General features: G+C 68.2%; 45 protein-coding genes and 2 pseudogenes (1 of these 47 running past the window's edge). 20 read left to right on the top strand and 27 right to left on the bottom strand.

Annotation, left to right across the window (positions count from 1 at the left end; all coding sequences use genetic code 11):
* The 6 genes and pseudogenes from GCN81_RS19210 to ychF form a co-directional block, all read right to left on the bottom strand.
* A protein-coding gene (locus GCN81_RS19210; protein ID WP_156725840.1) for a M48 family metallopeptidase crosses the window boundary here: on the bottom strand, positions 1-620 show its 5' portion. The gene continues 103 nt to the left of window position 1, outside the view; 620 of the gene's 723 nt are visible here — the first part of the coding sequence; the start codon lies at positions 618-620; its stop codon lies beyond the left edge, outside the window.
* Complete coding sequence (locus GCN81_RS19205) at positions 607-3,699, bottom strand: type I restriction endonuclease subunit R (RefSeq protein WP_156725839.1); 3,093 nt, start codon at positions 3,697-3,699, stop codon at positions 607-609. Before GCN81_RS19205 ends, GCN81_RS19210 begins: the two co-directional genes overlap by 14 nt.
* Complete coding sequence (locus GCN81_RS31945; RefSeq protein WP_231626846.1) at positions 3,696-4,571, bottom strand: restriction endonuclease subunit S; 876 nt, start codon at positions 4,569-4,571, stop codon at positions 3,696-3,698. Before GCN81_RS31945 ends, GCN81_RS19205 begins: the two co-directional genes overlap by 4 nt.
* Positions 4,572-4,697: 126 nt before the next feature.
* Positions 4,698-4,928: pseudogene (locus GCN81_RS33015) on the bottom strand (hypothetical protein); the annotation flags it as partial.
* Entirely contained in the window at positions 4,925-7,360 is a 2,436-nt protein-coding gene (locus GCN81_RS19195) for a type I restriction-modification system subunit M (protein ID WP_156725838.1), read from the bottom strand. The pseudogene GCN81_RS33015 and the gene GCN81_RS19195, both read right to left, overlap by 4 nt.
* A gap of 714 nt (positions 7,361-8,074) precedes the next feature.
* Positions 8,075-9,163, bottom strand: a complete 1,089-nt coding sequence (gene ychF, locus GCN81_RS19190) for a redox-regulated ATPase YchF (RefSeq protein ID WP_156725837.1) — start codon at positions 9,161-9,163, stop codon at positions 8,075-8,077.
* A gap of 392 nt (positions 9,164-9,555) precedes the next feature.
* Between ychF and GCN81_RS19185 the strand changes: the two genes are divergently transcribed.
* The gene (locus tag GCN81_RS19185) at positions 9,556-10,077 is read left to right on the top strand and encodes a DUF6542 domain-containing protein (RefSeq protein WP_325065116.1); all 522 of its coding nucleotides are present in this window, start codon (positions 9,556-9,558) and stop codon (positions 10,075-10,077) included.
* Positions 10,078-10,106: 29 nt separating this feature from the next.
* Here the strand turns inward: GCN81_RS19185 and ppgK are convergent, their stop codons facing one another.
* The gene (gene ppgK / locus GCN81_RS19180) at positions 10,107-10,853 is read right to left on the bottom strand and encodes a polyphosphate--glucose phosphotransferase (protein ID WP_156725836.1); all 747 of its coding nucleotides are present in this window, start codon (positions 10,851-10,853) and stop codon (positions 10,107-10,109) included.
* A gap of 89 nt (positions 10,854-10,942) precedes the next feature.
* The gene (locus tag GCN81_RS19175) at positions 10,943-11,959 is read right to left on the bottom strand and encodes a 4-hydroxy-3-methylbut-2-enyl diphosphate reductase (protein WP_156725835.1); all 1,017 of its coding nucleotides are present in this window, start codon (positions 11,957-11,959) and stop codon (positions 10,943-10,945) included.
* 130 nt (positions 11,960-12,089) lie between these two features.
* On the opposite strand from GCN81_RS19175, the gene GCN81_RS19170 reads away from it, so the two are divergent.
* The 4 genes from GCN81_RS19170 (at position 12,090) to GCN81_RS19155 (ending at position 15,961) form a co-directional block, all read left to right on the top strand.
* A complete protein-coding gene (locus GCN81_RS19170; RefSeq protein WP_156725834.1) occupies positions 12,090-13,526 on the top strand; it encodes an APC family permease in 1,437 nt (478 codons plus the stop codon).
* 30 nt (positions 13,527-13,556) lie between these two features.
* Positions 13,557-14,765: an exodeoxyribonuclease VII large subunit gene (gene xseA, locus GCN81_RS19165; protein WP_156725833.1), complete on the top strand. Its 1,209-nt coding sequence runs from the start codon at positions 13,557-13,559 to the stop codon at positions 14,763-14,765.
* 128 nt (positions 14,766-14,893) lie between these two features.
* Positions 14,894-15,205, top strand: a complete 312-nt coding sequence (locus GCN81_RS19160) for an exodeoxyribonuclease VII small subunit (RefSeq protein ID WP_156725832.1) — start codon at positions 14,894-14,896, stop codon at positions 15,203-15,205.
* 165 nt (positions 15,206-15,370) lie between these two features.
* A complete protein-coding gene (locus tag GCN81_RS19155) occupies positions 15,371-15,961 on the top strand; it encodes a malonic semialdehyde reductase (protein ID WP_156725831.1) in 591 nt (196 codons plus the stop codon).
* A 133-nt stretch (positions 15,962-16,094) separates the two neighbouring features.
* Here the strand turns inward: GCN81_RS19155 and GCN81_RS19150 are convergent, their stop codons facing one another.
* Positions 16,095-16,616, bottom strand: a complete 522-nt coding sequence (locus GCN81_RS19150) for a DUF4245 domain-containing protein (RefSeq protein ID WP_156726278.1) — start codon at positions 16,614-16,616, stop codon at positions 16,095-16,097.
* 159 nt (positions 16,617-16,775) lie between these two features.
* On the opposite strand from GCN81_RS19150, the gene glpX reads away from it, so the two are divergent.
* The gene (glpX, locus tag GCN81_RS19145) at positions 16,776-17,807 is read left to right on the top strand and encodes a class II fructose-bisphosphatase (protein WP_156725830.1); all 1,032 of its coding nucleotides are present in this window, start codon (positions 16,776-16,778) and stop codon (positions 17,805-17,807) included.
* 155 nt (positions 17,808-17,962) lie between these two features.
* On the opposite strand, the gene GCN81_RS19140 is transcribed toward glpX, so the two are convergent.
* The gene (locus GCN81_RS19140) at positions 17,963-18,421 is read right to left on the bottom strand and encodes a WhiB family transcriptional regulator (RefSeq protein ID WP_197287703.1); all 459 of its coding nucleotides are present in this window, start codon (positions 18,419-18,421) and stop codon (positions 17,963-17,965) included.
* A gap of 225 nt (positions 18,422-18,646) precedes the next feature.
* Complete coding sequence (locus tag GCN81_RS19135) at positions 18,647-19,327, bottom strand: DUF1707 SHOCT-like domain-containing protein (protein ID WP_156725828.1); 681 nt, start codon at positions 19,325-19,327, stop codon at positions 18,647-18,649.
* Positions 19,328-19,464: 137 nt separating this feature from the next.
* On the opposite strand from GCN81_RS19135, the gene GCN81_RS19130 reads away from it, so the two are divergent.
* A complete protein-coding gene (locus GCN81_RS19130; RefSeq protein ID WP_156725827.1) occupies positions 19,465-21,150 on the top strand; it encodes a fumarate hydratase in 1,686 nt (561 codons plus the stop codon).
* Positions 21,151-21,246: 96 nt separating this feature from the next.
* Here the strand turns inward: GCN81_RS19130 and GCN81_RS19125 are convergent, their stop codons facing one another.
* Together GCN81_RS19125 and GCN81_RS19120 are read right to left on the bottom strand one after the other, a co-directional pair.
* Complete coding sequence (locus GCN81_RS19125) at positions 21,247-21,762, bottom strand: allene oxide cyclase barrel-like domain-containing protein (protein ID WP_156725826.1); 516 nt, start codon at positions 21,760-21,762, stop codon at positions 21,247-21,249.
* A gap of 170 nt (positions 21,763-21,932) precedes the next feature.
* Entirely contained in the window at positions 21,933-23,486 is a 1,554-nt protein-coding gene (locus tag GCN81_RS19120) for a ricin-type beta-trefoil lectin domain protein (RefSeq protein WP_156725825.1), read from the bottom strand.
* A gap of 102 nt (positions 23,487-23,588) precedes the next feature.
* On the opposite strand from GCN81_RS19120, the gene GCN81_RS19115 reads away from it, so the two are divergent.
* The 4 genes from GCN81_RS19115 to GCN81_RS19100 all read left to right on the top strand — a co-directional run bounded on the left by GCN81_RS19115 (position 23,589) and on the right by GCN81_RS19100 (position 30,200).
* On the top strand, positions 23,589-24,989 hold the full coding sequence (locus GCN81_RS19115; protein WP_407697990.1) for a class II fumarate hydratase: 1,401 nt from the start codon (positions 23,589-23,591) through the stop codon (positions 24,987-24,989).
* Between the two features lie 91 nt (positions 24,990-25,080).
* A complete protein-coding gene (gene fomD / locus GCN81_RS19110; RefSeq protein WP_156725824.1) occupies positions 25,081-25,743 on the top strand; it encodes a cytidylyl-2-hydroxypropylphosphonate hydrolase in 663 nt (220 codons plus the stop codon).
* Positions 25,744-26,058: 315 nt separating this feature from the next.
* The gene (locus GCN81_RS19105) at positions 26,059-28,560 is read left to right on the top strand and encodes a SpoIIE family protein phosphatase (protein WP_197287702.1); all 2,502 of its coding nucleotides are present in this window, start codon (positions 26,059-26,061) and stop codon (positions 28,558-28,560) included.
* Between the two features lie 176 nt (positions 28,561-28,736).
* Complete coding sequence (locus GCN81_RS19100; protein ID WP_156725823.1) at positions 28,737-30,200, top strand: catalase; 1,464 nt, start codon at positions 28,737-28,739, stop codon at positions 30,198-30,200.
* Between the two features lie 112 nt (positions 30,201-30,312).
* Here the strand turns inward: GCN81_RS19100 and GCN81_RS19095 are convergent, their stop codons facing one another.
* Positions 30,313-32,577: a transglycosylase domain-containing protein gene (locus GCN81_RS19095; RefSeq protein ID WP_156725822.1), complete on the bottom strand. Its 2,265-nt coding sequence runs from the start codon at positions 32,575-32,577 to the stop codon at positions 30,313-30,315.
* Between the two features lie 271 nt (positions 32,578-32,848).
* On the opposite strand from GCN81_RS19095, the gene GCN81_RS19090 reads away from it, so the two are divergent.
* The 3 genes from GCN81_RS19090 to GCN81_RS19080 are packed head-to-tail and all read left to right on the top strand — an operon-like array spanning position 32,849 to position 36,437.
* On the top strand, positions 32,849-33,373 hold the full coding sequence (locus GCN81_RS19090) for a PadR family transcriptional regulator (protein WP_156725821.1): 525 nt from the start codon (positions 32,849-32,851) through the stop codon (positions 33,371-33,373).
* Positions 33,370-34,056: an ABC transporter ATP-binding protein gene (locus tag GCN81_RS19085; protein WP_156725820.1), complete on the top strand. Its 687-nt coding sequence runs from the start codon at positions 33,370-33,372 to the stop codon at positions 34,054-34,056. Before GCN81_RS19090 ends, GCN81_RS19085 begins: the two co-directional genes overlap by 4 nt.
* Entirely contained in the window at positions 34,053-36,437 is a 2,385-nt protein-coding gene (locus GCN81_RS19080) for an ABC transporter permease (RefSeq protein WP_156725819.1), read from the top strand. Before GCN81_RS19085 ends, GCN81_RS19080 begins: the two co-directional genes overlap by 4 nt.
* A gap of 50 nt (positions 36,438-36,487) precedes the next feature.
* Here the strand turns inward: GCN81_RS19080 and GCN81_RS19075 are convergent, their stop codons facing one another.
* Positions 36,488-37,420 carry a LysR substrate-binding domain-containing protein gene (locus tag GCN81_RS19075; RefSeq protein WP_231626844.1) on the bottom strand — a complete coding sequence of 311 codons (933 nt, stop codon included), beginning with the start codon at positions 37,418-37,420 and terminating at the stop codon, positions 36,488-36,490.
* Between the two features lie 202 nt (positions 37,421-37,622).
* Between GCN81_RS19075 and GCN81_RS19070 the strand changes: the two genes are divergently transcribed.
* Together GCN81_RS19070 and GCN81_RS19065 are read left to right on the top strand one after the other, a co-directional pair.
* Positions 37,623-38,177 carry a peroxiredoxin gene (locus GCN81_RS19070; protein WP_156725817.1) on the top strand — a complete coding sequence of 185 codons (555 nt, stop codon included), beginning with the start codon at positions 37,623-37,625 and terminating at the stop codon, positions 38,175-38,177.
* A gap of 15 nt (positions 38,178-38,192) precedes the next feature.
* Positions 38,193-38,726, top strand: coding sequence for an alkyl hydroperoxide reductase (locus tag GCN81_RS19065; RefSeq protein ID WP_156725816.1), 534 nt, complete (start codon positions 38,193-38,195; stop codon positions 38,724-38,726).
* Between the two features lie 112 nt (positions 38,727-38,838).
* Here GCN81_RS19065 and GCN81_RS19060 read toward each other — a convergent pair whose 3' ends face one another.
* From GCN81_RS19060 to GCN81_RS19045, 4 genes are all read right to left on the bottom strand, one after another.
* The gene (locus GCN81_RS19060; protein ID WP_156725815.1) at positions 38,839-40,260 is read right to left on the bottom strand and encodes an AI-2E family transporter; all 1,422 of its coding nucleotides are present in this window, start codon (positions 40,258-40,260) and stop codon (positions 38,839-38,841) included.
* Positions 40,261-40,382: 122 nt separating this feature from the next.
* On the bottom strand, positions 40,383-41,153 hold the full coding sequence (locus GCN81_RS19055; RefSeq protein WP_456115050.1) for an aggregation-promoting factor C-terminal-like domain-containing protein: 771 nt from the start codon (positions 41,151-41,153) through the stop codon (positions 40,383-40,385).
* A gap of 398 nt (positions 41,154-41,551) precedes the next feature.
* Entirely contained in the window at positions 41,552-42,874 is a 1,323-nt protein-coding gene (locus GCN81_RS19050; protein WP_156725813.1) for a PhoH family protein, read from the bottom strand.
* Positions 42,875-43,191: 317 nt separating this feature from the next.
* Complete coding sequence (locus tag GCN81_RS19045) at positions 43,192-43,953, bottom strand: isoprenyl transferase (protein ID WP_156726275.1); 762 nt, start codon at positions 43,951-43,953, stop codon at positions 43,192-43,194.
* Between the two features lie 118 nt (positions 43,954-44,071).
* On the opposite strand from GCN81_RS19045, the gene mgrA reads away from it, so the two are divergent.
* Positions 44,072-45,109, top strand: coding sequence for an L-glyceraldehyde 3-phosphate reductase (gene mgrA, locus GCN81_RS19040; protein WP_156725812.1), 1,038 nt, complete (start codon positions 44,072-44,074; stop codon positions 45,107-45,109).
* A 121-nt stretch (positions 45,110-45,230) separates the two neighbouring features.
* Here the strand turns inward: mgrA and GCN81_RS19035 are convergent, their stop codons facing one another.
* The 3 genes from GCN81_RS19035 to GCN81_RS19025 form a co-directional block, all read right to left on the bottom strand.
* On the bottom strand, positions 45,231-46,031 hold the full coding sequence (locus tag GCN81_RS19035) for a prepilin peptidase (RefSeq protein WP_407697989.1): 801 nt from the start codon (positions 46,029-46,031) through the stop codon (positions 45,231-45,233).
* 304 nt (positions 46,032-46,335) lie between these two features.
* Entirely contained in the window at positions 46,336-46,644 is a 309-nt protein-coding gene (locus GCN81_RS19030; RefSeq protein WP_156726273.1) for a winged helix-turn-helix transcriptional regulator, read from the bottom strand.
* A 175-nt stretch (positions 46,645-46,819) separates the two neighbouring features.
* Positions 46,820-48,802: a heavy metal translocating P-type ATPase gene (locus tag GCN81_RS19025; protein ID WP_156725811.1), complete on the bottom strand. Its 1,983-nt coding sequence runs from the start codon at positions 48,800-48,802 to the stop codon at positions 46,820-46,822.
* A gap of 124 nt (positions 48,803-48,926) precedes the next feature.
* Here GCN81_RS19025 and GCN81_RS19020 point away from each other — a divergent pair, with 124 nt between their 5' ends.
* A complete protein-coding gene (locus GCN81_RS19020) occupies positions 48,927-49,280 on the top strand; it encodes an ArsR/SmtB family transcription factor (protein WP_156725810.1) in 354 nt (117 codons plus the stop codon).
* Between the two features lie 63 nt (positions 49,281-49,343).
* On the opposite strand, the gene GCN81_RS19015 is transcribed toward GCN81_RS19020, so the two are convergent.
* The 4 genes and pseudogenes from GCN81_RS19015 to GCN81_RS19000 all read right to left on the bottom strand — a co-directional run bounded on the left by GCN81_RS19015 (position 49,344) and on the right by GCN81_RS19000 (position 53,138).
* Positions 49,344-50,102 (bottom strand): class I SAM-dependent methyltransferase, encoded by a 759-nt coding sequence (locus tag GCN81_RS19015; RefSeq protein ID WP_156725809.1) that lies wholly within the window; start codon positions 50,100-50,102, stop codon positions 49,344-49,346.
* A gap of 124 nt (positions 50,103-50,226) precedes the next feature.
* Positions 50,227-50,821, bottom strand: a pseudogene (locus GCN81_RS19010) (SDR family oxidoreductase).
* Between the two features lie 114 nt (positions 50,822-50,935).
* Positions 50,936-51,508, bottom strand: a complete 573-nt coding sequence (locus GCN81_RS19005; protein ID WP_156725808.1) for a hypothetical protein — start codon at positions 51,506-51,508, stop codon at positions 50,936-50,938.
* Between the two features lie 31 nt (positions 51,509-51,539).
* Entirely contained in the window at positions 51,540-53,138 is a 1,599-nt protein-coding gene (locus GCN81_RS19000) for a hypothetical protein (RefSeq protein WP_156725807.1), read from the bottom strand.
* 294 nt (positions 53,139-53,432) lie between these two features.
* On the opposite strand from GCN81_RS19000, the gene GCN81_RS18995 reads away from it, so the two are divergent.
* Entirely contained in the window at positions 53,433-54,371 is a 939-nt protein-coding gene (locus GCN81_RS18995; RefSeq protein ID WP_156725806.1) for a PDDEXK family nuclease, read from the top strand.
* Positions 54,372-54,565: 194 nt separating this feature from the next.
* Here GCN81_RS18995 and GCN81_RS18990 read toward each other — a convergent pair whose 3' ends face one another.
* Entirely contained in the window at positions 54,566-55,261 is a 696-nt protein-coding gene (locus tag GCN81_RS18990; RefSeq protein ID WP_156725805.1) for an ester cyclase, read from the bottom strand.
* A gap of 410 nt (positions 55,262-55,671) precedes the next feature.
* Here GCN81_RS18990 and GCN81_RS18985 point away from each other — a divergent pair, with 410 nt between their 5' ends.
* Positions 55,672-57,240, top strand: a complete 1,569-nt coding sequence (locus GCN81_RS18985) for a pectate lyase family protein (protein ID WP_156726272.1) — start codon at positions 55,672-55,674, stop codon at positions 57,238-57,240.
* Positions 57,241-57,671: the final 431 nt, after the last annotated feature.

Below are 57,671 nucleotides of genomic sequence, written 5' to 3'. Positions count from 1 at the left end.
TGGTTACGTTCCAAGTAGTGCGTCATCTCGTGGACAACGATGTACTCGAGGCAGCCTGGAGGCTTCTTCGCAAGCTCGACGTTGAACCAGATGCGCCCGGTCTCACGATTACACGAGCCCCACTTGGTCTTCATCCGCTTGATATTCCACCGTGGCACCGAAACTTCGAGGACGGCTTCCCATTTGGCAATCAAACCCGGGAGCACATGTCGAAGCTGCTCCCGATACCAGCGGTCCAGCAAGTGCCGCCGCCGTTCAGCTGTTGTGCCGACCGGGACGTACAGCAGCAGCCGTTCACCGTCCAATTCGAAGTGAGCCCTCCCGGGACGCTCCACGACCTTCATCCTGCGACGAACGCCCCACACATAGTGGGACTCGCCCGTGACCATCTCTCGTGTGGACTGCCGGTCGGCAGATTGAAACTGCTCTCGTTGCTCCTTGATCCACGACAGGCGTTGGATTACAGCGAGTCGCACCTGCTCATCGTCGAGTTGGAGCGGCGCTGCTACACGGACGCGCCCCAGTGGCGGATAGACACCGATGTGCAGATTCTTGATGTTTTTGTAGATGATTTCAACATCGATGCCACGGACAGTGAGAGAGGCACTAGCGGTACTCATGGCGCGCCTTCAGCAATTCCAGCAGCTCATCAAGCCGGTCGAAGTCGGCGGTCAGCGCCTGAGCGAGCGCACGCCTGACCTTCTTTTCCTTCATCGTGTTGCCAACCCACGAGTCGGGCTTGGTATGGAGGATGGTCGTGTCCACAAGCACGGCCAGGTCCGGTGACGGACCGAAGAAATCAATCAGAGCACGGCGGCCACCATTGTCAGCCCAATCCGGGTACTGGGTATCAGACTCGCCCTTGCCAAGTTTAGACGCATGCTCCAGGAGCTTCGCGAGATATTCCTTATAGTCTAGAGCACTCTGCCGTCGTTCCTCGAGTATGGCGTCGAGCAGCTCCGACATCTTGTCGTAGTATTTGGGGTTCATCGGGCGCTCATCGATGATCACAGCCCGCATATTATTGGTGATCGTTTCCGCTACCGCTTCCGGATCCCTCTTGATACCCGCGGGAAGCTTGTCGAGCGCACCAGCCCCCATTTCGACGATCAACTGGACCAGTCCGGCTTCCTGGAAGTCAGAGACCACCTCCGAGGGGCTGGCGTTGATGTACGTGTCTAGCAGGTGCCGCATGCCGGCCTCGTACTGCTTGAAGTCAACATGCTCGCCAGCACCGAGCTTTACCTCTTCACGCACGTTGGCGTAGTGGGCGATCTCTTCCTTGATCGCTGCGGCTTCGGCGTCGCTGTACCCAGCGGCGTGCATTTCGTTGGCGAGGTTGCCGTACGCGCGAGTCACAGCCGCCACGGACTTGTAAAGCTCAACCCGCTTGGGTTCGTTGGCCTTGAGCTGCTCGGCGTTGCCCTGCTCCCGGGCACAGAAATATTGCTGGTACTGGAGCGTGTCCTTTGGTGGTTCGACTGGCTCGCAGAGCGCCCGAACCTTCTCCAGAGCCTCATCGAGGTCGTCACGGGCCTTGTCGATCCGGTCTGACAGCAGCCCTTCGATGTCCTTCGACTCGTAGCCTTCGAGAGCGCCGACGGTGTAGTCCGTAATTGCGGCCTCAAGGGAGTTGAACAGGTCGCGGTAGTCGACGATGTAGCCGTAGTCCTTGTCCTCGCCATCGAGGCGGTTGACCCGGCAGATCGCCTGAAACAGACCGTGGTCCTGCATCTTCTTGTCGATGTACAGGTACGTCGCACTCGGAGCGTCGAAGCCAGTCAAGAGCTTGTCGACAACGATGAGCAGCCGCATCTGGGCTGGGTCATTGATGAAACGCTCCTTGACGTCCCTTTCGAACTGCTCGACCTTGCTCATCGCCTGATCCGCAGGCTCGTTGAAGTGATCTGCGAGCATCTGCCGGTAGATCTCGTACTGACGCAGTCGCTCGGTCGCACCGTCACCTGAGTCTTCCTTCGCGATGTCACTCGCCTGCGGTGCGTACGACGTGATGATGGCGCACTTGCCCTTGAACCCGGCCTGAATGAACAGCTCGTAGAACTTACACGCCTGGTAGATGCTCTGGCTGACGAGCATCGCATTGCCTCGACCATCCATCAGCCGCGGCTTGGTCTCCATGTCGAACAGGACGTCGTTGACTATCTGCCGGGCCCGCGGCTCCGAGCTGGCGACCTTCTGAACGGTGCCCCAGCGCTTCTTGAGCTCTGCGCGTGAGAGGTCGGTCATGCCACGGGTCTTGGCTTCAAACCACTGGTCGACCTTCGCCGGCGAGGTCAAGTCCTGGTCAATGTTGCGCGCCTCGTACCGCAGGTCGAGCACGACGCCGTCGGCAACGCCCTCGTTGAACTTGTAGGTATGAATGAAGGTGCCGAACCGTCGGACAGTGGTGTCCTTGTCCTCTTTGAGGAGAGGTGTGCCGGTGAAGCCGATGAACATGGCCCCCGGCATGAGCGCCTTCATGGCGTCGTGCATCTTGCCCGACTGCGTACGGTGAGCTTCGTCTACGAAGACGAAGAGGTTGCCTTTGGCCTGGAAGTCCTTGGGGACGGTCGCAGTGAGCTCACGAATGAACCCGCTCTCAGCTTCATCACGGGCGGCTTCGTCTTCCGAGCCACGGAACTTGTGAACCAGCGAGCACATCAGCCACTCTTCGCTCGCGTTCAACGCGGCAAGGAGATCAGCGCTGCTCCTGGTTCGGTAGATAGGCTCTTTGGCTCCCTGGAAGACCTTCTGAATCTGATCATCCAGTTCGATCCGATCAGTGATCACCAAGACACGTGGATTTGTACCAACTTGAGACTCCCGGATCCACTTAGCCAGCCACACCATCGTCAACGACTTGCCGGAGCCCTGGGTATGCCAAATGATGCCGCCCTCGCGCTTGGCAATCCGCTCCTGAGCCGCCTTGACGCCGAAGTACTGGTTGTGCCGGCACGTCTTCTTTTGCCCGGCGTCGAAGACCATGAAGTCGTGAACCAGCTCGAGCAAACGCTCCTTCGAGCAGAGCTGCGTCAGGGATCGGTCGAGGGGATCTGCGATATCAGACGGTTCACGCCACGCGAGCCAGTACTTCTCCGGCGTATCAATTGCGCTGTAACGCAGCCCCTCTACGTCGTTGCCGGCCATGACGAACTGCACCGTCGTGAAAAATGATCGGATGAACTCGGGACGCTGGTTCCCGATACTTTGCCGGATGCCTTCAGAGACGGCGACCTTCGAGCGCTTGAGCTCGATCGCCCCGAAGGCGATTCCGTTGACATACAGCACGATATCCGGGCGCTTTGTTTGCTGGCCCAGTACAGTCACTTCTTCAGCCAGGGCGAAGTGGTTGGCCTCAGGATTACTCCAGTCGATTAGCCAAACCGTCTGCCACTGTTCGCCGACACCGGGTTTGACCTTCACCCCGTATCGCAGCAGGCCGTAGACGTCCCGGTTCGCCTCGTACAGATCGCGACCGCCACCGAGCGAGGCGTCGCTCTTTAGTTTTTCGATCGCCTTGTTGATTAGATTGTCGCCGTAGTTACGGGCACGTAGGTTCTGCGTGAGTATCTCGACATCGACGTTGGAGTTTTCCGCACGGTACCCCCACTTTCCGAGGTACTCGTAGCCCAACGAGTCTCGGAACAACTCGACGACGCGGTCTTGAGTCTTGCGCTCCGGCTGACCGACGTTGCTCATGTTGCGCTCTCCTCGAAGGGAAGGCAGGTTAGCAACTCCTGCATAATGCCACGCTTGACATCACAGATCTTCCGAAGCCGGGCACGCAAAGCCGCAATTTCTGAATCCGCGTCGCCAAGCACTTGCGCCAGCGCTCTCTGTTCACCAACCTCGGGCATTGGCACCACGAGGTTGCGGATCTTGGCGAGTGTCAAGCGCGTGATTGCATTGCCCGCCATCGCATTGTTGATCTGCTGTCGCCCTTGACACGAGAGCAAATACTGCAAGATGTACGCCTCAGAAGCCTTCCGTGGATCGCAGCGAATAAACGCGACACTCGACAGGAGGCTAATCTCTTCTCGAAATGGGTTCAAAGCGGCATTGCCAGTGTTAGCCCCGTCCTTCGTGATCAAGAGGTCGCCGAATCTCGTGTCGCATCGACCGTAAATCTTCCTGTGCTCGGGCTCGGAGATTGTCTCCACTGCCTCCAACCTCATGACTCCAAATCCAATATTCTTTGAAGTGATGTATTTGAAGGCCGAACCTCCAAGTTGGGGAGAGAAGTGGGTGCCGTCTTGAATCTTGATACTCACATCTGCGAGGCGGCGCCCTACGAGCACACCGGCAAATCCCGGAAGTCGAGTCTTCCCGCCCAGGAGCTGCTGAATCATTCCTTGCTTGATCGCAAGCCTTTTACTAATCATTCGCTCCAGCGCGGCGATTGAATCGTCTGTTTCAGCGAGCAACCGCCCGACGAAATGCTGCCGCTCTAGAGATGGAAGGGATACCGGAACTCCACTTAGAATTTTCTGATTCAGAGACGCCATGGTCGTGCCGGTCGCATGTTGCACGAGCCAGTCTCGGACTTGGGCCGACTGCAGCAGATAGGTCATATAGAGGGGGTCAACAGCGGTCCCCAGTCGAACCCTAATTCCGTCCGACCCTAGGAAGTAGCCCTCTTCGGAGTCAAGTACTCTTGCAGATCGATCAACGGCACCCTTTCGCCCGAAAACGATATCATTTGCACGGAGCACATAATCGGGCAGTCGCCGAAGAACACTCGGACCCACCTTCGGCGTATCAGGGGTCACGCGCAGACGGCCATTGCCGATCTCGCCAACGGAAATTACTGGAACACCTGCATCAGAGTACTCGGACGCTTTCAGTGCAGTACCAAATGGTCCAGTCTTGATAGAGCCGCGCCCTCGCCTCAACAACTCGCCAAGGGTTGTAACCTGTGAAACTGTCACGCGTATACCCCCATTGCCTTCAAGTGAGCAATGACCCTGGACTCTAGCTGCTTTAGTTCATTATCGAGATCATTGACAGTCTCGGCGTAGCGCTCGCCGAGCTGTTGGATCCGTGAGACGAGTTTGAGTGTGAGTGACTCAGCCTCAGACGCCACGCGGCTAGCGACGGTCGCATGCCACTTGTCGTCAAGTACCAGCTGCTTGATCTCAGGCTCGGTGAGGTCGCCGTACTTCTTGAGAGTCGCGAGATCGAGGGCGGCCTGGACTTCTTTGGCGGTCTTCTTGGCAATAGCTTCGTCGTTGTAAAGCTTCACCAGGTGCTTGAGAGCCTGGATCTCCTCCGCTTCAGCTTCCTCGTGCCGAGCCACCTTAAGGCGCGTCGAAGCGAGGGCTTTAGAGATCTTGCCCTCGTCCATCGCCTCGGCAAGCAGGCCGTCCTCTGCGCCGTGCTCCTCGATGTACTCCTCGACAGCACGACTTGCTTCTTCGGCTGCCGCGTGCAGTGCGTCAACCTTGGACTGCTCGTCCGCGAAGTACCGAGCAACGACAAACGTCGGCGGGATGAGGTCCATCTTGTACTTGGTGGCGCTGCGCCCCGAACCAATGACAAGGTCCGGGGTCTCGGAGAGCTTGCGCTCCTTATCCTCAATGGTCTTGCGGGGCTTCGCCGCCTCACACCACCCGTCGGTCATGACGAGGAAGACGTCGTCATGCATGACGTCGTGCCAATAAGTCATGAGCTGTTCGTAGACGTCGTACTCGTCGAGCAGAGGGGTTTTCTTGAACCCGGCCAGCAGATCGTCACTGATACCAGCGATCAGGTCCTTGGGGACAGTGTCCGGATTGAGCGCTTGCAGGACGGGCCGGTACGTGGCGAACCAGTCGTCGACCTGACCACGGACGTCCATAGCGAACTTCTGGAACTCGTCGGAGTCCAAGATGGCCTGTTGTACCTCAGCCACGCCGACAGCCAGGTCGCTGTAACCGGGGCGGTTCGGCCTGAAGAGCGTGGCACGAAGGCTCGGGAACGCCTCCCAGTACCCGTTGAGTGCGTCAACATCGTGGTCCGGAATCCCGCCGTGAAGGTGGGCGTGAAGGTCCTGGATGTCTTCCGGCTCGGAGGAATCGATGTACCGCGGGATGTTGAGGTTGTAGTCGTTCTTCGGGCTGGCAATCTCGAGGAGCGGCACCATACGCGAATAGCGCGCAATCTTGGTCTGTTTGTTGAAGATGTCGACGATCTTGTGGATGTCCTGGCTCCGGAGGCGATTCTTGTTGCCGTCCTTCATGAAACCCTTGGAAGCGTCGATCATGAAGACGCCAGTTCGCGCCTGAGCATTCTCCTTGTCTAGGACGATAATGCAGGCCGGGATACCGGTGCCATAGAAGAGATTCGCGGGCAGGCCGATGATGCCCTTGATGTAGCCGCGGCGCAGCAGCTCCTTGCGGATGGTGGCCTCTGCGTTGCCACGAAAGAGGACGCCGTGCGGCAAGATGACTGCTGCCTTGCCGTTACTCTTGAGGGACTTGAGGATGTGCAAGAGGAAGGCATAGTCGCCGTTCTTCTCCGGCGGTCGGCCGAACTCGAAGCGACCGTAGTCGTTCTCCAGGCCGTTGCTCCACGACTTGATCGAAAACGGCGGATTGGCGACGGCGAAGTCGAAGGTCTGTAGCCGCGCACCCTGGGTGAACTGTGGGCTGGTAATCGTGTCACCCTTGCGAATGTCACGATCCTCGTAGCCGTGCAGGATCATGTTCATCTGGGCCAGCGCCCAGGTGGCGTTGTCCTTCTCCTGACCGTAGATGGTGAGGCCCCGTGGGGCCTCGTCAGTGACCTTTAGGAGCAACGAGCCAGACCCGCACGTGGGGTCGTAGACCGTGTGGTCCTGCCGGGTGCCCGCTCCGATACCGACGACCTTGGCGAGTACGCGAGAGACCTCGGCCGGGGTATAGAACTGCCCCTTCGACTTGCCCGACTCCGTTGCGAAGTGCCGCATCAGGTACTCGTAGGCGTCGCCCAGCAGGTCATCGCCCTCAGCGCGGCTGCCCCGGAAGTCGAGATCAGCGAAGATCGTCACCAGCTTGGAGAGGCGATCCTGCATCTCCTTTTCCTTGCCGAGCTTCTCCTCGTCGTTGAAGTCGGCCAGATCGATGATCTTCTCAAGTCCGTTGGCCTCAGCGAGCTTACCGATGATCTTGTTGATCCTGTCGCCGATCTCCTTATCACCCTTGAGGGCGACCATGTCATCGAAGGATCCGTCGGCGGGGACGTCGATCAAGGAGTTCGGATCGGACTTGGCCTTGTCCGTCACATACTTCACAAACAGCAGCGTCAGGATGTAGTCCTTGTATTGGCTGGCATCCATGCCGCCGCGCAGCTCGTCGCAGCTCCGCCACAGGGAGCGGTACAGGTCCGACTTCTTGAGGGCCACTAGCACGCCACCCCCTTGCCAGCGCCAGGCCCAGAGCCTGACCGCGACTCCGCGATGATGTGTACGTGTGACCTGTCCATTCTTCGGCGCCCATCCTTCGTATGTCAGTGCGCGACAGCTTTGCCACTGGAGGCAAGCCCAAGCTAAGTGCCCCAACGATAGCGCCGGGTTCTCACGCAGGAGGCCGTTGGTCTGCGGCGCTCAAGGCCCTGGTCCGTGTCCCATGCAATGAGCTGGACGAGGCGCCTTCACAGACACCAAGGTGTGGCGGTCAGCCCCTGTTTGAGGAGCGAAGGTCGCAGTGTGAGTGGTGGCCAGTCTGCCGTTCTCCCGCCGCGACGTGCAGCTCTGTCCGCGCTGCTCACGCCCCAGCGTCCGCCTGCATCAGCCTCAGCCTGGCCAGCCCACAGTCGTACGGCACTGTTGATGAGTTCATAGTCCTGGAGGGGGATCTGACCGAGGCCGAGCGACACAGAGTCTGTATGGCTCTGCGAGCTCGGCCTTGGAAGCTGCAAAGCCCAATGTCAGCACGGGACAGCATCCCGGGGGTGGCCACAGGTGCCGACAGGTGGTCCCATCCAGCCCTCCGGGGCAACGTCCAGCACCAATGCACCGTCCGACCTTCGGTGGAGCCGCAAAAGGGGCCCATCTCGGATTGACGGACCCCTCTTGATCTGCGACTTCACAGGACGCGCAATTTAGTTGAAACTTCAATTAAACGTTGAAGCGGAACTCCACGACGTCGCCGTCCTGCATCACGTAGTCCTTGCCCTCCATGCGGGCCTTGCCCTTGGCGCGGGCTTCGGCGACTGAGCCGGTTTCGATCAGGTCGGTGAAGGAGATGACCTCGGCCTTGATGAAGCCCTTCTGGAAGTCGGTGTGGATCACACCGGCCGCCTCGGGGGCGGTGGCGCCCTTCTGGATGGTCCAGGCGCGGGCCTCCTTCGGGCCTGCCGTGAGGTAGGTCTGGAGGCCGAGGGTGTTGAAGCCGACGTGGGCGAGGGTGGCGAGGCCGGGTTCTTGCTGGCCTACGGACTGGAGGAGTTCCAGGGCCTCGTCGTCGTCGAGTTCGGCGAGGTCTGCTTCGAGCTTGGCGTTCAGGAAGATCGCTTCGGCGGGGGCGACCAGGGCGCGCTGCTCGTCCTTGAAGGCGTCGTCGGTCAGCTCGTCCTCGTCGACGTTGAAGACGTAGAGGAAGGGCTTGGTGGTGAGGAGGTGCAGGTCGTGCAGGAGCTCTTCGTTGCCGCCGCCCTGGACGATCCCCGCCGAGAACAGGGTCTGGCCGGACTCCAGGATGGACTGGGCTTCCTCGACCGCCTTGACCTTCGGGGCGATGTCCTTTTTGATTCGGGACTCCTTCGCCAGGCGCGGGAGGACCTTTTCGATGGTTTGGAGGTCAGCGAGGATCAGTTCCGTGTTGATCGTCTCGATGTCGCTCTTCGGTGAGACCTTGCCGTCTACGTGGACGACGTTCTCGTCCTGGAAAGCGCGGATGACCTGGCAGATCGCGTCGGACTCGCGGATGTTCGCGAGGAACTTGTTGCCCAGGCCCTCACCCTCGGACGCGCCGCGTACGATGCCCGCGATGTCGACGAAGTCGACCGTGGCGGGGAGGACGCGCTGGGAGCCGAAGACCTCAGCCAGCTTGGTGAGGCGGGGGTCGGGGACGCCTACGACGCCGACGTTTGGCTCGATGGTGGCGAACGGGTAGTTGGCCGCCAGCACGTCGTTCTTGGTCAGGGCGTTGAACAGGGTCGACTTGCCGACATTGGGCAGTCCGACGATTCCGATCGTGAGCGACACGTTTGCGACTTCCCGTACGTCAGGGCTGGGTGGTGGAGGGTCGGCCACGGCTGGTAAGGGGCCGGGGCGATTCACCAGTCTACGGCGTGGGGCGGAGTCGGGGTCCGGTCGCGTTGCGGGTGTGGTCGCGGACCGGGATGAGCGGCTGGGTCGAACGCAGGGCCAAGGTCGGCCAAAGGGCGTGTCCCGGTCAGGTTTCCCGGCGTCCGCCGACCTAGGTTGGTGCGGTGGAGCAACACAGGACGCGTCCCCCGCAGCCCCGATCGCGACGAACCTCGCCGCTGCCGCCGCTGCCGCCTCAGTCGTCGGGATCGGAGCCCGGCGCTCGGGTTCCGTCCGGGGCGGCTGAGTCCGTCGGGGTCTACCGGGCCGGTGGGAGGGCGCGTGGGGCGGTGGCTGTGGCGGCGCTGCGGGGCGCGGCGCGGGCCGCCCGTCGGGGTGCGGTCGCCGTACGCCGGATGCCGAATCCGCGGCTTACGGGACTGGGCGGCGGGTTGTTCGCCAGCGCCTCGATGCTGCTGCTCGCCGCCCTCGACCGGCTGCTCCTCGGCGGCTCGTTCACGGTGTACGGGGTGCTGTTCGTGCTGGTCAGTATGGTGACCGCGCTCTGGGTGCGGCCTGCTGAGCTGATCACGGCGCCCATCGTGGTGCCGCTCGCGTTCGCCATCGGGCTGCTGCCGATCGCCGACGGCTCCGGCGGGTTCGGCGGTCAGGTGATGGGGCTGCTGACCTCGTTGGCGATGCACGCGGGGTGGCTGTACGGCGGCACCCTGATCGCCGCGCTCGTGGTGGCCGTACGCAAGGTCCGGATCGTGATCACGGCGCGGAGGCGGCGGGCTCGAGCTCGACAGGCGGCCGCCTCCGCCGCCTCCGCCGCGGCCGCGCGTCCCGTGGGCCGCCGGACCGGGCTCTAGGCGTTACGGATCGCGGTTGCGGCTCTCGGTTACGGCTCGCGGGACGCGGCCATCGCCGCCCCGACGATCCCCGCGTTGTTCAGCAGCTCGGCCGGGGCTACCTCGGCGCGTATCCCCTCGATCAGGGGCAGGAACTTGTGCGCCTTGCGGCTGACGCCGCCGCCGATGATGAACAGTTCGGGTGAGAAGAGCATCTCGAGGTGGGCCAGGTACTTCTGCACGCGGTGCGCCCAGTGCTCCCAGGTGAGCTGTTCGTCATCTCTGACCTTGGTGGACGCGCGTTTCTCGGCCTCGTGTCCGTGCAGCTCCAGGTGGCCGAGCTCGGTGTTCGGTACGAGTCGGCCCTCGGTGAACACGGCGCTGCCGATGCCCGTGCCGAGCGTGAGCATGATGACCGTGCCGCCGCGGCCGTGGCCCGCGCCGAACCGCATCTCGGCGACGCCCGCCGCGTCCGCGTCGTTCAGCACGGTGACCGGAGCGCCGCCGAGTCGCTCGCTGAGCAGCGCGCGGGCGCCGACGTCGATCCAGCCCTTGTCGACGTTGGCCGCGCTACGGATCGTGCCGCCGCCGCTCACCACACCCGGGAAGGTGACGCCCACCGGGCCCGACCAGTCGAAGTGCGCGACGACCTCGCGCACGCAGTCGGCCACGGCGTCCGGCGTCGCCGGGTGCGGGGTGAGCACCTTGTGCCGGGGGTCGGACAGCTCGCCCCGGTCCACGTCGACCGGGGCGCCCTTGATGCCCGATCCGCCGATGTCCACGCCGAAGATCTGCATGGACACCACGTTACGACGAAGGACTGACAGTCACTTCTCGGGCTGGTCGGCGCACCGCTCAGCCCCTGCGTCGTACGCGTTCGTCCGGCTTACGCGTCGGGCAGGTTGCCGCCGCGCTTCTCGACCAGTGCGGCGGCCTCGGCGCGCAGATCGCGGCGGAGCTCCTTCGGCAGCGAGAAGATGATCGACTCCTCGGCCGCCTTGACCGTCTCGACGTCCTCGAAGCCGCGCTGGGCGAGCCACTCCAGTACGCCGTCGACCAGCACCTCGGGGACCGAGGCCCCGGAGGTGACACCGACCGTGGAGACGCCCTCCAGCCATGCCTCCTCGATCTCGTCGGCGGAGTCGACCAGGTAGGAGGTCCGGGCGCCCGCGCCGATGGCGACCTCGACCAGCCGCTTGGAGTTCGAGGAGTTACGCGAGCCGACCACGATCACCAGGTCCGCCTCGGCGCCCATCTGCTTGACGGCCAGCTGGCGGTTCTGTGTGGCGTAGCAGATGTCGTCGCTGGGCGGGGAGATCAGCTGCGGGAACTTCTCCTTGAGCGCGTCCACCGTCTCCATCGTCTCGTCGACGGAGAGCGTGGTCTGGGAGAGCCAGACCACCTTGGACGGGTCGCGCACCTCGACGCCCGCGACGTCTTCCGGGCCGTCGACCAGGGTGATGTGGTCCGGGGCCTCACCCGAGGTGCCGATGACCTCTTCGTGGCCCTCGTGGCCGATGAGCAGGATGTCGTAGTCCTCGTCCGCGAAGCGGACGGCTTCCTTGTGCACTTTGGTGACCAGCGGGCAGGTGGCGTCGATGGTGGCCAGGTTCCGCCCGGCCGCCTCGTCGTGGACGACCGGCGCCACACCGTGGGCGGAGAACATCACGATCGACCCCTCGGGCACCTCCGCCGTCTCCTCGACGAAGATCGCGCCCTTCTTCTCCAGGGTCTGCACGACGTACTTGTTGTGAACGATCTCGTGACGGACGTAGACCGGCGCGCCGTACTGCTCCAGGGCTTTCTCGACGGCGATCACGGCACGGTCAACCCCCGCGCAGTATCCGCGCGGGGCGGCGAGCAGGACGCGGCGGGCGGCAGCGGGTGCAGTCATGTCCCCCATCGTAAGGCCGCGCCCGGGAGGTCAGAGATCCACTCCTTGGGGAGACTGGGGAGCCCCTGGGGAGCCCGGGCCTGATGAGCCCACGGTGAGCGGGGTGAGTCCCCTGGGGGAAGGCCCGTGAAGGAGTGCGATGGCTGGTGACGGCGAGCTGCGGCGCAGTCTCGGCTTCCGTGACCTGGTGGTCTACGGGCTGCTGTTCATCGCCCCCATGGCCCCGGTCGGCGTGTTCGGCACCCTGGACGCCAAGTCGCACGGCGCGGTGGCGCTGGTCTATCTGGTCGCTACGGTCGCGATGGCGTTCACCGCCTTCAGCTACGCGCAGATGGTGCGGGTCGTCCCCCAGGCGGGCTCCGTCTTCGCCTACGCGCGCGTGGCGCTCGGCAAGGGGCCCGGGTTCATCGCCGGGTGGATGGCGATGCTCGACTATCTGCTGATCCCGGCTGTCGCGTACCTCTTCTCCGGGATCGCGATGCACGCCCTGGTGCCGTCGGTGTCCCCGTGGGTGTGGACGGCGCTCGCGGTGGTGATCACCACCGCGCTGAACCTGCGGGGCGTACGGGCGGCCGCGCGGGTCGGCTTCGCGGTGCTCGCGATGGAGATCGCGGTGCTGCTGGTGTTCGTGGTGGCCGCGGTCGTGGTCCTCCTACGGGACGGGGCGCGGCGCGACTGGCTGTCGCCGCTCGTCGGGGACGGGACCTTCGCGGTGTCGGCGGTGCTGGGCGCCGTGTCGATCGCGGTGCTGTCGTATCTGGGCTTCGACGCGATCGCGAACTTCGCCGAAGAGGTCACCGGCGGCTCCGCGAAGGTGGCGCGGGCGGTGCTGTTCTGCCTGGTACTCGCGGGCACGCTTTTCGTGGTGCAGACGTATCTGGTGGCGCTGCTCGAACCGCTCTCGGCGGCCGAACTGGCGGCGGAGCCCGCCCGGCAGGGGTCGGCGTTCTACGACGCGGTGGACACGTCCGTCGGCTGGTGGCTGCACGACCTGGTGGCCGTCAGCAAGGCCATCGGGGCAGCGTTCGCCGCGCTGGCGGGGCAGGCGGCGGGCGGGCGGCTGCTGTTCGCGATGGCCCGTGACCGGCGGCTGCCCCGGCTGCTGGCGCGGACCGAGTCGGGGACGCCGCGGCCCGCGCTGCTGGCCGCGGCGTCGGTGACGCTGGTCGCCGCGGTGTGGGCGGCCCGCAGGGACGACGGCATGGACCACCTGGTCTCGGTGGTGGACATCGGCGCGCTGACGGCGTTCACCCTGCTGCATGTGTCGGTGGTGGCGTGGTTCGCCGTACGGCGTCGGGGTGGCCCGGTGAGTTGGTGGCGGCACTGGCTGGTGCCGGTGCTCGGCGCGGCGGTGACCGTGGCAGTCATCGTGGAGGCGTCCGTGTCGGCGCAGGTGGTGGGCGTCGGGTGGCTGGTGGTGGGGCTTGTGGTGCTCTTCGTCCAACGTCAGCGCCACGGGCATGGGCAGGGGCCAGTGTCGGGGCAGGGGCAGGGCCCAAGGCCCGGCCCAGGGCAGCGGACGGCGGACGTACCGGATCGGACGCCGCCGTCGGGGTCTGAAGGCGGGCCGGGCTGACTGTCAGTCCCTGCGACTACGCTCCGGGGCATGGCTGTGCACACGTCCGCGGACGCCCCGCTCCCCGTCGGCGAGATCTCGCGGCTCATCGGGGGCTGGATCGACCGGCTGGGTGCCGTGTGGGTCGAGGGGCAGATCACTCAGTTGTCCCGGCGGCCCGGGGCCGGGGTGGTCTTCCTGACCCTGCGCGACCCGTCGCACGACATCTCGGTGAGCGTCACCTGCTACCGCAAGGTGTTCGACGCGGTCGCCGACGTGGTGTCCGAGGGAGCCCGCGTCGTCGTCCTCGCGAAGCCCGAGTGGTACGCGCCGCGCGGGCAGCTGTCGCTGCGCGCGACCGAGATAAGGCCGGTGGGGGTCGGTGAGCTGCTCGCCAGGCTGGAGCAGCTGAAGAAGGCGCTGGCCAAGGAGGGGTTGTTCGCGGCCGAGCGGAAGAAGGCGCTGCCGTTTCTGCCGCAGCTGATCGGCCTGGTCTGCGGCCGGGCGTCGGCGGCCGAGCGCGATGTGCTGGAGAACGCCAGACACCGCTGGCCCGCGGTCCGCTTCGAGGTGCGGAACGTCCCGGTGCAGGGCGTGCAGGCGGTCGCGCAGGTCACCCAGGCGGTCAAGGAGCTCGACGCGCTGGATGCCGTGGATGTGATCATCGTGGCGCGGGGCGGCGGCAGCGTGGAGGACCTGCTGCCGTTCTCGGACGAGCAGCTGCTGCGTACGGTCGCGACCTGCCGTACGCCGGTGGTCTCGGCCATCGGGCACGAGCCCGACTCGCCGCTGCTGGACCTGGTGGCTGACCTGCGCGCCTCCACGCCGACGGACGCGGCCAAGAAGGTCGTACCGGACGTGGGCGAGGAGTACGAGCGGGTGCGGTTGCTGCGCGACCGGGCGCGTCGGGCCGTGCATCACCGGCTCGAGCGCGAGGAGCACGGGCTCGCGGTGGCGATGTCCCGGCCCTCGATGGAGCACCCGCACCGGATGGTCGAGGAGCGCGAGGAGCACGTCGCGACGCTGCTCGGCCGCAGTCGGCGCACCCTCGGCCATCTGCTGGATCGCGCCGAGTCGGAGCTGACCCACACCCACGCGCGCGTGGTGGCCCTTTCACCCGCGGCGACCCTGCGGCGCGGGTACGCGGTGCTGCAGAAGGCCGACGGCCATGTGGTGCGGGAGCCGGACGAGGTCACGGCGGACGAGGCGCTGCGCGCGCGGGTCGCCGAGGGCGAGTTCACGGTACGGGTCGCCGAGTGACCGTCGGGCGGCCGGGTGACCGTCGGGCGGCCCAGTGACCGTCAGGCGGCCCAGTGACCGTCGGGCCGCCGAGCCCGGGCCTTCTGGCGTAGCCCGGACTGTCGTACCCCGGACTTAGGGTGGAGCACATGACCACGACGCAGGGCCCGACCTCAGCCGACTCCGCAGCGGACGCGCTCGGGTACGAGCAGGCGCGGGACGAACTGATCGATGTGGTGCGTCGCCTGGAGACGGGCGGCACCACGCTGGAGGAGTCCCTCGCCCTCTGGGAGCGCGGCGAGGAGCTGGCCCGGGTGTGCCGCCGCTGGCTGGAGGGCGCGCGCGAGCGACTGGACGCGGCGCTGGCCGAGCCCGGCGAGAGCGACGGGGGCGACGACGGCCGGGGGGACGCGGGCCGGGCCGACGACGCCGGGAGCGCCGCAGCCGCGGCGGACGGCTGAACGTATCCCTCCGTTTCCGTACATCTCCCGTTCACCTTGATCACTGATCGTGAGGCGTAGATCACCCAAGGCCTTATTGTTGTTGAAGGTTCAACGTAATCGGCGTACGCTTGTGTGAGCAAGCATGATCCGCCACCCGTTATTCGCCTGCGAGAAGGTTGTCGAATGTCCCTCGTACTTGACCCCGCCGCCCAGGACCTCCTCTTCCGCGAGGCCCGCTCCGCCAGCGCCTTCACTGACGAGCCCGTCACCGAGGAGCAGGTCCAGGCGATCTACGAACTGGTGAAGTTCGGCCCCACCGCCTTTAACCAGACCCCGCTGCGCATCACCCTGGTCCGCTCCCCCGAGGCCCGCGAGCGCCTGGTCAAGCACATGGCCGAGGGCAACCGCGCGAAGACCGCCGCCGCGCCGCTGGTCGCCATCCTCTCCACGGACAACGAGTTCCACGAGGAGCTCCCCCGGCTGCTCCCCCCGATGCCCGACATCAAGGACCTCTACTTCTCCGAGCGCCCGGTCCGCGAGCAGTCCGCCATGCTGAACGGCTCGCTGCAGGCCGCTTACTTCCTCGTCGGCGTGCGCGCCGCCGGTTTCGCCGCTGGGCCGATGAACGGCTTCGACCACGCCGGTCTCCAGAAGGAGTTCCTGGACGACGACCACACCCCGCTGATGGTCGTCAACATCGGCAAGCCCGGCCCGGACGCCTGGTACCCGCGTCTGCCTCGCCTGGACTACGACGAGGTCGTCACGACCGTCTGAGTCGACAGCGTCATCGCTGTTTGATCAGTGCCCGCACATGGTGAAGGGCCCCCGGCAACCGCCGGGGGCCCTTCACCATGTCTACAGACCCGCATGCCTACAGGCCCACATGTCTACAGACCCGCAGGTCAGATCACTTCGCCGGGTCAGGGCCCTTGAGCGACGTGGCCACCTTCGTCAGGTCCTCGAACGGCGCGGTACCCGTCACCACCGTCGTATAGCCGTCACCCTCGTACACCAGGGCGTCGTACTTCGGACCCTCGTACCGCTTCCAGTCCTCGCCGCCGATCCGCTCGGTGCGTGCGGTCTCCTCGGCGCCGTGGGTGACGTTGTCGATGAACTTGCGCGGCGTCGCCACGGACTGCTCAATCCCCACGTACTCGCGCTCCGGCGACAGGAAGCCCAGGTGCCAGGCCTGGTCGTCAACGGCCTTGAAGCGCACCGACGTCGCCTTCCAGTCATCGGAAAGCCCCTCGGGCGCGACCACCGGGTAGCTCGTGGCGCGCTGCGCCGTCGCCAGCTCGACCGTGTAGTTCTTCCGCTCCAGCGGGTCCTGGGACTCGTCGCGGGGGAGGAAGACGTAGATGACCGCGACGACCGCGCCGATGGCCACCATGGACAGCACCATGTCCCGGACCGTCTGCTTGCCTTTCATACCTGCCACGCCCCCATCGTCGCAGGTGTCCGCCGACGCCCAGCACGGCCCCCCACCCGCGCTCATGCGTGACCCGCTCTGCTCAATTTGTCGACCTGCCGATAGAGTCAGCTGCATCACCCTCCTCCGGCCGTCGCCGTATCACGAAAGGTGCGCTCGATGACCGAGCATCATCTCCCGTCCGAACTCGAGGTCTCCCCCGAAGCCCCCGACCGCAACCTCGCCCTGGAGCTCGTCCGGGTCACCGAGGCCGCCGCCATGGCCGCCGGCCGCTGGGTGGGCCGGGGCGAGAAGATCGGCGCCGACGGTGCCGCGGTCCGGGCCATGCGCACCCTGGTCCACACCGTCTCGATGAACGGCATCGTCGTCATCGGCGAAGGCGAGAAGGACGAAGCGCCGATGCTCTTCAACGGCGAGCGGATCGGCGACGGCACCGGAGCCGAGGTCGACATCGCGGTCGATCCCATCGACGGCACCACGCTCTGCGCCAAGGGCATGCCCAACGCCATCGCCGTACTGGCCGCCGCCGACCGCGGCACCATGTTCGACCCGTCCGCGGTCTTCTACATGGACAAGCTGGTCACCGGGCCCGAAGCCGCTGACTACGTGGACATTAACGCCCCGGCCTCGGTGAACATCCGCCGGGTCGCCAAGGCCAAGAAGTCCGCCCCCGAGGACGTCACCGTGATGATCCTCGACCGCCCGCGCCACGAGGGCATCGTCAAGGAGATCCGGGAGACCGGCGCCCGTATCCAGTTCATCTCCGACGGCGACGTGGCCGGTTCGATCATGGCGGTACGCGAGGGCACCGGCGTCGACCTGCTGATGGGGATCGGCGGCACCCCCGAGGGCATCATCAGCGCCTGCGCCATCAAGTGCCTGGGCGGCACCATCCAGGGCAAGCTCTGGCCCAAGGACGAGGCCGAGAAGCAGCGCGCCATCGACGCCGGACACGACCTGGACCGGGTGCTCTACACCGGCGACCTGGTCTCCGGCGACAACGTCTTCTTCGTGGCGACCGGCATCACCGACGGCGAACTGCTGCGCGGGGTGCGCTACAGCGCCGAGACCGCCACCACGCAGTCGCTGGTGATGCGCTCCAAGTCGGGCACCATCCGCCAGATCGACTCGACGCACCGGCTGTCGAAACTGCGCGCCTACAGCGCCATCGACTTCGACCGCGCGAAGTAGCGGGGCAGGCAAGCAAGACAGCAAGCAGCACAGCGAGCGGCGCGCGCACCGAAGCACATTCGGGAGCGCGTACGCGAAGGGGGGCGCCCTTTGTGCGGAGGGCGCCCCCCTTTATTCGCTTCCATGCATGCGCTGCGCTGTCGCTCGCGTAGCGGCTAACCGGCGGCCGCGACCTGCCCTGCCGTGCGCGACGCGTTCTGCAGTTCCATGTCGCGGCGACGGCGGCGGGTCAGCACGACCCGGCGCTCAGCGGCGGTCAGCCCGCCCCACACGCCGTACGGCTCGGGCTGCAGCAGGGCGTGCTCGCGGCACTCGACCATCACGGGGCAGCCCGCGCACACCCGCTTCGCGGCATCCTCGCGGGACAGCCGCGCGGCCGTCGGCTCCTTGGACGGGGCGAAGAACAGCCCCGCTTCATCCCGGCGGCACACGGCCGCCGTATGCCACGGGGTTTCCTGGTCTCGTGTCGGCGGCGGCGTCGGCGTCCGCGTCGAGGGCGGCGCGGACCTCGGCGTCGGCACCCTTCCGTAGGCTCTCGACTCCGCTCGAGCAGGGGATACCCCATCGGCCGACACGGCGGCGACCTGCAGGGACTGATGCGGCGGTTGCAGCACGGTCTACTCCTTGCGACGACGGCTTCGCGAGCGGGAGAGGATGCGGCAAGGCCTACCCACTGTGCGCGGGCCTATGCACTGAGTTCCGACGCGTGGGAGAGGCGCGGAATCCCGGCCCCCGCATCCGGGCGCGTCCAGACTCGTTTCAGCCTTTCCGTCAGCGTCACCCGTCACCCGTCACTGTCACAACCGCCGTCACCGCCGCCGGGGCCTGAGAGACCTGCCTCAGTGGCCGAAATGCTTACGCAGCCGGTCGCTCAGATCCTGGATGAGCTTGCCGCGCTTGGGCTTCGCCTCGATGTTGCCCAGCACCGCGTATCCGTCGACGAAAACGAGCGGGGCCTGCGGGTTGCCCGAGTCCAGCGTCTCGACCTCGAAGTTGCCGAAGACCCCGCTGCCGCTGCCGTGCAGCGAGATGTTCTCCGGGACGGTCACCTCGACGTTGCCGAAGACGGAGACCGCCTTGATGACCACCCGCTGATGCTCGAAGATCGCCTCCGTCAGGTCGATCTCCACGTTGCCGAAGATGGCGTACGCGTGGGTCCTGCGGGCCACCCGCCACCGGCCCTTACGGGTCGAGCTGCTGAACACCGCGACCAGGTTCTCGTCCGCGGTCGCCGGAACACCCGTACGGGGTGGCGCGTAGGCATTGACCTGGGCGCTCTGATGGCGTTCGCGCGGCGTGGGCAGGTCCTGGACGAGCGGTGCTAGTTCGGCCACGGTCTTGGCGCGGTACACCCCGTCCACCCGCTCGGAGTGCTCCTCGGCGGTCAGACGGCCCTCCGCGAGCGCCTCGCGGAGGATGTCCGCGGTGCGGTCGCGGTCGGCGTCCGACGCACGGAGCTCTGTGGCTGGTGGTGCCTGAGGGGCTGGTGGTGCCTGAGGCGGGTGCTTTTCGAGGTCCACGCCCCCACCTTACCGACTCGCGATAGATCGCGACTAGAGGTACTGAGCCTTACCTCACAGACCTGGCCCGCACCCGGCGCTCTAGGCTGGTGCGCGCGCCACCAACGGAGGTCGCGCCGCTGTCTGCCGAGTGAGGAATGGCCGTAATGCCAGAGTTTGCGTACTCCGATGTGCTCCCCCTGGGAGAGGACGCCACGCCCTACCGACTGGTGACCGCCGAGGGTGTGTCCACCTTCGAGGCCGACGGGCGCACCTTCCTCAAGGTCGAGCCGGAGGCGCTGCGCCGGCTCACGGAAGAGGCTATCCACGACATCCAGCACTACCTGCGGCCCGCGCACCTCGCCCAGCTGCGCAAGATCATCGATGACCCCGAGGCCTCGTCGAACGACAAGTTCGTCGCGCTCGACCTCCTCAAGAACGCGAACATCGCCGCCGCGGGCGTCCTCCCGATGTGCCAGGACACCGGCACCGCGATCGTGATGGGCAAGCGCGGCCAGAACGTCCTCACCGAGGGCGGCGACGCGGAGGCCCTCTCGCGCGGCATCTACGACGCGTACCAGACCCTCAACCTGCGCTACTCGCAGATGGCCCCGCTGACCATGTGGGACGAGAAGAACACCGGCTCCAACCTCCCCGCGCAGATCGAGCTGTACGCGGCCGACGGCGACGCGTACAAGTTCCTGATCATGGCCAAGGGCGGCGGCTCGGCGAACAAGTCGTTCCTGTACCAGGAGACCAAGGCGGTCCTGAACGAGGCCTCCATGATGAAGTTCCTGGAGGAGAAGATCCGTTCGCTCGGTACGGCGGCCTGCCCGCCGTACCACCTGGCGATCGTCGTCGGCGGCACCTCGGCCGAGTACGCGCTGAAGACCGCGAAGTACGCCTCCGCGCACTACCTGGACGAGATCCCCGACGCGGGCTCACCGCTCGGCCACGGCTTCCGCGACAAGGACCTCGAGGAGAAGGTCTTCGAGCTGACGCAGAAGATCGGCATCGGTGCGCAGTTCGGCGGCAAGTACTTCTGCCACGACGTACGCGTCGTCCGCCTCCCACGGCACGGCGCGTCCTGCCCGGTCGCGATCGCCGTCTCCTGCTCGGCCGACCGCCAGGCCGTCGCGAAGATCACCGCCGAGGGCGTCTTCCTGGAGCAGCTGGAGACGGACCCGGCGCGCTTCCTGCCGGACACCACGGACGAGCACCTCGAGAGCGAGGGCGAAGAAGACGTCGTACGCATCGACCTCAACCAGCCGATGGACGAGATCCTCGCCGAGCTGTCCAAGTACCCGGTGAAGACCCGGCTCTCGCTGAACGGCCCGCTGGTCGTCGCCCGCGACATCGCGCACGCCAAGATCAAGGAGCGGCTCGACGCGGGCGAGGAGATGCCGCAGTACCTGAAGGACCACCCGGTCTACTACGCGGGCCCCGCCAAGACCCCCGAGGGGTACGCGTCCGGCTCCTTCGGCCCGACGACGGCCGGGCGGATGGACTCCTACGTCGAGCAGTTCCAGGCGGCGGGCGGCTCCAAGGTGATGCTCGCCAAGGGCAACCGCTCCCAGCAGGTCACCGATGCCTGCGGCAGCTACGGCGGCTTCTACCTCGGCTCGATCGGCGGCCCGGCCGCCCGGCTCGCGCAGGACTGCATCAAGAAGGTCGAGGTCGTCGAGTACGAGGAGCTCGGCATGGAGGCGGTCTGGAAGATCGAGGTCGAGGACTTCCCGGCCTTCATCGTCGTCGACGACAAGGGCAACGACTTCTTCAAGGACCCGTCGCCGGCGCAGCCGACGTTCACGGCCATCCCGGTACGGGGTCCTGGCCTGGACTGACCGAGGGCCTGGGCTGACCCAGGGCCTGAGCCGACCGAGTCTCAGGTCCGAGGGGCCCCGCGCGACGGGGCCCCTCACCTCACCGCGTCACCGCGCTCAGTCCGCGAGGTGGAACTCGAACCGCTGGAACTCCCCGTCGGGAACCGCCCGGACTTCGCCCCGCGCGTCGGCGAAGTCGCCGGTCCCACCCGTGATGGCGATGTCGAAGGCGGGCCCTTCCTCCTCAGCCAGGCTGTACGTCAGCAGCGTCTGCCCGGTGAGCTGACCTCCACGGTCGCCGGTCAGGACCATAGTGGCTACGCACATCATCTCCCCGCCCTGCTCGCTCGTCCGCACCACGTTGCACACCCCGCCCTCCCGGCCAGCCCTCTCCGCATCCTGATCCTTGCTGGTGAAGAAGTCGTCGGCGAAGGTGAAGCTGTCGCCCGCCTTGGGTGGCTCGGTCGGCTCGGGCTCCGCGTCGTCCCCGGTGACCTCCTTGGCGTACAGCGTGAAGTCGGGGTCGCCGTCTGGCTGGGCAGGGGCCGCGGCGGCGATCGGGGCGGCGCCGAAGGCAACGGCGGCGACCACTGCGGCGCCGAGCGCGCCCATCCTCGTGAAATCGCGGGACATGCCTGCCTCCTGTGGAGTCGGGGTTCCCCTCTTGGCACGCTTCTCATTGTCCGGCCGTGCCCATGAGCCCGCCAGCTCACGCGGGACGCCGGAAAGGTCCTGGTCACCGCCTTGCGACCAGGACCTTCCGGCTGTGCGGGGACGCTCTGTTCCCGTTCTGTTGCCGTTCGTTACGCGAAGCGCTGGCTGGCTGAGCCGTCGCACTTCTGGAGTTTCACCGCGCCCTTGGGTGAAGCCAGCGTCACGCAGAGGCCGTTCGCCTCGGCCGGGCGCAGGGTGCCCGAGTCGTTGGTGAAGCGCTGGTTGGCGCCGCCGTGGCAGTTCCACAGGGTGAGGGCGGCGCCCTCGGTGTACGTGCCTTCAGGGACGTCGAGGCAGCGGTCGTGGGTCTGCTCGATGTGCAGCGACTTGGTGGACTTGTCGTACCACCAACCCTGGTGGCGCTCGCCCGAGCAGTCCCAGCCGATGATGTCCGTGCCGTTGCGGCTGCTGGCGCCCTCCGCGTCGACGCAGGTGCCGGTCGCCTCGTTCTTCAGCGGGGCGAACTTCTCGCTCAGGACGCCCGGATACAGCTTCGGGCTGCCCGTGCTGGCCGGGTCGACGCAACTGGCCTCGTTCAGGCCGGAGTCGTACAGCTGCGTCAGGCAGGCGGCGAAGGCGCCGTGGCCGGCGGCGTTCGGGTGGAAGGACTGGCGGGCGGAGTTCTCGTCCGGCGGGAAGGGGTTGCTCAGCTCCAGGTAGAGGCCGCGCGCCCAGGTCTGTTCCATGCAGACCTCGTGGCCGTGGAAGAGCCGGGAGCTGTCGAGGTAGGTGGCGCCGCTGTCCCGTGCGGCGGCCCTGATGCCGGTCTCGAAGGTGGGTACGGCGTAGTTGCGGCCCCAGGCCGCGTCGGAGTCGTAGCCGGTGCAGCCGCCGGGGATCTTGCCCGGGTAGTTGGGGTTGTCGTAGATGTCGGGGCCGATCGGGCTCGGGTAGCTCATCACGACGAGCTTGTACGAGTCGTCCGCGTACCCCGCGTCGCGCATCACGGTACGCAGATCACCCACCGTGTCCTCGACCTTGGGCTTCAGGCCGTCCACCCGGCCCTGCCAGCCGGGGGCGTACTTGGGCTCGCACGCGCCCTGGAAGGTGAACCAGCGGACCACGCAGTCGGTCATGACGGGACCGAACTGGAGGTCGTCGTTGGCGCCCGCGACGAGCAGCACCATCTTGATCTTCGTGTTCCTGGCCTTGATGGCGAGGCTGTCGCTCTGCACCAGTTCGTCGGCGTACTGCTTGCTGCCGCCGATCTTGATGTTGCCGGACGACGCGCCGGAGCAGGCGACGTTGTACGTCTGGTCGGCGGGCACGCCGGTGCGGTGGATCGCGGCGACCTTCGAGCGGTGGCACCAGTTGTCGGGGCCGTCCGTGCCGGGTTCGTACGATCCGGCACCCTCGCCTGAAATCTCACTGTCGCCGAGTGAGATCAGGCCAGTCTGACGCTGGCTCATAGGGCGCTCGGCGGAGTCGCCGTAGAGCTTTGTCGCCTCGGCCGCGCGGATCGCCTCGAGTTCGGGCGGAAGAGGGGTCGACGCGGGTGCCGCTGCCGGTGCCGATGACGCGGGAGCGGCCTGGGAGATGGGAGCGTTGAGGCCGAGCAGGGCTACGGCTGCCGCCGCCGCGGCGGCGACGGTGCCTCTGATGCGTGGGCTGTTACGACGGGTCGTGGGTCTGGTGTGTTGCATGGGCGCCTCCCCGATTTCACTGTTACCACCGGTATTTACTGGCTGGTAGCCGACTTGGGAATAGCCCGAACAAGACAAGTGCTCAACTTTCTGGAGGCGATCATGATGACCAACGAAGACGAGCAGTACCGGATCGAACATGACTCCATGGGTGAGGTGCGGGTTCCCGCGCACGCCAAGTGGCGGGCCCAGACCCAGCGCGCCGTGCAGAACTTCCCGGTCTCCGGGCAGCCGCTGGAGTCCGCGCAGATCGCGGCGCTGGCCCGGATCAAGGCAGCGGCGGCCAAGGTCAACGCCGAACTCGGCGTCATCGACAAGGACGTGGCCGACGCCATCCAGGACGCGGCGGCCGAGGTCGCGGACGGGCGCTGGGACGCGCACTTCCCGGTCGACGTCTTCCAGACCGGCTCCGGTACGTCCTCCAACATGAACACCAACGAGGTACTGGCCACCCTCGCCGGGGAGCGGCTCGGCCGCGATGTCCACCCCAACGACCAGGTGAACGCCTCCCAGTCGTCGAACGACGTCTTCCCCTCCTCGATCCACATCGCCGCGACCGGAGCCGTGACCGACGACCTGATTCCGGCCCTGGAGCACCTGGCGGCCTCCCTTGAGCGCAAGTCCGAGGAGTTCGCCGAGGTCGTGAAGTCCGGCCGGACCCATCTGATGGACGCCACCCCCGTGACGCTCGGTCAGGAGTTCGGCGGCTACGCGGCGCAGGTACGGTACGGCGTCGAGCGGCTGCGGTCCGCGCTGCCACGGCTGGCCGAACTGCCCCTGGGCGGCACGGCCGTCGGCACCGGCATCAACACACCGCCCGGCTTCTCGGCGGCCGTCATCGCCGAGGTCGCGCGGGCCACCGGCCTGCCGCTCACCGAGGCCCGCAACCACTTCGAGGCGCAGGGCGCGCGGGACGCGATCGTGGAGACCTCCGGCCAGCTGCGGGTCATCGCGGTCAGCCTCACGAAGATCGCCAACGATCTGCGCTGGATGGCGTCCGGGCCCCGTACGGGACTGGCGGAGATCAACCTCCCCGACCTCCAGCCGGGTTCGTCGATCATGCCGGGCAAGGTGAACCCGGTGATCCCGGAGGCGGTCCTGATGGTCGCGGCCCAGGTAACCGGGAACGACACGACGGTGGCGGTGGCGGGCGCGGCCGGGAACTTCGAGCTGAACGTCATGCTGCCGGTGATCGGCAAGAACGTCCTGGAGTCGGTACGGCTGCTGGCCGCCGCGTCCCGGCTGCTCGCTGACCGTACGGTCGACGGGATCACCGCGAACGCGGAACGGGCCCGCGAGTACGCCGAGTCGTCCCCCTCCGTGGTGACCCCGCTGAACAAGTACATCGGGTACGAGGAGGCCGCGAAGGTCGCCAAGACGTCACTGGCCGAGCGGCGCACGATCCGTGAGGTGGTGCTGGCGGGCGGGTACGTCGAGCGGGGCGACCTGACGGTCGAGCAGCTCGACACGGCGCTCGACGTCCTGCGGATGACACGCCCCTGAGCAGGCCTCCGAAGGTGCTGGCGACCGGAACCGGACGGGCTGATTTCGGCCCGTCCGCGTCCCCTCCGGCGCCCCCGCCTAGGATCTGCGCATGACGGAGCACACGGCGGCGCGCTGGGCGCCAGGAAGTCACATTCTGTGGCGGTACCGGGAGAACGGAGGGCCACACCCGCATATCTGCCGTCCTGTGACGGTCGTGCAGGACACTGACGAGCTGCTCGCCGTGTGGCTCGCGCCCGGGACGGAATGTGTGAAGCCGGTGCTCGCCGACGGCACTCCCGTACACCAGGAGCCGCTGGCCACGCGCTACACCAAGCCGCGCGCGGTGCGCCGCGACCGCTGGTTCGGGACCGGCGTACTGAAGCTGGCGCGGCCCGGTCAGCCGTGGTCGGTGTGGCTGTTCTGGGATCCGGGCTGGCGCTTCCGGAGCTGGTACGTGAACCTCGAGGCGCCCCGTACGCGCTGGTCGGACGGGGTGGACTCGGAGGACCACTTCCTGGACATCTCCGTATACCCGGACCGCAGTTGGCTCTGGCGCGACGAAGACGAGTTCGCGCAGGCGCAGCGGGCCGGGCTGCTGGACGCGAGGCAGGCACGGGCCGTACGGGCGGCGGGCCGGGCCGCGGTCCGGGCCATCGAGGCGTGGGGGCCGCCGTTCACGGCGGGCTGGCAGCACTGGCGGCCTGATCCCGCCTGGCGCGTGCCGGCGCTTCCGGACGACTGGGACCGTACGCCCGCGCATGTGTCCCCATGAGACCCTTGCCGCGCCCCCGTGGGGCAAACGTAGGATCGTCGTCCGCAAGGGCGCGTGCGGGCAGCACGGCAGCAACTGTCGGAGCACACCCGGCATTTGACCGATGTACGTCACTGAGGGGCGGCAGGACGTGGACGAGAGGGACGCCGGGGTGGCTGTGAGGCCATTGGGCAGGTCTGGCGCGTTGGCGTGGAAGTTCCGTTCCCAGGGCACCCATTCGGGGTATCCGACCTGGGGGAGGACTTGCGCCGGGCCGCGCACGACAGGACGTGGGAACGCCGGGCGCGCAGCCCTGGACGGACGGATGCGAAGCGCGTGACGGAGCAGCCCACATCGCACGAGGGTCGACAGTGCGGCACGGCCCAGCCGACCGCCCCCGCGGACACCCGCGGGGCACGCCAGCGATCCCCCAAGCCGTCGGAAGCGCCGGGCGCGCCCGGGGCCCTGGGCATGGCGGCGACACCGTTATCCGCGCACGACGGCGACCCGGCCGCCGAGCACACCCAGCCCGCGAGCCCCGATCCGGCGGACCCGGCGAGCCACCGGGCACGCCCACGCCCGCCGTCGGACGAGCCCACGAGCCCGGCACGGCGGCCTGGCCGGAAGCCGAACGCGACGCCACACCCGAAGGACACCATCCCCACACAGCCCACCACCAGCCCCACGAGCCCCACCAGCCCCAACGGCGCCACCCACCACCCCGAGCCCAGCACCGGGACCGGGACCGGGACCGAAGCCGGGGCCAGGGCCACGACCGGGGCCACGACCGAGGCCGAAACCAAAGCCGCGAGCGAAGCCGGGGCCGGAATCGGCACCGGAGCTGACGCCGACGCCGACGCCGGGGCGTCTCCCGTGCGGAGTGAACCCGACGCGTCGTGGCCAGCGGCCGTCGCGGCAGGCGTGCCAGAAGTACGGGCCGAGCCCGAGGTGCGGGCCGAGCCCGGCGCCGCGGGCGGGCCCGAGGTACGGGCCGAGCCAGAAGTACGGGCCGAGCCCGGCGGCGCGGGCGGGGCCGGCGGTGGCTCGCTGAACGCGGTCCCGGTCGGCGGGCGCGGCGGGCGGCGGGAAGGGGACCGGCTGCGCTTCGTCGGCGCCGCCACCCGGCGGATCGCCCGCGGCATCGACCTCGACGAGATCGTCATGGGCCTCTGCCGAGCCACCGTGCCGACGTTCTCGGACGCGATCCTGGTCTACCTGCGCGACCCGCTCCCCGTCGGCGACGAGCGCCCGGTGGACCCCGTCGTGCTGCGCCTGCGCCGCACCGACCAGCTACGGCTGGTGGACGAGGTGGCCGAGGCCACGGCAGCGGCCACGGCAGCGGCCACGGACACGGCGGGCGACCAGCTGGAGACCGAGCGCGGCGCGCTGTCGCCCGCCCTCCAGCTCCAGCCCGTCGACACCCCCGCGGCCGAGCTCTGCGAGGTACGCCCCGGCGGCGCGCTCGCCGAGGTACTCAGGGGCGTACGCCCGGTCTTCGCCGACGCGGCGGCCGCCGAGACCGCGCTGCCCGAACTGCTCGGCGAGGACTGGACCGTACCGCCAGGCCCGCGCGCGATCCTGGCCCCGCTCCGGGGGCGGCGCCGGGTGATCGGCGCCGCCGTGTTCCTGCGGCGGCCCGACCGTACCGCCTTCGACCCGGACGACCTGCTGGTCGCCGCCCAGCTGGCCACGCACACCGCGCTCGGCATCGACAAGGCGGTGCTGTACGGCCGCGAGGCGTACATCGCGGACGAGCTCCAGCGCACCATGCTGCCCGAGACGCTGCCGCAGCCCACCGGCGTACGGCTGGCCAGCCGCTACCTCCCGGCCGCCGAGACGGCCCGGGTCGGCGGCGACTGGTACGACGCGATCCCGCTGCCCGGCAGCCGGGTCGCGCTGGTGGTCGGCGACGTCATGGGCCACTCCATGACCTCCGCCGCGATCATGGGCCAGCTGCGCACCACGGCCCAGACCCTCGCGGGCCTGGACCTGCCCCCGCAGGAAGTGCTGCACCACCTGGACGAGCAGGCCCAGCGGCTCGGCAGCGACCGCATGGCGACCTGCATGTACGCGGTGTACGACCCGGTCGCGCACCGCATCACCATCGCCAACGCGGGCCACCCGCCCCCCGTGCTGCTGCACCTGGGCGGCCGCGCCGAGGTGCTCCGGGTGCCGCCGGGCGCGCCGATCGGCGTCGGCGGCGTCGACTTCGAGGCCGTGGAGCTGGACGCCCCGGCCGGGGCGACGCTGCTCCTCTATACGGACGGCCTGGTCGAGTCCCGGCTGCGCGACGTGTGGACCGGCATCGAGCAGCTACGGGAGCGGATGGCCGCGACCGCCCGGCTGACCGGACCCGACCACCCGCCGCCGCTGGAGGCGCTGTGCGACGAGGTGCTCGACATACTCGGCCCGGGTGACCGGGACGACGACATCGCACTGCTCGCCGCGCGCTTCGACGGCATCGCGCCCAGCGATGTCGCGTACTGGTACCTGGAGCCGGACGCCTCGGCACCGTCCCGCGCCCGTCGGCTGGCCCGGCGCGCGCTCCAGCGCTGGGGCCTGGAGGAGCTGACCGACTCGGTGGAGCTGCTGGTCAGCGAGGTGGTCACCAACGCCGTGCGCTATGCGACCCGGCCGGTGACCCTGCGGCTGCTGCGTACGGACGTCCTGCGCTGCGAGGTCGGCGACGACGTGCCGCAGCTTCCCCGGCTGCGCCAGGCACGGGCCACCGATGAGGGCGGTCGCGGGCTGTATCTGGTGAACCGCATGGCCAGGCGGTGGGGCGCGACCCGGCTGTCGACGGGGAAAGTGGTCTGGTTCGAGCTCAACCGAGGCTAGGCCTGTCCGCCGGACAGGGCCTAGCCCCCATCGGGGCTCATCCACATGTTGCCGACAGGCCGTCGGCAGAGTTGACTGGCGTGGACTAGCGTTGACTGGAGAAGTGAACGCAACGAGCTGAACGCAGCGACCTGAACGCAGCGACCTGACGACTTTCGTCCGAGGGGATGATCCTCGTGACCGAGACCCCAGAAAAGGTCCCGTACACCACATCCAACTCCGGCATCCCGGTGGAGAGCGACGAGCACTCGCTCACCGTCGGCGCCGACGGCCCGATCCTGCTCCAGGACCACTACCTCATCGAGAAGATGGCCCAGTTCAACCGGGAGCGGGTCCCCGAGCGCGTGGTCCACGCCAAGGGCGCGGGCGCGTACGGGACATTCGAAGTCACCAACGACGTCAGCCAGTTCACCAAGGCTGACCTCTTCCAGCCGGGCAAGCGCACCGAGATGCTGGCCCGTTTCTCGACGGTCGCCGGTGAGCAGGGCTCTCCGGACACCTGGCGGGACCCGCGCGGCTTCGCGCTCAAGTTCTACACGGAGCAGGGCAACTACGACCTGGTGGGCAACAACACGCCCATCTTCTTCGTACGGGACCCGAGTAAGTTCCAGGACTTCATCCGCTCCCAGAAGCGCCGCCCGGACAGCGGGCTGCGCGACCACGACATGCAGTGGGACTTCTGGACGCTGTCCCCGGAGTCCGCGCACATGGTGACGTGGCTGATGGGCGACCGCGGCATCCCGAAGTCGTACCGCCATATGAACGGCTACTCGTCACACACCTACATGTGGGTCAACGGCGGCGGCGAGCGGTTCTGGATCAAGTACCACATGAAGACCGACCAGGGCGTCGACTTCCTGCCGCAGCGCACGGCGGACGAGCTCGCGGGCACCGACGCCGACGTGCACCGCCGCGACCTGTACGAGTCGATCAAGTCGGGGAACGCGCCGAGCTGGACGATGTACGTCCAGGTCATGCCGTTCGAGGACGCGCCCGACTACCGCTTCAACCCCTTCGACCTGACCAAGGTGTGGCCACACGGCGACTACCCGCTGATCGAGGTCGGCCGGATGACCCTCGACAGGAACCCGGAGGACTACTTCATCCACATCGAGCAGGCCGCGTTCGAGCCGTCCAACCTGGTCCCGGGCATCGGCCCGTCGCCGGACAAGATGCTGCTCGGCCGCCTGTTCTCGTACCCGGACACGCACCGCTACCGGATCGGCCCGAACTACGCACAGCTGCCGCCCAACCGGCCACGCTCGCAGGTCCGTTCGTACGCCAAGGACGGCCCGATGCGGTACGAGCCCGCGCGGGTCGGCGCGGTGTACGCGCCCAACTCCTACGGCGGCCCGGCCGCCGACGTCCAGAACTTCGGCGACCCTGCGGGCTGGGCGTCGGCGGGCGAGATGGTCCGCGAGGCGTACAAGCCGCACCGCGAGGACGACGACTGGGGGCAGCCGGGCACGATGGTCCGGCAGGTCCTGGACGACGCCGCGCGGGAACGCCTGATGTCCAACGTCAGCGGGCACCTCGCGCAGGGGGTCACCCGGCCGGTCCTGGACCGGGCGTTCCAGTACTGGCGCAACATCGACAAGGAGCTCGGCGACAGCATCGCCACCCGCGTCAACAGCGCCTGACGCCGCCAACAGCGCCCGACGCTGTCAAACAGCACCTGGCACCGCCAACAACAGCACCTGACGCCGTCAGCGGCACCTGACAATGCCGAGCGTCAGGCCAGGAGACAGGCCCTCAGTCCCCGTCCGGCCAGTCCCCGTCCGGCGCGGACTGAGGCTGAGGGATGCCGTACGTGGGCTCGTCGCTCGGGTCCGGGTCGGGCTGTGTCGGCTCCGGGGGCTCGAACGTCGGCGTCGGCTTCTCGGTCGGCTCGAGCGTCGGCGGCGGAGTGGTCGGGGGCTCCGTCGTCGGCGGCGCGGTCGTCGGAGGCTCCGTCGTCGGGGGCGCGGTGGTCGGGGGCTCGGATGACGGCGTCTCGCTCGGCGTCGGCGACGACGAGCTGCTCGGCGTCGGCTCCTGGGGCGTACGGACCGCCGAGCCCATGCTCGTGTCCAGGTCGAACTTGGTCGGCGCGCCCATCACACCAAAGGTGTACGCGGCCCAGATCTGGGCCGGGAAGCTACCGCCCGCGACGTTGCCCAGACCCGTCGTTCCGGTCATGCCGCGCAGGGAGACCTGCTTGCCGCCCTCGGACGGGGGCGCCTCACCGAAGAGGCCGACCGCGGTGACCAGCTTCGGGGTGAAGCCGACGAACCAGGCGGACTTGAAGTTGTCCGACGTGCCGGTCTTGCCCGCGACGGCCTGTCGGGCGTTGCGTACCGCCGCGCCCGTACCGTCGTTGACCACCCCGGTCAGCACCGAGGTCACGGAGTCCGCGGTGGAGCGGCTGATCACCTGGTCGCCGATCGGGTTCCCGAGGTCGACCTTGCCGCTGATGTGCTCGGCGGAGCGCACCACGGCCGGGTTGACCTTCTTGCCGTGGTTGGCGAAGGTCGCGTAGACCCCGGCCATCTGGAGCGGGCTGGCGCCCATGGTGCCCAGGGCCTGGGCGGGCACGGCCTGCTGGCCCTCGACGTCCATGCCGAGCGTGTCGGCCATCTTCATGACCTTGTCCATGCCGACGTCCACGCCCATCTGCGCGAAGACGGAGTTCACGGATTTGTTCATGGCCTTCTGGACGGTGACCGGGCCGTAGTCGGCGTCGCCCTGGTTCGGCGGCGCGTAGGCGACGTCGCTGCCCTCGACGGGCGTCTCGCTGTCACCGTTGTAGACGGCGTCCGCCGTGATCGGTTCGCCGTCCTGCGTCTCGGCCTCGTGCTCCAGCGCGGCGGCGAGGATCACCGGTTTGAAGGTGGAGGCGGGCTGGTAGTCGGTACGGGTCGCGTTGGACCGGTAGTGCTTGGTGTAGTCCACGCCGCCATACAGCGCGAGTACCTGGCCGGTCTTGGGGTCCACCGAGGCGGCGCCCGCCTGGACGGCCGCGTCGACCTTGTTGCTGTCCGGCTTGAGAGCGTCGGTCAGCTCACCCTTGGCCGCCTTCTCCAGCTGCTTCTGCTTCTTCTTGTCGATGTTCAGGGTGATCGTCCAGCCACCGGCCTCGATCTCGGCCTGGGACACGCCCTTGGCCCGCAGCTGCTGGTTGGCCGCCTCCACCAGGTAGCCGACCTGGCCCTGCTGGCCTGGTACGGGCTTCGGCTCCTCCGGCTCGGGGAACGTCATCCCGGCCCGCGCCCCGGCGTCCAGCCAGCCCTCGCCGACCATGTTGTCCAGGACGTAGTTCCAGCGTTCCTTGGCCAGCTTCTTACCGGTGTCGGTGGCTATCGCCCAGTCGTACTGGTTGGGGGCCTGGAGCAGCGCGGCGAGGTAGGCGCCCTGTTCGACGGTCAGGTCCTCGGAGTCGACGCCGTAGTACGCCTGGGCCGCGGCCTGGATTCCGTAGGCGCTGCGGCCGTAGAACGCGGTGTTCATATAGCCCGCGAGGATGTGGTCCTTGCTCTTCTGCTGGTCCACCTTGAGGGCGATGACCAGTTCCTTGAGCTTGCGGCTGACCGTCTGGTCGTGGGTCAGGTAGTAGTTCTTGACGTACTGCTGGGTGATCGTCGAGCCACCCTGCTTGCCCTGGCCCCTGACGGTGTTCAGCAGGCCGCGGGCGGTGCCCTTCAGGTCGACGCCCTTGTCCTTGTAGAAGGACTTGTTCTCGGCGGCGACGAAGGCGTTCCTGACGTCCTTGGGCATCCGGTCCAGGCCGACGATCTCGCGGTTGAGCTTGCCGGTGCGGGTCAGGATCGAGCCGTCGCTGTACTTGTAGACGTTGCTCTGGAACTCCGCCTCGGCGTTCGCCTCGGGGACGTCGACGTACATGTACAGACCGATGAATCCGGCCATGCCGAGCAGGCACACACCAAGGAACGTGCCGAGCATCTTCTTCCAGGTGAAGAAGCGGCGTATGCCGCCGCGCGCGCCGCCCTGCCGCGCTTGTCTGCCTTCCGCTCGGCTCATTAGCCCGCTGCTCCAGTCACTGTGGTCCCCCGGTCAGCTTTGAAAGCTAACACCGGCGATAGGGACAAACGACATGCGATCCGGTCTTTTGTGGACGTGACAATCAGCACCCGCCCTCAAAGGAACCGACTCCTGAACGCCCCGAAGGGTTGCCCACAACTCGTACATGTGAGCGGTCTCGCACCGGAAACCACGGGCTCCAGCATCGGACACCCGACGTATACACCCCGGGTATACATGCGACGTATACACCCCGTGTACAGTCTCCTGCATGTCCATTGGTCACACCCTGCTCGGACTCCTGGAGTCCGGCCCGCGCCACGGCTACGACCTCAAGCGCGCCTTCGACGAGAAGTTCGGCCACGACAAGCCCCTGCACTACGGGCAGGTCTACTCGACCATGTCGCGGCTCCTGAAGAACGGCCTCGTGGAGGTCGACGGCATAGAGGCCGGTGACGGCCCCGAGCGCAAGCGGTACGCCATCACCGAGGCGGGCATCACCGACGTCGGCGCCTGGCTCGCGACGCCGGAGAAGCCCGAGCCGTATCTGAGCTCGACGCTCTACACCAAGGTCGTACTCGCCCTGCTCACCGGCCGGGACGCCGCCGACCTGCTGGACACTCAGCGCGCCGAGCACCTGCGCATGATGCGCGTCCTCACCGACCGCAAGCGCCGGGGCGACCTCGCCGACCAGCTGATCTGCGACCACGCGCTGTTCCACCTCGAAGCCGACCTGCGGTGGCTGGAACTGACCGCCGCCCGTCTCGACAAGCTCGGAAAGGCGGTCGGCGCATGACCCCCGCCGGTGCCCTCCTCACCGCCCGTGACCTGCGCAAGGCGTACGGCCCGACCCACGCGCTGGACGGCGCGGAGTTCTCCATCCACGCTGGCGAGATCGTCGCCGTGATGGGCCCCTCAGGGTCCGGCAAGTCGACGCTGCTGCACTGCCTCGCCGGGATCGTCACGCCCGACTCGGGCACGATCCTCTACAACGGCCGCGAACTGTCCGCGATGAGTGACGCCGAGCGCAGCGCCCTGCGCCGCACCGAGTTCGGCTTCGTCTTCCAGTTCGGCCAGCTGGTGCCCGAGCTGACCTGCGTCGAGAACGTCGCGCTGCCGCTGCGGCTGACCGGCGCGGGACGCAAGGCAGCCGAGCGCACCGCGCTCGGCTGGATGGAACGCCTGGAGGTCGACGACCTCAAGGGCAAGCGCCCCGGCGAGGTCTCCGGCGGTCAGGGCCAGCGCGTCGCGATCGCCCGCGCCCTGGTCAGCGGCCCTCGGCTGATCTTCGCCGACGAGCCGACCGGCGCGCTGGACTCGCTCAACGGCGAGCGCGTGATGGAGCTGCTCACCGAGGCCGCCCGGTCCACCAACGCGGCCGTCGTCCTGGTCACGCACGAGACGCGGGTCGCCGCGTACTCGGACCGCGAGATCGTCGTACGCGACGGCCGGTCCCGGGACATGGAGCGGGCCATATGACCACGCTGTCACCTCCACCCACCGCGCCCCACGAGTCCCGGGCACCCACGCCCCCCGGCCTAGTCGGATCCTGGCTCCGCGACCTGGGCATCGGCCTACGGTTCGCCGTCGCGGGCGGCCGCGAAGGCTGGTTCCGTACGCTGCTGACCGCCGTCGGCGTCGGTCTCGGCGTGGCCCTGCTGCTGGTCACCACCGCGCTCCCGAACGCCCTCCAGGGCCGCCACGACCGGGAGATGGACCGCAGCGAACTGCGGTACGGCGACACGCTCGACAAGGCGGCGGACGACACGCTGCTCTTCACTCGCGTCGACACCGAGTTCCGGAATCAGAGCGTACGCGGCCGCATGCTCCAGCCCGAGGGCCCGCGCGCCCCGGTGCCACCCGGCCTCAACGCGCTCCCGAAACCCGGCGAGATGGTCGTCTCGCCCGCGCTGCGCGACCTCCTGACGTCCTCCGACGGCGAGCTACTCGCCCGACGGCTGGACTACGACGTCGTCGGCACCATCGCCGACGACGGACTGGTCGGCCCCGGTGAACTCGCGTACTACGTCGGGGCGGACATCCCGGGGGCCTCCCCGGAGAACGGCGCGGACGGCCGGATCGACTCCTTCGGGGAGGTGCGGACCGACCGGCCGATGGGCCCGGTCCTGGTGCTGCTCGTCGTCGTGATGTTCGTTGTCCTGCTGATGCCGGTCGGTGTGTTCATCGCCGCGGCCGTACGTTTCGGCGGCGACCGCCGTGACCGCAGGCTGGCCGCGCTGCGGCTGGTCGGCGCGGACGGCCAGATGGTGCGCAGGACCGCTGCGGGCGAGGCGTTCGCCGGGGCGCTGATCGGGCTGCTGATCGGCGCCGGGCTCTTCCTGGCCGCCCGGCAGCTCGCGGGCCAGGTGCGGCTCGACTACGTCACGGTCTTCTCGCACGATCTGGACCCCTCACTCCTGCTGGTGCTGCTGGTCGCGGTCACGGTGCCCGCGTCGGCGGTCGCGGTGACGCTGTTCGCGCTGCGCGGTGTGGTGATCGAGCCGCTCGGTGTCGTACGTACCGCGAAGCCGTCCCGGCGCCGCCTGTGGTGGCGGCTGCTGCTTCCGGTGGCCGGTGTCGGGCTGCTCTACCCGATGTTCGGGCAGGGCGACGGCAACGGCGACTTCAACCAGTGGATGGTCACCTGCGGAGTGGTGCTGATCCTGATCGGCATCACGGCACTGCTGCCATGGCTGGTCGAGGCCTGCGTCAACCGCCTGGGCGGCGGCGGGCTCTCCTGGCAACTTGCGGTCAGGCGACTCCAGTTGAGCAGTGGCACGGCGGCCCGGATGGTCAATGGCATCGCGGTCGCGGTGGCCGGGGCGATCGCGCTCCAGATGCTGTTCGCCGGGGTCGAGGACGACTACGTCGAGCCGACCGGCGTCGACCGCTCGCAGGCTCAGATGGTCGTCAGCCCGCGCGGTGACAGTTCCGCCACCGAGGGGCTGGCCGAGACCGACAGCAGGCTCCGCGCCGCCGACGGTGTACGGCGCACCATGCCGCACGCCTCCACCTGGGTGAGCGCCAAGCCCACCTCCGAGGACTCCGAAGCCCAGGTCACCGTCGGAAGCTGTGCGGTGCTCGGCCTGATGGCGAAACTGCCGTCGTGCCGCGACGGCGACGTGTTCGCCGTGGACGGCGAGTCCCGCGAGCTGGCCAAGCCGGGCACCAAGCTGTACTTCGAACCGATCTGGGGCTCCGATGACACCGAGGCGCCCCCGTGGACGGTACCCGCCTCGGTGCGCGCGGCCACCGCCGTCGAGGACCCGATGGGCAACATCACCGGCGGACTGCTGGTCACGACCGGGGCACTGCCGCAGGAGGCCACCAGCACCCTCAGGGGCGAGATCTACGTCCAGATCGACGAGTCGGTGCCAGACGTGCGCGAGCACGTACGCAACGCCGCCGCGATGGCCGGGCCGTACACCAGGACGTACGAGTTGCAGGCGACGCAGGTGGACGACGACTTCCGCACCGTCCGCAAGGGCCTGTTCATCGGGGCCACCTGTGTGATGCTGCTGATCGGTGTGAGTCTCCTGGTGTCCCAGCTGGAGCAACTGCGCGAGCGCAAGAAGCTGTTGTCGGCCCTGGTGGCCTTCGGCACCCGGCGCCGGACGCTGTGTCTGTCGGTCCTGTGGCAGACGGCGGTCCCGATCGCCCTGGGCCTGGTCCTGGCGACCGTGGTGGGCATCACGCTGGGCGCCGTACTGCTGAAGATGGCGGCCGCCTCGATCGCGGTCGACTGGGCCGGGGTGGCCGCGATGGCGGGCATCGGCGCGGGCGTGGTGCTCCTGGTCACGGGCCTCAGCCTGCCGCCGCTGCTGCGGCTGATGCGCCCGGACGGGCTGCGTACGGAGTGAGCGCGCCAGCCGGGCTTCCGCCACGGGAGCCCGGCTAAGGGGCGTCTCCCCTAGCCGCCGTCCGCGACCGTCCGCACCGGCAGCGTCCGCAGCGCCACCCGCAGCTCCGCCGCCAGCTCCTCGTACTCCGCCGCCCGCGCCGCCCCCGTACGCATCGCGAGGGCGATCCGTCGCGTGGGCGCGGGCTCCGCGAAGTACCCGGTGAGCAGCTGGCTGCTGCGGCTGGTCTCCACCGTCACCGCGGTGCGCGGCAGCAGCGTCACCCCGAGCCCGCCCGCCACCAGCTGCACCAGCGTCGAAAGCCCCGCCGCGGTCGTGGACACCGGCACATCCCCGCGCCCCGCCTCCCGGCAGATGTCCAGCGCCTGATCGCGCAGACAGTGCCCCTCGTCCAGCAGCAGCAGGTTCAGCGACCGCAGCGCCTCCCGGGGAATCCCCTCCCGCCCGCCGAGCCAGTGGTCGAGCGGCGTGACCAGCACGAAGTCCTCGTCGAACAACGGGAGTTCGCTCACCCCCGGCGCCCCGAGCGGCACCGCGAGCAGCAGCAGATCCAGCCGCCCGGACTGCAACCCGTCAAGGAGCGACGACGTCTGCTCCTCATGCACCTCAAGGTCAAGCTCCGGATACCGCTCATGCACCAGCCGCAGCACGGTCGGCAGCAGATACGGCGCCACCGTCGGGATCACCCCCAGCCGCAGCACCCCGGTGAACGGCCCCCGTACCGCCTCGGCCTCCTCCATCAGCGCCCCCACGGCCGCGAGCACGCCCTGCGCCCGTACCGCGAGCCGCTCCCCCGCGGGCGAGAGCAGCACCTTCCGCGTCGTACGCTCAAGCAGCCGCACGCCGAGCAGTTCCTCCAGCGCCGAGACCGCTCCGGACAGCGCGGGCTGGCTCATGCCGATCGCCGCGGCCGCGTCCCGGAAGTGCAGATGCTCCGCGACGGCCGCGAACGCGCGCAGCTGCGCCAGGCTCGGCTGCTTCACCCGGCTGCTGGCGCCACTACGGGCGCTACCGCGGGCATGGGCATTACTACGGGCATTACTACCGGCCACTGATAACCACCTCCGATCGCGATGACCGAGTCTAGCTATTTCTGCTATCAATGCACGTCGTGTCAAGATCTCCATCCGTCCAACCCTCCCGGAAAGCCCGATATCGGGCTTCCCATGCTGCAAGGAGAGCTGAGTGCTCACTGTCGGTGACAAGTTCCCCACCTACGACCTGACCGCCTGCGTGTCGCTTGAGAGCGGCAAGGAGTTCGCGCAGATCGACCACAAGTCCTACGAGGGCAAGTGGCGCGTGGTGTTCTTCTGGCCGAAGGACTTCACCTTCGTCTGCCCGACCGAGATCGCCGCCTTCGGCAAGCTGAACGAGGAGTTCGCCGACCGCGACGCGCAGATCCTGGGCGTCTCCGGTGACTCCGAGTTCGTGCACCACGCCTGGCGCAAGGACCACGCCGACCTGCGTGACCTGCCGTTCCCGATGCTGGCCGACTCCAAGCACGAGCTGATGCGCGACTGCGGCGTCGAGGGCGCTGACGGCTTCGCCCAGCGTGCCGTCTTCATCGTCGACCAGAACAACGAGATCCAGTTCTCCATGGTGACCGCCGGTTCCGTCGGCCGTAACCCCAAGGAGGTCCTGCGGGTCCTGGACGCGCTGCAGACCGACGAGCTCTGCCCGTGCAACTGGACCCAGGGCGAGAGCACCCTGGACCCGGTCGCGCTCCTCTCCGGCGAGTGAGCGGACGGAACTGAGATGGCTCTCGACGAACTGAAGTCCGCTGTACCGGACTACGCCAAGGACCTGAAGCTGAACCTCGGTTCGGTGATCGGCAACTCCGACCTGCCGCAGCAGCAGCTGTGGGGCACCGTGCTCGCCTGCGCGATCGCGTCCCGCTCCCCCAAGGTGCTGCGCGAGCTGGAGCCGGAGGCCAAGGCGAACCTGTCGGCCGAGGCGTACACCGCCGCGAAGTCCGCCGCCGCGATCATGGCGATGAACAACGTCTTCTACCGCACGCGTCACCTGCTCTCCGACCCGGAGTACGGGACGATGCGCGCCGGTCTGCGGATGAACGTCATCGGCAACCCGGGCGTCGAGAAGGTCGACTTCGAGCTGTGGTCGCTCGCGGTCTCCGCGATCAACGGCTGTGGGCAGTGCCTAGACTCGCACGAGCAGGTGCTGCGCAAGGCGGGCATGGACCGCGAGACGATCCAGGAGGCGGTCAAGATCGCCGCCGTCATCCAGGCCGTGGGTGCCACGCTGGACACCGAGGCGACGCTGGCGGCCTGATCCGCCGCGTCTCCCCTCCCCGTACACCGCTGTACGACGCTGTACGCCGATCGCCGGTCGGGCTCCCTCGAGCCCGGCCGGCGATCGGCGTTGGTGCGTCGGCGCGTCGTGCTCAGGGATTGTTGTTGGTACTGGCGCGTTCCGGGAGGACCGGGGCGACCGCCACGATGGTGGCGCCATGCGGCCCAGGCGTGGCCTTCATCGCCTCCTCGCGCGCGTGGACGCGGAGATAGCCGACGACGGTGTTGATCACCGCCACCATCGGTACGGCGACCACCGCCCCGCTGATGCCCGCGACGAGCGCGCCCGCCGCGACCGCCAGGACGACGGCGAGCGGGTGCACCCGTACCGCGCGGCCCAGGATGAAGGGCTGCAGCACATGGCTCTCGATCTGCTGCACCGCGAACACCACGGCCAGCGCCAGCAGCGCCGTACCGGGCCCCTGGGTCACCAGCGCCACCAGCACCGCCAAGGCGCCGGAGACCACCGCACCCACGATCGGGATGAAGGCGAACAGGAAGATGAAGACGGCGAGCGGGACGGCCATCGGGACATCGAGGAACCAGATGCCGATGCCGATGAACACCGCGTCGATCAGCGCCACGATGACCGTGCCGCGTACGTAGGCGGTGAGCGTCTTCCACGCGCGCGGCCCCGCACCCGCGACGCCGGGCCTGGCCTCGGCGGGCACCAGCTTGAGCGACCACTTCCAGATGGTCTTGCCGTCGTAGAGCAGGAAGAGCGTCGAGAACATCGCGAGCACGATGCCGGTGAGGATCTCCAGCACCACCGTGACGCCCTCGAGTCCCGCCTCGGTGAGCTCCCTGGCGTTGCTGCCGACGGCGTCACTGAGGCTCTTGGCGACGTTGTTGATCTGGTCCTCGGTGACGTGGAACGGGCCGTCGATCAGCCAGTTCTGCATCTCCTCGATGCCGTTCTGGACCTGGCGCGCGAGATTGTCGACGTTCTCCATGACCTGCCAGACCACGAACCAGCCGACCAGACCGATCACCACGAATCCCGTGATGAAGGTGACGGCGGTCGCCAGGCCATGCGGCAGCCCGAACCGGCGCAGCCTGGCCACCATGGGCTGGAGCAGCGCGGTGATCAGCATCGCGGCCACGAAGGACAGCACGACCAGTTGCACCGCGCCGACGATCTTCATCAGCACCCAGACGAGCCCCGCCAGGACGACCAGCCGCCAGGCGGCCTCGGCGGCGACCCGGATGCCCCACGGGATCGCCGTGACCGGGTCGGGCCGCGGCGCGGCGGACGGCGCGGGGGCGGGCGACGCGTAGGCGGGCGGCGCGGACGGCGCGGGCAGCTGCTCGCCCGCGCTCTTGGATTCCCGGTCACCCTTGGGTTCCGCATCCTCCGGCGGAGGCGGCACAGACCCGGGCCGGGCGTCGGCGTACACCTCGTCGTCGTACGAAGCGGTGCCCGGCTCATCCCGGCGCTCAGCCTCGCCCAAGCGCTCGCCGAGTCGGCTCAGCCCCTCACCGAGGCGGCCGAGCCAGCCTGGCACTCTCGACATGATCTTTCCTCTTCCCCCCACCGTTCCCCCTGCGTTCGTGTGGAACCGTACACGCGCGAAGCCCCCCACCGAAGGACGGTGAGGGGCTTCACGAAGTTGAGCGTCCGGCCCGATCGTTCAGATCAGTACCAGTTGTTGGCCTGCCAGAAGCTCCAAGCGCCACACGGACTGCCGTAGCGGTCGTTCATGTAGCCGAGGCCCCACTTGAGCTGAGTGGCCGGGTTGGTCTGCCAGTCCGCGCCCGCGGTGGACATCTTGCCCGCCGGGAGCGCCTGCATCAGACCGTAGGCGCCGGACGACGGGTTGGTCGCCTTGTAGTTCCAGCTGGACTCGTGGTCCACGATGTTGCTGAAGCACTGGAACTGGTCGCCCGGGACGATCTGCCGGGCCATCGACTTGACCTCGGCGATGGAGTACGAGCTCTGCTGCGCGAAGTTGTCCGTCGACGGGGCGGTCTTGGAGCGGGTCTCGGAACGGCTGGCCTTCTCCTTGGCCTCCGCCTCCGCGCGCTCCTTGGCCTCGCGCTCGGCCTTCTCCTTGGCTTCGCGCTCGGCCTTCTCGGCGGCTGCCTTCTTCTCGGCTGCCGCCTTCTTGGCGATCGCGTCCTTGGCGGCCTTCTTGCGCGCCGACTCCTCCGCGGACTTCTGCTCGGCGGAGTCCGCTGCCGCCGCCTGGGCGTCAGCCTGCTGCGTCAGGGACGCGGTCTGCACGGCTGCCTGCTGCCCTGCGGGGATCTCCGCGAGGAGCGTCGCATCGCCAGCCGCCGCCGTGGCCTCCAGGTCGTTGTAGCTGTCGCTGTCGGTGTTACCCGAGGCAACGCCGACGACAGCACCGACGGTGGTGACCGCGGTGGCGGATGCCACTGCGAATCCACGGACCGAAATCCGGCTCACACGCTTTCCTTCCAGCATCGCCCGGTAGGTGACCTTTCGGGCGCAATCGTGCCCCTTGCACTGGCCTCCCCACTGATACACGGTCACGGGAGGCACGGACCCGACGGGCAACCCCCTCACGGGGACGGCCTCTTGAGACACGGGTGGCATACGACGATCGCTATGAAGTTCTGTGGTGCCGCACCGCTGGGGGTGCAGCTGTGTCGCATGCGGGGCCTGACAGTCCCCAGACTCTGCCGGAAACGGATGGCGCGAAGCAATTCCCCGTTGCGTGGGAAAGCTCACACCTCGTTTGTCCCAGGGGTTTTACGGAAACACGCACACGCCACAACGCCGCCCGGCTAAGCTCTCCAGCTTCGCCGGGCGGCGTCAATCACCGTCAACTACCGCGCACCGTCTCAGATGTGACCCTCTTCGAGCATTTCGGTCACCAGTGCCGCGATCTGCGAACGCTCGGACCGCGTGAGGGTGACGTGCGCGAACAGCGGATGCCCCTTCAGCTTCTCGACGACGGCCACGACTCCGTCGTAACGACCGACCCTGAGGTTGTCGCGCTGGGCGACATCGTGCGTCAGCACCACGCGGGAATTCGCCCCGATCCTGGACAGAACGGTCAACAGGACGTTCCGTTCCAGCGACTGGGCCTCATCCACGATCACGAACGCGTCATGGAGCGAGCGGCCCCTGATGTGGGTGAGCGGCAATACCTCCAGCATCCCCCGCGCCGTCACCTCCTCGATCACCTCACGCGAGGTGACCGCTGACAGCGTGTCGAACACGGCCTGCGCCCACGGGCTCATCTTCTCGGACTCGGAACCCGGCAGATAGCCCAGATCCTGCCCGCCCACCGCGTACAGCGGCCGGAAGACCATCACCTTCTTGTGCTGCTGCCGCTCCAGTACGGCCTCCAGGCCCGCGCAGAGCGCGAGCGCCGACTTGCCGGTGCCCGCCCGGCCGCCCATCGAGACGATCCCGACCTCCGGGTCGAGCAGCAGATCAAGCGCGATGCGCTGCTCCGCGCTGCGGCCCTTGATGCCGAACGCCTCCCGATCGCCCCGCACCAGCCGGACGTTGCCCTCCGACGTGACGCGCCCCAGCGCCTTGCCGCGCTCGGACTGAAGCGTCAGCCCCGTGTGCACGGGAAGCTGGGCGGCCTCAGGTACGTACAGCGACTCGCCCTCGAAGAGAAGGTCCACCTGCTCCCCGGAGATGCCCAGTTCGGCCATTCCCGTCCAGCCGGAGTCGGTGATGGCGAGTTCGGCGCGGTACTCCTCGGCGAGCAGTCCCACCGACGAGGCCTTGATCCGCAGCGGCAGGTCCTTGGAGACGACGGTGACGTCGTACCCCTCGGCCTGGAGGTTGCGGGCGACCGCGAGAATCCGTGAGTCGTTGTCCCCCAGTCGATAGCCGGCCGGAAGCACGCCGGGATCGGAGTGGTTGAGCTCGACACGCAGGGTGCCGCCCAGTTCGCCGATGGGGAGCGGAGCGTCGAGGCGGCCGAACCGCACCCGGCAGTCGTCCAGCAGGCGCAGTGCCTGCCGGGCGAAGTAGCCGAGCTCGGGATGGTGCCTCTTCGCCTCCAGCTCTGTCACCACGACGACGGGAAGCACGACTTCGTGTTCGTCGAAACGGGCCAGAGCACCCGGGTCGGCCAGCAGAACGCTGGTGTCGAGTACATAGGTGCGCCTGTCTGGCATACGGCGCTTTGTGCTGGTCACCACGGAAGGACGTACCCCCTCGGCAGAGGTTGGGGAAGCGACGGCGTCGCGGGGGACCGGACCGGGCTCAGGCCACCTTGCTGGGCCGAGCGCCGGCCCTCCGCTTGTCCGTAACGCGTACGGTCCATCGGTTGCAACGGGCCTCCCGGGTGAGCGACCCGGTGCCGCTCACTGAGGTGCGACGCCCCTGGAGCGGGCGTCGACCTGGAAGGGATATGCCCTCGAACACGTGCGGCCATGCAGAGGCATATGACGACGTGAAAGTGAACAGCCTGTGGCGAGGGCGGGCCGAAACGTGCCGCCCTGTGCCGCCCTGTGGCCTAACCGCCGTAGCGGCGGTGGCGGGCCGCGTAGTCGCGCAGCGCGCGCAGGAAGTCGACCTTACGGAAGGCGGGCCAGAAGACTTCGCAGAAGTAGTACTCGGAGTGCGCCGACTGCCAGAGCATGAAGCCCGAGAGCCGCTGCTCACCGCTGGTGCGAATCACCAGGTCAGGGTCGGGCTGGCCGCGCGTGTAGAGGTGCTTGGAGATGTGCTCCACATCGATCAGCTCGGCGAGTTCCTCGAACGAGGTCCCGCGCTCGGCGTGCTCCAGAAGCAGCGAGCGCACGGCGTCGGCAATCTCCTGACGGCCGCCGTACCCCACGGCGACGTTCACGAGTATCCCGGTGTTCCCCACCGTGGCCTGCTCGGCTTCCTTGATCACGGACTGCGTACGAGCGGGCAGCAGGTCCATCGTCCCGACATGGTGGACCCTCCACCTGCCATCGGCCGCGAGCCCGCGCACCGACTCCTCGATGATGCCCAGCAGCGGCACCAGCTCGGCCTCGGGCCGGTCCAGGTTGTCCGTCGACAGCATCCACAGCGTGACCACATCGACGTCCGTCTCGGCGCACCAGCCGAGGAACTCGGAAATCTTCTGGGCACCCGCCTGGTGGCCTTCTGCCGTGGTGCCACCGGCGGCCTTGGCCCAGCGCCGGTTGCCGTCGAGGATGACGCCGATGTGCCCAGGTACCTGCGCGTGGTCGAGGCGTCCTTCCACCCGGCGCGCGTAGAGCCGGTACACCAGGTCGCGCAGGTTCACTCTGTTCAGCCCCTCCGAGCAGATGGCAGGTACGTGCATCCCCCAAGGGCGCCACCTTACCGTCGTACACCCGCACGGAACCCCGTGGGTGCGCTCACGCTCAAGTAGCTTCGTACCCATGAACGACACTTCCCTCTACCGCGCGGCGGGCGACCGCTACGACTCCATCGAGTACCGGCGCACCGGCCACTCCGGCCTGAAGCTGCCCGCCATTTCCCTCGGCCTCTGGCACAACTTCGGCGACGACCGCGGTCTGACCTCGCAACGAGCGATCCTGCGCCGTGCGTTCGACCTCGGCGTCACCCACTTCGACCTGGCGAACAACTACGGTCCGCCGCCCGGTTCGGCCGAGCTGAACTTCGGCAAGCTGCTGGCGCAGGACTTCGCCCCGTACCGGGACGAACTGATCATCTCCACCAAGGCCGGCTATCAGATGCACCCCGGCCCGTACGGCGAGTGGGGCTCCCGCAAGTATCTGATGGCGTCCCTGGACGCCTCCCTGAAGCGCATGGGCGTCGACTACGTCGACATCTTCTACTCCCACCGCTTCGACCCGGACACCCCGCTGGAGGAGACCATGGGCGCCCTGGCCTCGGCGGTCCAGCAGGGCAAGGCGCTCTACGTCGGCATCTCGTCGTACAACGCGGAGCAGACCCGCGAGGCGTCCCGCCTCCTCAAGGACATGGGCGTACGCCCCCTGATCCACCAGCCGTCCTATTCGATGATCAACCGCTGGACCGAGGACGACGGCCTGCTCGACACCCTGGAAGACGAGGGGATGGGCTGCATCTCCTTCGTACCGCTCGCCCAGGGCCTGCTCACCGGCAAGTACCTGAAGGGCATCCCGGAGGGCTCGCGCGCGACGCAGGGCAAGTCGCTGGACCCGAACCTCCTCTCGGAGGAGGTGGTACGCCGCCTCAACGGCCTGAACGACATCGCGTCCCGACGCGGCCAGTCCCTCGCCCAGCTCGCGCTGAACTGGGTGCTGCGCGACGAGCGGATGACGTCAGCGCTGATCGGCGCGTCCAGCGTCCAGCAGCTTGAGGAGAACGTGGCGGCCCTGAACGGCACGAAGCTCACTCAGGAGGAACTCGCGGAGATCGACACCTTCGCGGTATCCACCCCCGGCACCAACATCTGGGCCGACCGAGGCTGAGTAGCTGACCGAGGCTGAACAGAATTCGGGCCGGTCCGTGGGGGGGATACGGACCGGCCCGAGGGGGGGACTTACACCATAACCCTTCGTGAGCGATGCTGCGCACATCACCGCGCAATGACTACGCTCCGAGACCGCCGAGCAACAGTCCGCTGAACGCTCCGGCAAGCATGCAGGGCCCGAACGGCATCGCCGTCTTACGCCCCGCCCGCCCGCGCAGCACAAGGGCGAGGGCATACCCACCGCCGTACAGAACCCCCGCGAAAAACCCGAGCAGCAGCGCGCCCCAGCCGTACCACCCAAGGGTTACTCCCAGCAGCATCGCCAGCTTGACGTCCCCAAAGCCCATCCCACTCGGATGGGCCAGGAAAAGCGCGAAGTACACCCCACCCAGCACCAACCCGCCCCACAGCACTCCCTGCCACGACCCGCCCGCCCCCTCCACCTGCGCGGCCAGGCCAAGCAGCACCAGCGCGGCGGCGGCGAGCGGCAGGGTGAGCACGTCAGGCAGCCGGTGTACGGCGTGGTCCACGACGGCGAGCAGTACGCCGAACGGTACGAGCGCCAGCCACACCAGCGTCTCCGGCCGGACCCCGACCGCACCAGCCAGCGCGGCACACAGCACGGCGGTCAGCGCGGCGAGCACGGGCGTGCTGGGCCCGAAGGCCCCGGACCCGGCCCCGACCCTGCCCCCGGCCCGCGCTCCCGCGTCCGCTCCCGCCTCCACCCCACAGTCGCGACACCACGCGCCGCCGACCCAGCCGCGCGCCAGCCCTCCCGTGAGGTCGTGCCCGCGCGGGCACGACGCACGCCAGGGCTCCCCGGGGGCGACGGCCAGCCGATGCGCCGCTCGCGGAACCAGCCGCCCCGCGACCCCACCCCACACGGCGGCGACCCCAACAACGCTCAACAGCACGGACACCCGCCCGACGCTACCCCGGGGCCCCCGGCCCCCACATGGGCCCGGGGGCCCAACACCCCAGCAACTCCGCGGCTGCGCCTCCGCCGACGAAAGTCAGCCGACGAAGGTCAACCGGCGCAGGTCAACCCGGCGAAAGTCAGCCGCGCTGGGCCGACGAAAGTCAGCCGCGCTGGCCGCAGACGGCACCGCGCGGCCCCCTCCACCGCGCGGTGCCCCACCGCGCGACTTTGCCTACGCGAATTGCACTGGTCTGAACCTACGTGATCGCTGGGGCCGGTATCGACCCCACCGCATAACGATGCGGTCACGCCGCCGACCGACCCTTGGCGCGCAGGATCTCCTCCATGTAGGTGTCACCCCACGCACCGAGCGACTCCAGCGCCGCGTTAAGCGCCACCCCCAGCGCGGTCAGCGAGTACTCGACGCGGGGTGGCACTTCCCGGTAGACCTCCCGGTGCACGACACCGTCCGCCTCCAGCTCCCGGAGCGTCTGGATGAGCATCTTCTCGGTGATCCCCCGCACGCCGCGCCTGAGCTGACCGAAGCGCAGGGTCCCCGCGTCGTGCAGCGCCCACAGGATGAGCGCCTTCCACTTGCCGCCTACGACGTCCATGGCGGCGTCCACGCCGCAGGTGTAGGCCCCACCGCCCTTCTTCTCGGCTTTCTCGGCCTGCTCGGCCTGCTCGGCCTGCTCGACGTTCTCCGCCTTATCCGCCGACACCGGCACCAACTCCCCTACCCAGCCCAGCCGTACTTACCGATTCGGCAGTACTACACCCCACTCCCCCTCACTCCCGCCACGCCTTTTCGCGCAGCAGCCGCAGCCCGTTGAGCCCCACGAGCACCGTCGACCCCTCGTGCCCCGCCACGCCGAGCGGCAGCGGCAGGTGCCAGACCAGGTCCCACGTCACCAGGACGACGATGAAGGTGCCCGCGATCACCAGGTTCTGGATGACCAGCCGACGGGCCCGGCGGGACAGCTCCACCGCCCGTGGTACGGCGGCGAGTTCGTCCCGTACCACCACCGCGTCCGCGGTCTCCAGGGCGAGGTCAGAGCCCGCCCGTCCCATCGCGACGCCGGTGTGCGCCGCGGCGAGGGCGGGGGCGTCGTTGACGCCGTCGCCGATGACCAGGGCTCGGTGTCCCGCGGCCTGGAGCTCCTGGACGGCCGCGGCCTTGTCCTGCGGCAACAGCCCGGCCCTGACCACACCGCCGCTGGCGATCCCGGCCTGCGCGGCGACCGCCGCGGCGGCCTGGGGGTTGTCCCCGGTGAGCAGGATCGGCGCGGTACCCGTGAGCTGGGCGAGAGCGGCGACCGCGGCGGGCGCGTCGGGACGCAGCCGGTCAGCGAGACCGAACCGCCCGGCGGGCGCACCGTCTACCAGGACCTGTACGTGGGTGACAGCGGCGGCGTCCACGGCGGCGTCCGCGCTCACGTCACCCCCATCCATCGGCGCCGAACCCACCGACACCAACCGCCCGTCAACCCGCGCCACCACGCCACGCCCCGGCGTCGAGGTGAAGTTGGCGGCCACGCGCAAGGCCAGCCCGCGCTCCTGTGCCGCCCGCACGATCGCGCGGCCGAGCGGGTGCTCGCTGGCGTACTCGGCCGTCGCGGCGAGGGTGAGCAACTCGTCCTCGGAGAAGCCCGTTTCGGGGTGGATCTCGGTGACGCGGGGCGTACCTTCGGTCAGCGTTCCAGTCTTGTCGTAGACGACGGTGTCCGTCTGGCCGAGGCGTTCCATCACCACGGCCGACTTGATCAGCACCCCGTGCCGCCCCGCGTTGGCGATCGCCGAGAGCAGCGGCGGCATGGTGGCGAGCACCACCGCGCACGGCGAAGCGACGATCATGAACGTCATGGCCCGGAGGAGCGCGTCCGCCAGCTCCGCGCCGAAGGCGAGTGGCACGCCGAAGACCGCGAGGGTCGCCACCACCAGGCCGACCGCGTACCGCTGTTCGATCTTCTCGATGAACAGCTGGGTCGGCGCCTTGGTACGGGACGCCTCCTCGACCATCGCGACGATCCGCGCGATGACCGTGTCGGACGGGTCGCGTTCGACGCGCACGCGGAGCGCTCCGGTGCCGTTGAGGGTGCCCGCGAAGACCTGGTCGTCGGGGCCCCTGTACACCGGCAGCGGCTCGCCGGTGATGGTGGCCTGGTCGACCTCGCTCGTACCGTCCAGGACTCGTCCGTCGGCGCCGATCCGCTCGCCTGGGCGGACCAGGACCTCGTCCCCGACGGCGAGTCGGGCCGTGTCGACGACCTCCTCGCCGTGTGGGGTGGCGTGTGGGGTGGCGTGTGGGGTGATACGGGTCGCGGTGGTCGGAGCAAGGTCGAGCAGGCCACGTACCGAGTCCTCCGTACGCGCGGTGGCCAGCGCTTCGAGCGCGCCCGACGTGGCGAAGATGACGATCAGCAGCGCGCCGTCCATGTACTGCCCGATGGCGGCGGCGCCGAGTGCCGCGACGATCATCAGCAGGTCGACGTCCAGGGTCTTCTCGCGTAGGGCCTTCAGCCCTTCCAGTGCGGGCTCCCAGCCGCCGGTGACGTACGCGACGGCATAGAGCGGCCCCCAGATCCAGCCGCTCGCGCCCATCAACTGGAGCGGCAGCGCCACCAGGAACGCGACGGTCGCGGCGGCGGCCCACCGCGCCTCGGTGAGGGCGAGCACGCGGGTGCGGCGGACGAGGGTGCGGTTCGGTGAGGGTGAGGCTGAGGGTGGCGCGCTGACGGGGGTGGTGGCGGCCGTGGGCGGAGCTGCGGGCATGACGAGAGAGACCCTTCGCGGGCAGGGGCGGGGGACTCTCTCAGCTTACAGGAATGCATGAACAGCTCTTCATGCATTTGCTTCGATTCTTCATGCCGATACTTCGTGTCGATACGATGAACCCATGGGCCACGGAGTCGACCAGCAGAGCACCACCCGCGAACGCCTGGACACCGTCGGCGCCGACGACGTCGCGGCGACCCTCCAGGCCCTGGCCACGCCCTCCCGGCTCCGTATCCTCGCCCGCCTCCAGGAGGGCCCGTGCGCGGTGAGTGAGCTGGCCGAAGCCGCCGGAATGGAGCAGTCCGCCTGCTCCCACCAGTTGCGGCTACTGCGCAACCTGGGCCTGGTCAGGGGCGAGCGGCAGGGCCGTTCCATCGTCTACGCGCTGTACGACCACCATGTGGCGGAGCTGCTCGACCAGGCACTGTTCCATGTCGAGCACCTGCGCCTGGGGCTGCACGACGAGCACACGTAGGCGGAAGAGGGAGGAACGGCAGGCGCTAACGGCAGGCGCTACACGGGCTTCCTGGCGTCGACGCTACGCGGGCTTCCTGGCGTCGAACAGAACCCGCGAACTGTGCGCCACAAACGGCCCGTCGGCCTGGATCCGCTCATGCAGCTCCCGTAGCCGCACGCCGTACTTCTCCACCGTGAACCCCGGGACCATCCACACCACCTTGCGCAGGAAGTGCACGACCGCCCCCACGTCGTGGAACTCCATCCGCAGCCACTCCATCCGCACATCGACGACATCGAGCCCGGCCGCCTCAGCCTCGGCGCGTTCCAGCTCCGGGTGGCGGGCGCGGCGGATGTTCTCCGGCTGCGGCCCGAGGAAGTACTCGACGAGTTCGAAGACGCTGGCCGGGCCCACATGCTGGGCGAAGTAGGTACCGCCGGGGCTGAGCAGGCGCGCGACCTCGGCGAAGTACGGCTTCTGCGGGTGGCGGCTGACCACCAGGTCGAAGGCCCCGTCGGCGAACGGAAGCGGCGGCTCCTCGGGGGCGGCGACCACGGCCGTACCGAGCGGGTGCAGCCGGGCGGTGGCCTTGGCGAGGTTCGGCGGCCAGCCCTCGGTGGCGACGCACAGCGGCGGTCGCTTCGGTACGCCCGCGAGTACCTCGCCGCCGCCGGTCTGGATGTCCAGCGCGGCCTTGGCCATCGCCATCCGCTCGCCCATCCGGCGCTGGTAGCCCCACGAGGGCCGGGCCTCGCTCGCGCGGCCGTCGAACCAGGAGAAGTCCCAGCCCGCTACCGGGGCGGCCTCCGCTTCGGCGACGAGGTCCTCGAAGCTGGTCATACGGCGATCGTCGCAGGGGCGGCGCGCGGTCGCTACCCGGATTTCGCGTGGCCTCGCGCCTCCGACTCCGCGCGGCCTCGCACCCCCGACCACGCGCGGCCTCGCACCCCCGCCGCCCCGCGCCTCACACCGGCTGGCCCACCGGTCGTACCACCACCGTGTTGACGTCCACGCCGCTGGGCTGGTTGATCGCCCACACCAAGGAGGCGGCGAGCTCGTCGGCGGTGAGCAGCTGCCCGTCCGGGAGGTGGCCCAGGCCGTCCCAGAACGGCGTCTCCACCCGCCCCGGCGCGATCAACGTGACGCCGACGCCGTCGCTCGTGACCATCCGCCTGGCGTTCTCGGCGAGCCCGGTCAGCGCCCAGTTGGTCGCGCCGTAGAAGTTGCCCGGCGTGTGCACGATGCCCGCCACGCTGCCGACCAGCACGACCCGGCCGCGCGTCTGCTTCAGGTGCGGCAGGGCGGACCGGATCAGCAGCGCGGGCCCCAGGACGTTGGTCAGCACCATCTCGCGCCAGCCCTCGGGGTCGGCCGCGTTGCCAGGGAGAGTCAACAGCTCGACAGATGAGCCAAGTTGCTTTGCAAACGCACTCAATCGGCCCTCGCCGCGCCCGGTGACGGCCACCCGGTACCCCCTGATCGATGAGCTGCCGGGCGGCGGCGGCACCGATGCCGCTGCCGCCGCCGGTGATGAGCGTGACGGGTGAGCCGCTACTCATGGACGACCTCCGAACAGGGCGGCGCCCAGGGCCTGTTGCCCTGGAGCTACCTCGTAGCCGGGAGTGCATCACTTTGAGCGCGCTTGAAGTCAAGGCCCGAAAGGCCGCTCGCCTTCAGTCGGAAACCGCGACCGAGTCCACGATCGCGTCCACCTCATCCGAAGTCAGCTGACCAGACACGTAGTTGAGCCGTACGAGAAAGAACGTCCGCTTCCCCTCCGCGGCGACCACGTCCGTACCCAGAACCCTGGCGCCCTTCCGCGCCAGCCCCTCGCCTCCACCGGGCGACTCCCGCTCCGGGTAGTCGATGCGGAAGACGTCACCCGGGACGCCCTGGTGCTCGACCTTCCCGAAGCGCTGCGTACCGCCGCCGAACGTGTACGTACGCCGGGCGTCGTGCGCCGCGAAGGCGACGCTGCTGGCGGTGGAGAAGTCCCGCCTGACCGAGAGCCTGCCGACGGGGGTGCCACCTTCGTGGAGTTCGGCGACGGCGTCGAGGTCGCCGGTCGGGTCGGTCTGCTGCCAGGTGGACGGGAAGGTGACGGAGACCTTTCCGGCCGTGAGGGTGTTCTTGGCGACGGACGCACGACTGCTGTCGCCGCTGTCGCCGCAGCTGGTGGCGAGTACACCGACGGCGAGTGCGGCACCGATGGCTGCCGCCACCGTACGACGCTTGCTGCTCCTCATCACGCGTCCTTCCGGTCCTGCTGGTCCCTCACTAGCCGCAGATCTCGCTGCGCTGGTACCTGCGGTTGTCGCCCTGAGGCATGCCAAGGTAGTCCCCGGACCTGATCGTCGCGGTGGTCTCGTTGATCGTCCGGTCGAAGCCCAGGCTCGCCATGGCGTTGAGTTCGAATCCGAAGCTGGCGCTGTCCTCGACTGAGTCGTACGTCGCCCGGGTCGTCTTGGCATGCTCGAACAACGGGTTGCCGAACGCGTCAGCGCGGTCCGGGCGGGTCGTGGGGGCCGGGTCCATGAAAGCCGTCTCGAAGGGCTTCGCGGCGTGGTCCGGGTCGTTCAGCCACCGCTCGGCGACGGCGCGCATCGCGTCGCCTTCGGGGCCTTTGGGGATCTCGAGGGTGGTGGTGACGACCTCGGTCTCTCCCATGTTGGCACCCACGCCCACGCCCACGCCCAGGCTGCCGCTTCCACTGGCGTCACCCCCATCTGCGCCTTCGCCGCCTTCGCCATCCGGCAGGGTGACCCCCGCGTCCGCGCGCGCCTTGGTGTCCACAGTCCGGGTGATGACGATCTTCTGCAGGTCGCCGTCGTCCTGGCCCCGGGTGACACCGATCGCGCCGTTACGCGTATGCCCCGCGTACGCCCCGGCCTCGGCGACGCCCGCGTCCAGCTCGGCGCCCAGTTCGCCGCGGAGTTGGAAGGCGTACGTCTCGGTCGTCGTCTTCGCCTTGGCGTCGTCGGCCGTCGTGACGCTGCTCGCGACCTCCAGTTTCCCGGAGGCGCCGACTTCCAGGTCGCCCAGGGCGGGTCCGGCGAGGTTGGCTTCAACACCGGCGTTGGTCTGGACTGTGCGGAAGCTGACGCGGTTGGCGTCCATCTCGCGTTCGAGCCGCTCGCGGATCTCCTTGTTGCTGCCGGAGACATGCTCACGGTAGGTGTCCCGGATGATCCGCCAGCCAGGTTTGGTCCAGTTGCTCTGGTCCGCCTCGTGCAGGCGCCGCAGGTCGCCCTTGAACCTGTCAGCCTCTTCCTTACTGTCAAAAACCCAGGTGTCGCCCTCGCTGAACTCGAGCCCGCCCCCCACCTTCACCGTGCCGCCTGCGCCACCGCCTGCGCCACCGCCTCCGTCTCCGTTTCCGTCTCCGTTTCCGCCTCCGCCTCCGCCTCCGCCGAGATCGGCCTTAGCACCGAACCCGGCCTTGAACTCCAGCCCGGCGCTGACCCCGTCCGCGAACGTCATCTGGTACTTCTTCGTATGCGTAGGCTCGCCGTTCGGCCCCTCGACGTTGAACTCTTCCATCCGGAACTGGTGCTTGTCGCCGACCGTGAACCAGAGGACCTTGGCCTGGTTGCTCACCGTCTCCGTACTGCTGCCGACCTGACAGTCGGTGGGCCGGTAATCCTCATCGGTCCTGCCACCGCCATCCGCCTGATCCCCACTGCCACCACCGTCACCATCGCTACCACCACAACCTCCCCCGCTCTGGCCGACGATGGAGAGCACGGCGCAATGGGCGCGCTCCGCGACGACCGCACCGGTGGGGGTGGCGAACGCTGCCACGGCGATGGCCGCGATGAGAGCGAGCACGGCGGCGTACTCCAACGTGGCGGCTCCCGCGTCACGTAAGCGCCCCATTCCCCCCGCCATCCCCCTCTCCCTCCCTTTGCCTCTCCCTCTCGCCCCGCTGCCGCGACGCCCTGAGGCTAGGCAACGTCCGGGCCCACGGTCTTGAGCCCGTAGACCCAGCGCCCGACCTACCGGGCCCACCGGACCTAGAGGAGCTGAACGGGGGGCGAGTCACCCAAGCACCAGCGCGGCCACCACTGGTGCCGCGTCGACCACCGGGCGGTCTATGCAGGTCAGGCCCACCGTGACCAGAGTTATCCACAGGCCTGACGGGACAGCTGCGTCTGAGGGCACACTGAGGGCATGACGGAGCTACGGGAGTTGGCTCAGGGGGGTGTACTGCTGACCGCCCGGGCGATCGAGGCGGGTTGGGGCCGACACAGGCTCAATCGACACCTGTGCAGGGACGGTTGGGTGCCGCTGCGCCGGGGGGCGTGGGGTGAGCCAGGACGGGAGGTGGACCTGGGGCTCCGGCTGCGGGCCGTGCAGTTGGGCAAGCCTCATCTGGTGGCCAGCCATCGCTCCGCCGCCGCACTGCACGGCATCGAGCTGCTCAACGAAGGAGAGCGGGCGAGGGAGGGGCATCAGAAACTGGAGTTCATCGACGTCACCAAGAAGGGCAGGCCGACCGGCCTGCGTCTACACCACATGTCTCTCCACGCAGGGGATGTACTGCGAGGAGGTGGCGGACTGCTCCACACCTCCGCCGCGCGAACCGTCGCCGACCTGCTACGACAGGGCCCCAGAGACGAGGCCCTGGTCGCCACCGAGTCCGCGCTCACCCCACGTACGTTGCCCTGGGGCCCACGCCCCGCACTGGTGGAACTACGGGAGGTCGACTACGCACTCGCGGCACCCGGGATACGCGGCAGCCGCCGCGCCCTCAAGTGGCTGAACCTGGCCAACCTCGCCGCCCAGTCACCGGCCGAGACGGTAGCGCGGCTACGGATACACGAGGCGGACCTGCACCCAGAGACGGGCGTCGTGCTCCATGTACCGGGTGGACGACGGCGCTACCCGGACTTCTTCTTCCGGTCGGCGGGGCTGGTCGTGGAGATCGAGGGCTACCGCTGGCACGGCTCCCGCCAGGCGCACCGCGCCGACATGGCGCGCTTCAACGAGCTCATACGATGCCCAGGGGTGCGGTACGTGCTGCGGTACGGCGCGGCGCACGTCTTCTGGCGGCCGCAAGAAATGATCGCGGAGATCCGCCGAACCCTCGCCGCGTCCCCCTCGGCCTGACCCGTGGGGCATGTGGCCGTGGGCGTGTGGGCGGCGGCCCACGGCGCCCCACCCCACCACCACCCCCACCACCACCGACCGCACCGCGAACCGTCGCCCTGCTGGCCGCCGAGGTTCCCTAGCTCGGAGGTCTCAGGTCTCAGATCTCAGGCCTCAGGCCTCAGGCCTCAGGTCTCAGGTCTCAGGTCCCACCCTCAGCCCTCCAGGACGCCCAGCTGCTGCATCAGGCCCATGTCGTCCACGTTCCACCAGCTCTCGGCTATCTTCCCGCCCACGCAGCGGAAGGTTCCGTGCCCGGTGCCCGCGACATCCCGGTTGGTGGCCGCGATGTCCTTGTACTCGCCAACGTGCTTGCCCTTGAAGGAGAACCGCACGCAGACCTGGTCGCCTTCAGCAACCATGCTCTCGACGGTGACCTGGGGCCCGAAGGCCCTGAAGATCTCCTCGTTCTCCCGCTTGGCCTGTTCGAGACCGACGTCGTAGGACGACAAGGACGGGTCGTGCTCGCGGTAGTCCGCCGTACACAGCGCGTCCGCGGCGTCCGTGTCGCCGCCGTTCACGACCTCCTCGAAGAACCGCGCGACCATCCCCTTGTTGAGCTGCTCGTCCCGTACGACATCCAGATCCGTGAAGGAGGGCATCCCGTCACACAGCGCCACCATCTCCCGGAAGATCCGGTCGGTCTCCGGAAGGTTCGAGTTCTTCATCGCCTCCTCGTACGAGGGGAACTCCACGATCTCCACGACGTGCGACGCGTCCGCGCGGTCCTGGCCCATGATCGCGTGGGTGGCGGTCCGCTTACCCTTGGTGGCCTCAGCCCAGCTGTCCATCAGACGGTTCAGCTCGTCTGGGTGGCTTGTCTTGCAGTCGATGACCTGCACGAATGTCATGACGCTCATCTCCTAAGTGCCGGAGCATCCCCCTCCCCTTCAGGCTATGCCTGTCCCGGCACCGTGTCGTGGGCGCGCCTCTAGCGCCCATTCCGCACGGTGCACGAGCCTTGTCAGCCCAGCTGAGGGCACCCTATTGTCACGGACAGAAAGCGCTTTCTTGCGGCGGATACGACCGATCCGACTGCTCCGGCTACCGGCCTCGAAGGTTCAGGGTTCGAAGGTTCAGGCCACCCATGTCCGGGCCTGGCGACCTACCCAGCGACACCCCTGACGTAGACCACGGCACGTAGATCAGCACGCCCAGCATCAGTCGACGACGACAAAGATGAGATGAGCGAGGCGAGATGAGACGCCCAACGAAGCGACCGATCAAACGACCAGTCGCCCTGCGACAACCCCTACGAACCCTGCGACCCCAACGCCCCCTGCCACCCCTGCGACTCCATGCGGCACTGACCACCCTGGCCCTGGCCCTCGCGGCCGCGACCGGCGTGGTCCTGTCGATGCCCGAGGCATCGGCAGCGCCCAGCAACGCCAGCGGCTACGCGACCCAGAACGGCGGCACCACCGGCGGCGCCGGAGGCCAGACCGTACGGGCCACCACGGGAACCGCGATCCACGCGGCCCTGTGCGGCCGGGCCAGTAGCAGCACCCCGATCACCATCGAGGTCGAGGGGACCATCAACCACGCCAACACCAGCAAGGTGTCGGGCGGCAGTTGCAATACCGCGGACGGCGTCATCGAGCTCAAGCAGATCAGCAACGTCACGCTCGTCGGAGTCGGCAACGGTGCCGTATTCGACCAACTGGGCATCCACATACGCGAGTCCAGCAACATCATCATCCAGAACGTGACCGTCCAGAACGTCAAGAAGTCGGGCTCACCCACATCCAACGGCGGCGACGCCATCAGCATGGAGCGCAACGTCCGCAACGTCTGGGTCGATCACGTCAGCCTGCTGGCGTCGGGCGGGGAGTCGCAGGGGTACGACGGCCTGTTCGACATGAAGGACAACACACAGTACGTGACCCTGTCGTACAGCACCCTGCGCAACTCCGGCCGCGGCGGCCTGGTCGGTTCCAGCGAGAGCGACGTCTCCAACAGCTACATCACGTACCACCACAACCTGTACGAGAACATCGACTCCCGCGCACCTCTGCTGCGTGGCGGAACAGCCCACATGTACAACAACTACTACGTGCAGCTGAACTCTTCGGGCATCAACTCCCGCGCCGGAGCCCGCGCGAAGGTGGACAGCAACTACTTCAAGGACTCCAAGGACGTCCTGGGCACCTTCTACACCGACGCGGCCGGCTACTGGCAGGTCAGCGGCAACACCTTCGACAACGTGACCTGGTCCACCCCCGGCGACAAGAACAACCCAGCAGGCCCCAACCCCCAGTCCAACACCACCGTCAACATCCCGTACGCCTTCAGCCTCGACCAGTCCAACTGCGTGCCGAACATCGTGAGCGAGACGGCAGGCGCCAACAAGGACCTACGAGAGTCAGACGGCAACTGCTCCCCCCAGAACCCAACTCCAACCCCAACTCCAACTCCGACGCCGACGCCGACCCCCACTCCGACCCCGGGTCCGACCGACCCCGGCGGGACCAACCTCAGCATCGGGGCAGGCTCCGACGGCTCAAGCAAGGCCAGCGGAACGAGCTACGGCGACGTCCGCGACGGCGACATGAACACCTACTGGTCACCGACAGGCTCGACCGGCTCCATCTCGATCAAGTGGGGCTCCGCCACCACCGTATCCAAGATCAACATCCGCGAGGCCTCAGGCGCCACAGGCAACATCGGTTCCTGGCGGGTCATCAACCACGACACCGGCACCGTCCTGACCACCGGCAACGGCGCAGGCGTCATCACCTTCCCCCAAACCACCCTGCACAAAATCACCTTCAACATCACCAGCTCATCCGGCACCCCAAAAATCGCCGAGTACGAGACCTACGCGAACTAACCCGCAGCACCCCGCACCCCGCACCCAACACCCACCGGTGCTGAGTGCGGGGTGATCGGGGTGGGCCGGGGCGGTGTCGGGGGCGCCCCGTGTCCGTGAGGGCACAGGGATGGCCGCCCTCTAGTCTCGATGGTCGCGGGGCCGGGCCGGCTGTCAAGGGCGCTCCCTTTGGTCGCGTCGGCTGCGCCGATTCCGCTGTCGCTCCACCCTTGACATCCGTCCCGTCCCCGCTATGCAGGCTGTGGGAGGGCGGCTCAGGGGAGGCGGCGGGCAGCGCTTCGGGAGGGGCTGGCGTTTCGCTGCCGGGTGCGGACTGGTTGTTGGGGCGCACGAGGGGGGATGGGCGGTCCGACACCGGCTCAGCGACTGCGGGCGGTGGGGGTGACCGGCGCGCACGAGGGGCGGGGTGGTCCGACACCGGCTCAGCGACT

Origin of the sequence: Streptomyces apocyni, from assembly GCF_009739465.1 — a bacterium.
Classification (GTDB): Bacteria; Actinomycetota; Actinomycetes; order Streptomycetales; family Streptomycetaceae; genus Streptomyces; species Streptomyces apocyni.
The sequence above is the reverse complement of the archived record's forward strand: the minus strand, read 5'-3'. Positions and strand labels throughout refer to the sequence as shown.

Excerpts from the sequence above, each read along its gene's own strand:
- GCN81_RS19205 (WP_156725839.1), bottom strand. The coding sequence starts at position 3,699 with ATGAGCAACGTCGGTCAGCCGGAGCGCAAGACTCAAGACCGCGTCGTC.
- GCN81_RS31945 (WP_231626846.1), bottom strand. The coding sequence starts at position 4,571 with ATGACCTATCTGCTGCAGTCGGCCCAAGTCCGAGACTGGCTCGTGCAA.
- ppgK (WP_156725836.1), bottom strand. The coding sequence starts at position 10,853 with ATGCAGATCTTCGGCGTGGACATCGGCGGATCGGGCATCAAGGGCGCC.
- GCN81_RS19175 (WP_156725835.1), bottom strand. The coding sequence starts at position 11,959 with ATGGGGGACATGACTGCACCCGCTGCCGCCCGCCGCGTCCTGCTCGCC.
- GCN81_RS19170 (WP_156725834.1), top strand. The coding sequence starts at position 12,090 with ATGGCTGGTGACGGCGAGCTGCGGCGCAGTCTCGGCTTCCGTGACCTG.
- xseA (WP_156725833.1), top strand. The coding sequence starts at position 13,557 with ATGGCTGTGCACACGTCCGCGGACGCCCCGCTCCCCGTCGGCGAGATC.
- GCN81_RS19160 (WP_156725832.1), top strand. The coding sequence starts at position 14,894 with ATGACCACGACGCAGGGCCCGACCTCAGCCGACTCCGCAGCGGACGCG.
- GCN81_RS19155 (WP_156725831.1), top strand. The coding sequence starts at position 15,371 with ATGTCCCTCGTACTTGACCCCGCCGCCCAGGACCTCCTCTTCCGCGAG.
- GCN81_RS19150 (WP_156726278.1), bottom strand. The coding sequence starts at position 16,616 with ATGAAAGGCAAGCAGACGGTCCGGGACATGGTGCTGTCCATGGTGGCC.
- glpX (WP_156725830.1), top strand. The coding sequence starts at position 16,776 with ATGACCGAGCATCATCTCCCGTCCGAACTCGAGGTCTCCCCCGAAGCC.
- GCN81_RS19130 (WP_156725827.1), top strand. The coding sequence starts at position 19,465 with ATGGCCGTAATGCCAGAGTTTGCGTACTCCGATGTGCTCCCCCTGGGA.
- GCN81_RS19125 (WP_156725826.1), bottom strand. The coding sequence starts at position 21,762 with ATGTCCCGCGATTTCACGAGGATGGGCGCGCTCGGCGCCGCAGTGGTC.
- GCN81_RS19120 (WP_156725825.1), bottom strand. The coding sequence starts at position 23,486 with ATGCAACACACCAGACCCACGACCCGTCGTAACAGCCCACGCATCAGA.
- GCN81_RS19115 (WP_407697990.1), top strand. The coding sequence starts at position 23,589 with ATGATGACCAACGAAGACGAGCAGTACCGGATCGAACATGACTCCATG.
- fomD (WP_156725824.1), top strand. The coding sequence starts at position 25,081 with ATGACGGAGCACACGGCGGCGCGCTGGGCGCCAGGAAGTCACATTCTG.
- GCN81_RS19095 (WP_156725822.1), bottom strand. The coding sequence starts at position 32,577 with ATGAGCCGAGCGGAAGGCAGACAAGCGCGGCAGGGCGGCGCGCGCGGC.
- GCN81_RS19090 (WP_156725821.1), top strand. The coding sequence starts at position 32,849 with ATGTCCATTGGTCACACCCTGCTCGGACTCCTGGAGTCCGGCCCGCGC.
- GCN81_RS19085 (WP_156725820.1), top strand. The coding sequence starts at position 33,370 with ATGACCCCCGCCGGTGCCCTCCTCACCGCCCGTGACCTGCGCAAGGCG.
- GCN81_RS19080 (WP_156725819.1), top strand. The coding sequence starts at position 34,053 with ATGACCACGCTGTCACCTCCACCCACCGCGCCCCACGAGTCCCGGGCA.
- GCN81_RS19065 (WP_156725816.1), top strand. The coding sequence starts at position 38,193 with ATGGCTCTCGACGAACTGAAGTCCGCTGTACCGGACTACGCCAAGGAC.
- GCN81_RS19060 (WP_156725815.1), bottom strand. The coding sequence starts at position 40,260 with ATGTCGAGAGTGCCAGGCTGGCTCGGCCGCCTCGGTGAGGGGCTGAGC.
- mgrA (WP_156725812.1), top strand. The coding sequence starts at position 44,072 with ATGAACGACACTTCCCTCTACCGCGCGGCGGGCGACCGCTACGACTCC.
- GCN81_RS19030 (WP_156726273.1), bottom strand. The coding sequence starts at position 46,644 with ATGGACGTCGTAGGCGGCAAGTGGAAGGCGCTCATCCTGTGGGCGCTG.
- GCN81_RS19025 (WP_156725811.1), bottom strand. The coding sequence starts at position 48,802 with ATGCCCGCAGCTCCGCCCACGGCCGCCACCACCCCCGTCAGCGCGCCA.
- GCN81_RS19020 (WP_156725810.1), top strand. The coding sequence starts at position 48,927 with ATGGGCCACGGAGTCGACCAGCAGAGCACCACCCGCGAACGCCTGGAC.
- GCN81_RS19015 (WP_156725809.1), bottom strand. The coding sequence starts at position 50,102 with ATGACCAGCTTCGAGGACCTCGTCGCCGAAGCGGAGGCCGCCCCGGTA.
- GCN81_RS19005 (WP_156725808.1), bottom strand. The coding sequence starts at position 51,508 with ATGAGGAGCAGCAAGCGTCGTACGGTGGCGGCAGCCATCGGTGCCGCA.
- GCN81_RS19000 (WP_156725807.1), bottom strand. The coding sequence starts at position 53,138 with ATGGGGCGCTTACGTGACGCGGGAGCCGCCACGTTGGAGTACGCCGCC.
- GCN81_RS18995 (WP_156725806.1), top strand. The coding sequence starts at position 53,433 with ATGACGGAGCTACGGGAGTTGGCTCAGGGGGGTGTACTGCTGACCGCC.
- GCN81_RS18990 (WP_156725805.1), bottom strand. The coding sequence starts at position 55,261 with ATGACATTCGTGCAGGTCATCGACTGCAAGACAAGCCACCCAGACGAG.